We start from the raw sequence: 56,289 nt of genomic DNA, 5'->3' as shown, positions 1-56,289 counted from the left end.
GGCGAAGCCCTCGTCGACATGCTATCCAATCGCCTGGATGGCGCCGCCGACGACATCCCGGAAACCTTCACGCCCTATGCGGGCGGCGCGCCGGCCAATGTCGCCGTGGCCTGCGCGCGTCTGGGGATGTCGAGTCGTTTCCTGGGCATGCTCGGCGAGGACCGCTTCGGCGACTTCCTCGTCGAGGAACTCGCGCGTCATGGTGTGTCGGTCGAGGATATTCGCCGCACGCGCGAGGCACGTACCGCCCTGGCATTCGTCTCGCGCGATGCCCAGGGTGAACGGCGTTTCGACTTCTATCGCCCGCCCGCGGCGGATCTGCTCTACCGTCTCGCGCATTTGCCTGCGGGCATCTTCGCCGAGCCGACGATCCTTCATCTGTGCAGCAACAGCCTCACCGATGACGCAATTGCCGAGACCACGCTGAGCATCGCCGACATCGCCCGGCGCGGCGAGGCCTTGATCAGCGTCGATGCCAACCTGCGCCACAACCTTTGGCCCGATAATCGCGTCGATATCGGCCGTGTCACCGCCTTGCTCGATCACGCGCACCTGCTCAAGCTGTCCCGCGAGGAACTCGAGGCGCTACGCGGCGACCACGACGCCGATACTTGGCTGCAATGGCGTCTGGCCGCTGGCGTACGCCTGATCGTGATCACCGACGGTCCAGCCCCAGTCGTCGTGCATCGGCTTGGCAAGGTCATCCACGTCACGCCGCCCGAAGTGACGGCCGTGGACACGACCGCCGGGGGCGACGCCTTCGTAGGCGGCCTGCTGGCTCAACTGGCCGAAGCCGATGTCACCGCCGCCACGCTTGGCGACTGGTGCCAGGACGAAACCCGCTTGCGAGACGCCATCCAGCGTGCCTGTCGTTGCGGGGCTTTCGCCGTGACTCGCCCCGGCGCTTACACAGCACTGCCCACCCGCGACGACCTCGACAACATGCGATGATCCACCAAGCGCTCGGCTCGGGCGCTCACAGCAAGACGTTGAACTGCTTCAACCATTCGGGATGCGCGGGCCAGGCCGGGGCCGAGACCAACCGACCACAGGTCACCGCTTGATCCGCCGCGAGCTCGACGAATTCGCCGCCCGCCAGGCGCACCTCCGGCGCACAGGCGGGATATGCCGAGACACGCCGTCCGGCAAGCGATGCCGCAGCGGCGAGCAACTGTGCTCCGTGGCAGATCGTGGCAACGGGCTTGTCCGCCTCCAGGAAGTGACGCACGATGGAAAGCACACGTTCATCGAGGCGCAAATATTCTGGGGCGCGCCCACCCGGTATCACCAGCGCATCGTAGCTCGATGCCTCGATCTCGGCGAAGCTGGCATTCACGATGAAGTGGTGGCCGGGCTTTTCGGAATAGGTCTGATCGCCCTCGAAATCGTGAATGGCCGTCTTGACGCTATCGCCCTTTTTCTTGTCCGGGCAGACCGCATCGACGCCATGCCCCATCGCCTGCAGTGCCTGGAAGGGCACCATGATTTCATAGTCCTCGACGAAATCACCGGCAATCACGAGTATTCTGGCCATGCATCGGACTCCTGCGGGAAGGTAGGAACGGATTGGCTTTTACCCTTTCAGCGTAGTGCCTGACACGCCACACTGCACATGGAAATGGCGCCCCGCGCCGGCACCTAATGGAGGCCAAGATGCACGGATTGCACCGCTTCGCCGCCCTGGCCCTCGTCGCCTGCTGGATCAGTTTCGGCGCTATTTCCTACGCACATGCCGCACCCCAGCCCTTCACTGCGACTTACCACCTGCGCCTCGACGGTTGGCCGGATGCCGACGTCCATCATCGTATCAGCCATCTTTCGGCGAACGACTGGCAAAGCGAGATGCGCGCCAGCGTCCTCACCGCCGAGGGCTACGAGCGCGGCAAGTTCCGCCTCGACGGCGACGAGGTGCACGCCTGGCATTACGCCAGCGGCTATTCATTGTTCGGCCTCGGGGAGCGTTACCACCTATCGGCACGCGATCTCGCCGACCTGCCCGATCGCCAGAGCGCCATGTTCCAGCTATCCCGCAAGCTGGACGACGCCCCCTGTCAGGATGACGAAGCCACGCCATGCGAACTGGCGTATGCCGACCACAAGGGACGTACCGAGCATTTCGCATATCGCGTCGCGGCACCGCAAACGCTCGAGGTCCCGGCCGGCGGGTTCGACGCACGCTGGGTCGATGGGTGGAACCCGGAAAAGCCCGACCGCCGCCTGCGCCTGGCCTTTTCATCGACCACGCCCGGCTTGCTGATCAGCGTGGAATACTACCGCGATGGCGAGCTGACGAGTCGTATGGCGTTGACCGAACTGCATCGAGATGAAAAGCGCTAACTACCCATAAGCAAAAGCTTTTGCATGCTCCCCCCGGCTCACATAGAGTGGCCGCTTCCGAGATGACTTACACTACCCAGGAGCGGGCATGCTGGCCGGACTTTTGTTGATACTGCTTCCTCTGATCGTGGGCTATCTGGTGCCGGTACGTCATACCGGCATGCTTGCCACGATCGACCGTGGCGTCAATGGCTCGGTCTACGTCATCTTGTTCCTGATGGGCATCAGCCTCGCGGGGCTCGAGGACCTGCTCGACCAACTCTCGCGGATGAGCGGCCAGGCCGCCACGTTGTTCGCGATCATCACCCCGCTCAACCTGCTGGCGCTGGCCTGGCTGTCACGTCGCAGCCGCCTGCACACCGGACAATCACCCCGCCTCCCCGATGCGCCGACCAGCACCGGTGCAGCATTGATCGGCTCACTGTCGCTCGCCGGGGTAGTGATCCTGGGGACACTGTTCGGCGTGGCAGCAAGCCATTGGGGCGCCGGGGTCGTACATGCCTGGGCAGAGCCGCTCGCCGAATGGACGCTCTATCTGCTACTGGCGCTGATCGGCTGCCAATTGCGCAACTCGGGCATGCCGCTCAAGCAAATCTTGCTCAATCGCCATGGGCTGGTCATCGCGATCAGTGTGGCCCTCAGCTCTCTGCTGGGGGGCTTACTGGCCGCCCCGTTGCTCGATCTACGCTGGAACGAAGGCCTCGCCATGGCCGCCGGTTTCGGCTGGTATTCACTTTCCGGGATTCTCATCGGCGACCAGCTCGGCCCCGTGCTCGGCGGCGTGGCCTTCTTCAACGATCTCGCGCGGGAACTCTTCGCCTTCCTGCTCATCCCCCTGGTCATCCATCGCGCCACGCCGTTGGCCATCGGCTATGGCGGCGCGACATCAATGGACTTCACCCTGCCCGTCATCCAGCAACACGGCGGCGTAGCCTGCGTACCCATCGCCATCGTCAACGGATTCTTGCTGTCGCTACTCTCACCACCGCTGATCCTGCTCTTGCTATCCTTCTGACACCACTTGCGACCATGGCCCAACAGTCATGTCCAGACGAGGGTGCTAATCTCCGAGAACGTTACCGCTAACATTGCGGCATAACATAACAAGGAGATGGGGACACACATGCCGCGTCGTTCAACGGGTCGCGTCACGCTTCAGGATATTGCCGAACGTGTCGGCGTCAGCAAAGTTACGGTCTCGCGTTGCCTGCGCGAGCCGCAGCGCGTCTCCGAAACGGTCAGACTGCGCATCGAAGAAGCCATCGAGGTGCTGGATTACATTCCCAATCGCCAAGCCGGGGCGCTCTCCAGCGGACGCAGCCTGAGCGTAGCATTGCTGGTACCGTCGATTTCCAACTCGGTGTTCTCCGAGGTCCAGCGTGGCGTCGATGAAGGGCTACGCGAGGCAGGCTATCAGGTGCTCATGGGCCACACCGGGTACTCGATCCTCGAAGAAGAGCGTCTCATCGATACGTTCCTCGCCTACGGTGTCGATGGCTTCGTGCTCTCCAGCACCCGGCATACCGATCATGCCCAGCGTTTGCTGACACGTGCTCGGCTACCGGTGGTCGAAACCATGGAGCTCACCGAGACACCGCTGGACGTCAACGTGGGACTCGATCAACGCGCAGCCGGACGCGCCATCGGCGAGGCTCTAATCGCCGCCGGTTATCGACGCATCGGTTTTTGCGGCGCCCGCCTCGACTACCGTGTACAACTGCGCCTGGCCGGCTGGGAAGATGCCTTGAAGGCCGCCGGCCTCTCGACGCAACGCTGCCAGACGACCCCGCGCCCTTCTTCGTACCGCCTGGGGGGAGAGCTGCTCTCGGCGATGCTCGAGCGCTGGCCAGACATGGATGCCGTATTTTGCTGTAACGACGACCTGGCGGCGGGGGCCTTGTTCGAATGCCAGCGGCGGCGCCTCGAGGTGCCCGGGCAGTTGGCCCTGGCCGGCTTCAATGGCCTCGACATCACCGATGCGACCTGGCCAACGCTCACCACCGTCATTACCCCACGTCGTGCCATTGGTGAACAGGCCGCACGTCTGATCGTCGAGCGCTTGCAGGGGGCGCCGCACGCCCCTTCTCGCCATGACATGGGCTTCGAGATCGCTCTGCGTCAAAGCACCTGACGACACGCCTCGCTCACGAGGCGTGTCGAGTGCGCTGTGATACCCCCTGCACGCTTAGAGCGACGACATCGTCCAGCGAAGCATCGATGTTCACGGTCACTGCTTCGTCTGTTCCCGGTGACTCGAGTGTGGCCAGCTGACTATCGAGCATGGCCTCCCCCTTGAAGAAGTGATCCTGACGCGCCTTCAGACGCTCCAGCAGCACCTCGCGCGTACCGGCCAGATGCACGAAGCACAGCGCATCATCGCCACCACGCAACAAGTCGCGATACTCACGCTTGAGTGCCGAGCAGCCGATCACCACGGTTTCCCGGTTGTCGCGCCCTTCCCGCACCAACTCGGACAAACGCGTCAGCCAGCCGGCACGATCATCGTCGTTGAGGGGTTCCCCGCGCGACATCTTGGCGACGCTGGTCGCCGAATGATAAGTGTCACCGTCGATGAAACGCCCTTCAAGCGCCTCGGCCAGGCGTTCACCGACCGACGTCTTACCGCAGCCCGACACACCCATGACGATGACCCGCTGCGGGTTGCTCGTCGACTCGTTCATATCCACGTTTCCTCGTTTCGCTATTCGCCTTTCGGAGCATTGTTGCGCACGTAATGTTACCGGTAACATTCATTTTCCTAAATCCGACGCCAAGGCACAACGCGACCATCGGCGCATCCTTCCTGTTGCCGGTCGCGCCTCCAACAGAGGTTTCGTTCACATGGATAACGCCACCACCCTGCTCCTTTCCGCGCTGGGCGGCATCATATTGCTGTTGTATCTGGTCATGCGCCTGCGCCTGCATGCCTTCGTCGCGCTATTGACCGTCAGTCTGATCGTCGGCCTCACCACGGGCATGGATCTCGATGCCATTCTTCAATCCGTACAGGAGGGTATGGGTGGCACACTCGGCTTCGTCGCGACTGTTGTCGGTCTTGGCGCGATGTTCGGCAAGATGCTGGAAGTCTCCGGCGGGGTCGATCGCCTGGCCAGCACGTTACTCAATCGTTTCGGGGAAGACCGCTCGCAATGGGCCATGGGTGTCACCGGTTTTCTGGTGGCGATTCCGGTGTTCCTGGATGTCGCCTTCATCATTCTAGTGCCACTGGTCTATGCCCTGACCCGTCGCACCGGACGCTCCCTGCTCTACTATGGTATCCCGCTCCTTGCCGGGCTTGCAGTTACCCATTCGTTCATTCCCCCGACGCCGGGACCGATTGCCGTGGCAGAACTGATCGGCGCCGATCTAGGCTATGTCATCCTGTTCGGGGCCATGGCGGGTCTGCCGGCCATGGTCATCGCGGGGCCGATCTTCGGGCGCTATATCGCCAAGCATATCGACGTAGGCATTCCGGACTACATGGAGCTGCCAAAGGACGAGATTGACAGCACCGGCCTGCCGAGCTTCAAGCTGATCCTCGCCATCATTCTGCTGCCGCTGGTTCTGATCGTGCTCAACACCGTCTCCGGCGCGGTGCTGGCCGACGATAACCCGGTCGTTACCACCTTGGCCTTCGTGGGTCACCCCTTCGTGGCGCTGACCCTGGCGACACTGCTGTCGTTCGTGTTCCTGGGTACGCGCCGTGGCATGAGCCGCGAGAATGTCATGGAAGTCGCCACCAAGGCGCTCGAACCGGCCGGCATCATCATCCTCGTCACCGGTGCCGGTGGCGTCTTCAAACAGATGCTGATCGATTCCGGCGTCGGCGATGTGATGGGGCAGTTGATGGCTGACAGCTCCCTGCCGCCGATTCTGCTCGCCTTCTTGATTTCCACCGCCGTGCGTGTGGTGCAAGGCTCCGCCACAGTAGCGATGATTACGGCCGCCGGGCTGATGGCACCGTTGATCTCCACGCTGGGGCTGGAAGGCCCGGTACTCGGCCTGATCGTGATCGCCATCGCTTCTGGCGCCACGGTACTCAGTCACGTCAACGACTCCGGGTTCTGGCTGGTCAACCGTTACTTTGGCCTGACCGAGGCACAGACCCTGAAGAGCTGGACAGTGATGGAAACCCTGATCGGGCTGGTGGGTCTGGTGGTCGCGCTGATCATCGGGCTGTTCGTGTAACGTCGCGCCACGCATCGCATAAAAACGCAGAAGGGGCCTTGATGGCCCCTTCTGCGTTTGCATATCGCGGTTTCTATCTTCCCGTTGCGCTCATCGCGATCACGCCAAGGCTTACAGCTTATACAGCCTGACCACGTCCTCGATACTGGCCAAGCGCCGCTGCGCCAGCGCTTCGCCCAACGCCTTGCCACGATAGCCTTCCTCAAGCAACGCGCGCGGTTCGACCTCGATCGCTGCCTGCCAGGCTTTGGAGATGCACTCGGCCAGCGCTGGCGCTTCCAGCGCTAGATAACGCTGAAGCGGCTCGACGCGCTCGGACCGCCGCCAGGCGTCGATGGCGTCGAACCAGGCCAGCACATCGGCACCCTCCAGCCCGGCATCGTCGTGCTTCTGCCGAAACGCCCGGGTACGCGCCACCTGGCGGGCAAGATCACGCCACGCATTGGGCACGCGCAGGCGTTCGCACAAGGCGTCACGCGCCTCATCCTCCAACGCTTCGAGCAAGCGCGCCCAGCGCCACTGTGCCGGTTCGCCGCCGGCGGGGAGTCTCGCCATGGCTTTTTCGCCAAGATCGAGAGCGGCGTCGGCATTCAGTTCCGGCATCCACACGGCCAGGGCCCCGCACTCTTGCAGCGCCCGGAAGTAGGCAATGGGACGAGGCTCAGCCAGCGCCTTGACGGTCTCCTGCCAGACACGCTCGGCGACGAGGTGACCGATTTCGCCGCTGTCGCATAGTCGACGCATCAAGCGCTTCGTATCGTCGGCGATAACGAAGCCCAGATCCCGGTAGCGCGCCCAAAAGCGTGCCGTGCGCAGCACACGCAAGGGGTCTTCGACGAACGCCTCGGAGACATGACGCAGCACGCGCGCGTCGAGATCCTGCGCGCCCTGGAAAGGATCGACCAGTCGGCCATCGCGATCCTCGGCCATCGCGTTGATGGTCAGATCGCGGCGCGCCAAGTCTTCTTCAAGGGTTACCTCGGGGCTGGCGTGAACCACGAATCCGGTATAACCGTGGCCCTGTTTGCGCTCGGTACGCGCCAGGGCATACTCCTCGTGGGTCACCGGGTGCAGAAAGACCGGAAAGTCGCGCCCCACCGGCATGAAGCCCCGCTCAGTGAGTTCTTCCGGCGTGGCACCGACCACCACCCAGTCCTCATCGGTGACGGGCCAACCAAGACGCGCATCGCGCACCGCCCCGCCGACCCGGTAGACGGCGAAACTCTCGAGCACATCGCGAGGCTCGTTCATGGGCTCAGTTCTCGACCCGCTCGGGATGACGCGCGGCCCAGTCGGTGAAGCCGCCGTCCAGGCTATAGACATCGCTAAAGCCCTGAGCCGCCAGCCAAGTAGCCGCCTGCTGACTGGAATGGCCGTGATAGCAGACAACCACCATGGGGCGTTCACGCGGCGCTTGCTCGAACAATTCCGCCACGCTGGCGTTATCGAGGTGATGGCTACCGGGAATATGCCCCTGTGAATAACTCAAAGGATCGCGGATATCGACCAGCGTCAGCTCACGGGCGCTCTCGAGCCATTGGGCCAACGTGGTCGGGGCAAGATGGGTGAAGCTTTTCTCGTCGGACATGGGAATGCTCCTTGGCAGTGTCGGAATCAACGCCGCGGATGGGCCGGCTCGACGTAGCGTTCGCCGCTTTCCAGATCGACCGCGGTCAGCTCACTGCCCCACACGCAGCCGGTATCCAGCGCCAGGGCACGCACACGGGCGTCGGGGGTCTTGCCCTGAAGCGCCGCCCAGTGACCGAAGACGATACGCGGATCGTCCTTGCGCGGGTAGGTAAACCAGGGTGCGAAGTGGGCGGGCGCGCTGTCCAACCCTTCCTTGGCATCGAAGTCGAGTGTCCCATCGGCGGCGATGAAACGCATGCGTGTGAAGGTATTGACGATGACACGCAGACGCTCGATACCGCGCAGATCTTCCGACCAGCGCGCCGGCAAATTGCCGTACATCACAGCCAGGAAATCGCTCACCGAATCGCCACGCAGCACCGTCTCGACCTCGGCGGCGTAGTCGCTCGCCTGCTTCAGCGACCATTGCGGCGGCAATCCGGCATGGACCATGACGGCGTCGAGCGAGGCATCATGCACCAGCAGCGGCTGGCGACGCAGCCAGTCGAGGAGCTCGTCGCGGTCATCGGCCTCGAGAATCGGCTGCAGCGTATCGGCACGCTTGAGAGGCGCGTCGGCCCAGGCCGCCGCCAGCAAATGCAAGTCGTGATTGCCCAGCACGACCCGGACGCTGTCGCCCAGCGCCTTCACGGCGCGCAGGCAATCAAGCGACCCCGGCCCACGGTTGACCAGGTCACCCACTAGCCACAGACGATCACGCCGTGGATCGAAGGCGATCCGTTCGAGCAACGCCGCGAACTCCGCATAGCAGCCCTGCAAGTCGCCGATGGCATATGTCGACATATTCTCTCCCAACCTACTCAGTGTATCTGATTAGGCCCCGCGAGACGGAAGGCCGCGATGGGGACCTCGAAGGCGCGCTGTTCGGTAGTGTCCAGGCAGGTGTAGCTACCTTCCATGACGCCCACCGGGCCATCGAGCACCGCACGGCTGGTATAACGAAAGCGCTGACCGGGGCCGATCAATGGCTGCTGCCCGACGACCCCCTTGCCGCGCACTTCCTGCACCTTGCCGCTGCTCTGGGTGATCTGCCAATGGCGTGCCAGCAGCTGGATCGAGCGCATCGAGCGGTTGTGCACGGTAATCGTATAACTGAAGACATAACGCTGTTCGGCGGGGGCGGACTCACTTGCCTGATAGGCAGGCTCGACCTCCACCTGTACATCGGCGACCATTTCACTCATGGTGTCGCTCCCGCGACATGGTTGGCAATACGCACCAGTTCTTCGACGTTCAACGTCTGCGGGCGGCGCCCCGCATCGATCTCCAACACGTCCCAGGCCGCGTCATCGAGGCGCCCCTTGAAGTTGTTACGCAGCGTCTTGCGACGTTGGCCAAAGGCTTCGCGCACGATCTCGCCAAACAACGCTTCGTCATGCGCGACATGCGGCGGCTCGGCATGCGGCACCAAGCGCACGATCGCCGATTCGACCTTGGGGCGCGGCGTAAAGGCTTCTGGTGGCACCACGAACAAATTGTCCACCTGGCAATAATACTGCGCCATCACCGACAGGCGCCCCCATGCCGAACTGCCCGGCGTCGCCGCCAGACGCTCGACGACCTCCCTTTGCAGCATGAAATGCATGTCAGCGATAACGTCGCGCGCCGTCAACAGATGGAAGATCAGCGGTGTGGAGATGTTGTAAGGCAGGTTGCCGATGACTCGTAGCGGCTTGTCGGGCGTTTCCCCTTCCGCCGCAAGCGCAGCGAAGTCGAACTTGAGTGCATCCCCTTCGTGAATGACGAACGCCGGATAATTGAAGAACTGCACGCGCAGCCCCGGAATCAAGTCACGATCCAGCTCGATAACCTCCAGCGCGCCGGCGGCATCCAACAAGGGTTCCGTCAACGCGCCTTGCCCGGGGCCGATTTCAATCAAGCGCTGATCGGACCTCGGCGCGATGGCATGCACGATGCGCGCGATAACGCCGGGATCACGCAAGAAGTTCTGGCCGAAGCGTTTACGGGCCTGGTGGACCGGGGGGTGATTGGACATGGACGTGGCGTATTCCTTGGGGCAATCGGGCATTCATTCAGGTGCGACATGGCCGCTGCAGGCCATCCTGGCGGCGACGTCGAGCGCCACCCGCAAGCTACCGGCGTCTGCCTGGCCACTCGCGGCCAAGTCGAGCGCCGTACCGTGATCGACCGAGGTGCGAATCAATGGCAGCCCCAGCGTCACGTTGGCGGCTTCGCCGAAACCGGCATATTTCAGTACCGGCAAGCCCTGATCGTGATACATGGCGAGCACGGCATCGGCGTTTTTAAGGTGATGCGGCGTGAACAACGTGTCGGCGGGCAAGGGACCGACGAGATCCAGCCCTTCCCGGCGCAGCTCAGCCAGCGCCGGCGCGATGATATCACGCTCTTCGACGCCCAGATGCCCCTCCTCGCCGGCATGCGGATTGAGACCGCATACCAGGATGCGCGGCCGTGCGATGCCGAAGTGGCGACGTAGATCCGCGTCTAGAATCGTTGTCACGCGACGTAAACTCTCGGCATCGATGGCATCGGCCACCGCGCGTAGAGGGAGATGCGTCGTCGCCAGCGCCACGCGTAAGGGTGGCTCGGTGCGCTCGGTGGCCAGCATCATCACCACCTCTTCGACGCCACAGGCATCGCGGAGGTATTCGGTGTGGCCGGTAAAACCCGGATAGCCGCCCTCGATGATCGCACCCTTGTGCAAGGGCGCGGTGACCATGGCATCGGCATGACCATCGCGGCAGGCCGCAATAGCGACATCCAGCGTTTCGAGCACATAGGCGGCGTTGGCAGGGTCGAGCCGACCGGCCTCGCTGGGGGCTCGCAGTCGCACCGGCCACACCGGCAAGACACCGTCACGCGGCGCAGGTACCGGCGCTCCGTCGGCCAACGGGACGATGCGCACCGCCAACGCCAAGCGTGCGGCGCGCTCGGCCAACAATTCGGGATCGCCGATGGCGACGAGGCGCGTCTCGTGATCCTGCCAAGCCACCGCCAGCGCCAGCGTCAAATCCGGGCCGATCCCCGCCGGCTCGCCGGTGGTCAATGCCAGCACCGGAGAAGACGTCATCACTGCTGGCTGTCTTCCAGACGGTTATCGATATACGCGCCGGAACGGATCTCTTGCGTCCAGGCCTCGAGCTCGTCGTTCACCTTGCGCTGGAACAGGGTCTGCCGGACCTGTTCGCGCTGGGCATCACGGGTCACGTCCTGCTGGCGACGATCTTCGAGCTCGATCACATGATAACCAAAGCGCGAACGCACCGGCTGAGACAACTCGCCGACACTCATGTCATCCACGGCATCCTCGAACGCCGGCACCATCTGTCCGGGGCGCACCCAGCCCAGTTCGCCGCCATCGAGGGCGCTACCGTCGTCGTCGCTATACTGCTGCGCCAACTCAGCAAAGCTCTCGCCCCCCGCGATCCGTTGACGAATGTCCTCGGCCAGTGACTCGGCCTGTTCGTCGTTACGATTCGGGTTGGTGCCAATCAGGATATGACGCACTTGGTTCTCGGTGACCACCGTCTCCTGTTCGCCCTGGCCGCCACGCGTCTCGATGCGCTTGACCAAGTGGAAGCCACTAGGGCTGCGTACCGGCTCGCTGACCTCGCCGTCGGCGAGTTGGGGCACCACATCAGCAAAGATCGTCGGCAACTGGTCACCACGGCGCCAGCCTAGATCACCACCGGACAGCGCCTGTTCGCCATCGGAGTCGGCCGTGGCGAGTTGCTGAAAGTCGGCGCCATCCTGTAGCTGGCGATACAGATCGCGGGCCTCGGTCTGCGCCTGTTCAACCTGCTCAGGCGTGGGCGACTCGGGCAGCGAGACGAGAATGTGTGCCAGATGATAAGCCGTATCGGAGGACTCACCTTGCTGCTCAAGATAGCGATCGACCTCACGATCGGTAACGTTGACGCGGCTGGCGACCTGGCTCTGCTGTACCTGGCGCAGCAGCATTTCGCGGCGTACTTGTTCGCGTACCGCCGCCAGCGACATGCCGTCTGCCTCGAGCGAGTCAGCGAACTCATCCAGCGACATGTCATTGTTCTTGGCAATATCGCGCACGGCGGCATTGAGCTGCGTATCGTCGATGCTCACATTGGCGCGCTCAGCCATCTGCAGCTGGATCTGCTCGACGATCATGCGATCAAGTACCTGGCGTCGCAGGTCATCTTCGTCCGGCACGGGCACATTGCGGCTGGCCATCTGCTGACTTACCTGGGTAACGCGATCTTCGAGCTGGCTCTGCATGATCGCATCCTTGTTGACGACTGCCACGATGCGGTCCAGCGGCTGGGGCTGTGCCAAGGCCACCAGTGGCGTCAACGCCATCAGTAGCATGAAGCCCAGGGAGGCGAACGATCTCAAGCGCATGAAGTCCTCTCTACGTTACTGTCTTGTCGCCGGCGCATGCCTGAACCGGCGGTGAATAGATGCCAGTGTGACTTAGAAGCTAGTCGCCCGATAACCGGGGATGGCTTCCTCGAAGTAACTATCGGCTTCCTGGCCAACGCCACCCAAGCCCTTGAACACGAAGCGCAGGAACAGTCCGCGATCCGTGTAGTCGTCATCGATGCGATTGGCAGTGTCATTGTCTTCGACCCACTCACGCCAGACGAGTTGTACCGCAGAGCAACAGTCGTTGAACTGGACACCCGCCAATTGTTCCAGGGCGCGGTCGTTGGTGTTGTCGTACAAGAAACGACCGATCAAATCCAGACTCGGTGTCGCCTGATACGCGAAGGACACGTCGTAATCCTCGCGATTGTAGCCCAGACGATCCTCTTCATCGTCCTGCGGCTGGAACCCTTCGAGTTGCCAATTATAGCCAAGGTTCAATACGTGACCGGCGGGATCCTGATACTGCAGATACGCCGAAGCTTTCTCGGTCATGCTCCGATCGGGATCGTAGTACCAGGAATAGCGGCTACGCCAGCGCTCGGTCATCTGCCACTCCAGCTCAGTGATCACCGGCGAGCGGTCCCGCGTGGCGTTGTACCAGTCCTGATAGTTGTCCTCGCGGTTCGGCAAGGTGTCGGGGGCGCCTCTCATGTCGATGTTGCGATCGGAGAAGTAGCTGCTCTGCCCCACCGATAGCGACAGGCGCTCGCGCCCGGTGTCGTCTTCCAAAAAGCGGGTGGACGCGCCATAGGACAGCTTGTTGACATCACCCAGGCGGTCGGCGCCGGAGAAACGGTAAGGTGACCACAGTTGCCCCCAGGACACGGCACGTTCACTGGTATCGAAGTCGGGGAAGTCGCTCTGGTCACGCTCCGGCACGTAGGCGTAATAGAGCCGTGGCTCCAGGGTCTGGCGCCAATCGGTGCCGAATAGCGTGGTGTCACGCTCGAAGATCAGCCCTGAATCCATCGATAGCACCGGCGCCACCAGGGAAGGATCCTCGTCGCGGTCGGTTTGCCGATTGCCGTAATCGAGTTGATAGCTCGACTGCCAGAGCTGCGCACGCGGCTCGAAAAAGCCCCAACTGGGATCGGCACGCCACCCCAGCGCCGGCGTCAAATGCACGCGCGAGCCATTGGCGGCCTCGCGCAGCGGAATTCTGCGCCGATTGCCGGTTTCCTCGTCCGTCCAGAACCCTTGGCTGTCGACACCGTCGAGATTGCGCCAGAAGTAGGTCGCGTTGGAATTCCACTCCTGATAGAAGCCGTTGTCCTGGCTCCAGCGGGCATCCGCGCTCAGGCTGGGCAGCCGATAGAACGGCTTGTCATCCTCATCGAGCGGATAGTCGAGCTTTTGATAACCTTGGGCACGCGCATCGAGGCGCCAGGTATCGCCGCGATAAGTCATGCGCGCCAAACGCGCCAGGTGGTCGGTATCCTGCTCGGCGAAATTGCGGCCGAAATCATCGAAGTAGCGCCCGTCGCTTGCCGCACCATAGGCCAGTTGATAATCCAACTGCGACGAGAAGCGCCCCGCATGCTGATAATCGATGTACCAGCGCGCTTCGTCTTCGAAGGCGTCATCGGGATCATTGGGATTATCGCTGGCGCCGCCCCGGTCGCTGGCCAAGTAGGCGCCTTCGACCGTCCCTTGATCGCTACCGAACAAGTAACGAAACTCACCGCCCAGCATGGCACCATGCTCGCTCATCCAGCGCGGAGACAGGGTGGCATCGTAATTGGGCGCCAAGTTGAGATAGTAGGGCTGAGTATAGTCGAGTCCATCGCTCGACAAGCCCAGCGACGGCCATAGAAAGCCGCTCTGCCGGCGGTCATCGATGGGGAAGCGCACCCATGGCCAGTAGAAGACCGGCACGTCACCCATCTCCAGGCGTGCATTGGTCGCGGTACCGAAGCCCTCGGTGCGATCCAGAGTCACGTCGCTGCCCACCATGCGCCACAGGCGATTACCCGGTTCGCAGGTGGTGAAGCTGGCATCGTCGAGGCGATAGCGGCCGTCGGCCAGGCGTTGAAGTTCGATGGCGTCGCCACGCAAGCGCTGATCGTGGATGACATAATGTGCATTGTCGATCTGGGCGGCGTCGCTATCCAGCGCCATGCTGGCATCGTCGCCGCGCACCAGCAGCCCAGGATTGCGAACCGCCGTTGGGCCCTCGGCGAAGGCGCGATCACGCGCGGCGTTGACACGCACGCGCGGCGATTCGAGTTGCGTCTCGCCACGCCGCAGCGCCACCTCGCCAGACAGCATGGTGCCGCCATCGTCGCCATAGGCCGCTTCAGCCGAATCGGTACGGATCTGCTGAGGCGTCTCGCCGGCGGGCAACTGATAGCCCGGCTCGACGTAGCGTCCGCTACACAATGCGCCTTGCGGCGCGCTATCGCCCCAAGGCTGCCAGTCCAACTGCTGCGCGGGCAGGGGAGCGGGAGGCGCCGCGTGGGCAGCGGCGGTCATCAAGCCTGAGAGGGCAGTCCAGAAGAGTCGCTTGCCCATGGTCCTCTGTGTCCTTGCCGAGTGGAATCGGTATTATACAGCCCCTGTCGCGTGCGTCTGCCTCGCGAAGACACACAAGCGCGGCACGCAGACGTATCACGCGGCGCCATGAGCGTCGGCGATGCGCGACGAGTGAAGGACGCGCCAGGGAATCGACGCCCAGCATGCGGCGGCGAACCAGGCCCGTCAACACGCAACCCACGAGGAGCCTGCATGAACGAGCGCTCGGAAACCCTGCAACGCTGGGTCGCCCAGCAACACACCCTGCCCGTCGACGCCTGCCCGCTGGAAGACGTCGCCGGCGATGCCAGTTTCCGCCATTACTACCGTTTCCGTCTGCCCGACGGGACCGAGCGTGTGCTGATGGATGCCCCACCCGAGCACGAGAACAGCCAAGCGTTCGTGGACATCGCCCGCGCCTGGCGTGCGGCCCGGCTACCAGTTCCTGCCCTGTATGCCATCGATCTCGAGGCCGGCTTCGTCGAGCTCGAAGACCTGGGCGACGACGTCATGCATCATCACTTGGGGAACGCTACCGATGCCCACACCTGGTTCGAACGTGCCTTGCATCTGCTGGAATGCCTGCAGCGCCAAGCGCCCTACGACGACCTGCCCGAGTATGACCGTGCCCTGCTAGCGCGTGAACTGGACCTGTTCCCCGAGTGGTGTCTCACGAAGCTTCTCGATCTTCCCGCACCGCTCAGTTGGCCCGCTCTGCGCGAGTCACTCATCGACAGCGCCCTCGTGCAGCCCCGGGTCGCCGTCCATCGCGACTTCGATGCCATGAACCTGATGCTGCACGAGGACGCACTGTGGCTCATCGACTTCCAGGATGCCGTCAAAGGACCGATCAGCTACGACCTGGTATCGCTGCTACGCGGACGCTATCGCCTGTGGTCACAGGCGCACATGGCCGACTTCATCGAAAATTTCCGCCAACGCGCGCAGGAGGATGGTCGACTGCCGCCCATCGACGCCAACACCTTTCATCGCCAGGTCGAGGCCATGGGCGTGCAGCGCTCGCTCAAGGTGCTGGGGATTTTCTGTCGCCTGACACTGCGCGATGCCAAGCCACGCTACCTGGAGCGTCTGCCGCACTTCCTGGAGCATCTGCGGCAAGGGCTCGCGGCAGTGCCCGAGTACGGTGAATTTCTCACCTGGATAGGCACTACCTTCACCCCCGCGCTGTGCCGCGAACTCGACCGCCGGGGCATCGACCATTCCCTGGAGGAGCGCATTTCATGAAGGCCATGATCCTCGCCGCTGGCCTGGGGTCGCGGATGCGCCCCCTTACTGATCATTGTCCCAAGCCGCTGCTGACGGTCGCCGACAAGCCATTGATCGTGCACCATCTTGAGCGGCTGGCGGCAGCGGGCATCACCGACGTCGTGATCAACGTCAGCTACCGCGCCGAGCAGATCGTCGAGGCGCTCGGCGACGGCCAACGCTTCGGTGTATCGCTCGCCTTCAGCCACGAGAGGACGCCCCTCGAGACGGCAGGCGGCATTCGCCACGCACTGCCCTTGCTGGGAGACGCACCCTTTCTCCTCATCAACGGCGACGTCTGGTGCGATGTCGCTCTCGAAACGCTTCCCGAGTTGAGGAACGACCTCGCCCATCTGATACTGGTCGACAATCCCGACCATCACGCCGAGGGCGACTTTGCCCTCGACGATGCGGGGCGCGTGCGGCTCGAAAGCACACCCCGACTGACCTACGCGGGGCTGGCGATACTCGACCCCGCCCTCGTCGCCTCACTGCCTGACGACTCGCCCGCCAAGCTGGCGCCCCTGCTCCGTGAGGCGATCATGGCGGGACGTACCGGCGGCACTCATCATCGCGGTGACTGGGTGGATGTTGGCACTCCCGAGCGCCTCGAGGCGCTGGACGCCCATCTGCGCGGCATTTGAGATCGGCCGCAGGCATCCCCACATTGAGTAAATGACCATCGCGGCGCTCGCAGCGAGAGGCGACACAGACACATCAATCCCGTTACCATGCAACGTTTTCAGGCCACGCTCCAGACGCGTGGCAGACGCAGACAGATGAGGAATTCCAGCCCATGAAAGCCAGCATCAAGTGGACCGATGGCCGTCAGTTCATCGCCGAGGCCGGCAGTGGCCATAGCGTGGTTCTCGATGGCAACCCCGAGCACGGCGGTCGCAATACCGGTGCACGCCCCATGGAAATGATGCTCATGGGCCTGGGCGGCTGCACCTCGTTCGACGTCATGCAGATTCTCGAAAAGGCGCGTGCCTCCGTGACCGACTGCGTGGCGAGCGTCGAGGCCGAACGTGCCGAGGGCACGCCCTCTGTGTTCACCAAGATCCATGTGCATTTCAAGGTGACGGGGCACGGCCTCAAGGAAGCCCAGGTCAAGCGCGCGGTGGAACTCTCCGCCGACAAGTATTGCAGCGCGTCCATCATGCTCGCGCGCGGTGGCGTCGAGATGACGCATTCCTACGAGATCGCCGACGTCGAGGCATGAAGTACCCGGTGCAGCTCGTGCATGGCGAAATGGTGAGCATGGCGGCGTGGAAGATTTTGCAATCGACAGATGCGCCGGTCACGGTGGATGTGCATAATACGCGCCTTCCTGTATACGCATCTGCTCGGGTTCCGGCGCCTGTTCGTCGGGTTCAGTACCAACCTGCCAATTGGGAGGCTCGGACGTGACCGATAATCTCCGACTCCACGGGTTCAACAACCTGACCAGCTCGCTGAGCTTCAATATCTATGATATCTGCTATGCCAAGACGGAAGAGCAGCGCAAAGCTTACATCGATTACATCGACGAGCTTTACAACGCCGAACGCCTGACACAGATACTCAAGGACGTCACCAATATCATCGGTGCGCATGTGCTCAACATCTCGCGCCAGGATTACGAGCCACACGGTGCCAGCGTGACCATCCTCATCGCCGAGCACGAACTCGATGAGCACGATCCCGAGCATATCGAGCCGGGCCCGGGGCCGTTACCCGAAACCGTACTCGGACATCTCGACAAGAGCCACGTCACGGTGCATACCTATCCGGAATCGCATCCGGACAACGGCATCAGCACCTTCCGCCTGGACATCGACGTGTCCACCTGCGGCATGATCAGCCCGCTCAAGGCGCTGAACTATCTCATCCACAGTTTCGATTCCGACATCGTGACCACGGACTATCGCGTGCGCGGCTTCACGCGCGACGTCGACGGCCGCAAGCTGTTCATCGATCATGACATCACCTCCATCCAGGACTACCTGGCGGAAGACACCAAGCGCGCTTATCAGATGGTCGACGTCAACGTCTATCAGGAAAACATGTTCCACACCAAGATGTTGCTGAAAGACTTCGAACTCGACAACTACCTGTTCGGCAGCACGCGCCGCGATCTCACCTTCGAGGAAGCCCGCAATATCGAGGATCGGCTGCGCAAGGAAATGCTGGAAATCTTCTATTCCCGCAACCTCGACTGACCTACCGTTTCGCGGCTCAGCCCTGAGCCGTCAGTATGAAGCTGTAAGAAAAAGCGCCCCCACCTCGGTCTGACCAAGGTGGGGGCGCTTTTTGGGAATGCTTCTAGCGTCCGGCTTCGAACTTATAGCTTATAAACCGATCGGGTCATCACCTGCGACATCATCCGCATGCCGAACTTGAGAGGCGCAGGAAAGCGCGAGCCACCCGCCTCCAGCGCCCAGCGTTCATGATGCGCCTCATCGGTGCGCACCTGCTCGAGTATCGCGCGCGAGCGGCGATCGCCCACCGGCAGCTTGTGCATGTGATCATCGAGATGGCGACCGACTTGTTCTTCGGTGGCAGCGACGAATCCCAGGCTGATGTTGTCACCCAGCTTGCCGGCCAACGCGCCCATGCCGAAAGACGCCGCGTAGAACGCCGGATTGAGGTAGCTGGTCCGGTCGTTGAGCTCGCAAAGGCGTTCATCGCACCAGGCAAGATGGTCGATTTCCTCAGCCGCCGCCTGCTCCATTTGATCGCGCGTCTCGTGCAGTTTGGCGGTTGCTCCCTGGCCCTGATAGAGCGCCTGGGCGCACACCTCGCCGGTATGATTGATGCGCATCAACCCCGCGGCATGGCGACGCTCGGCGTCGGTCATTTCGGCATCCTGCGTCCCCACAGCGGGATTGGCCCGCGAGGCGCTGGCGGCGTGCGGCACCAGCGTGCGCAGAATGGTATCGAACTGCTGGATCAGATTATCGGTGCGGGACAGCTGACGGGACATGTAGGAATCTCCATGCAACGAAGCGGAGTGTAAAGCGCGGTCATCGTGAAACCGGGCCACTCACGGAGCGAGCGGCCCGGTAGCATCGATGCGTCCATCGCTGGGAAGAAACGCGCAAGATGCTGGCGCGTTACGGTCAGCCCGCTGGCCAAGTGAAGCGACGACCGCCCATCAAATGCATATGCACATGATAGACCGACTGGCCGCCATGGTCATTGCAATTCATCACCACGCGATAACCGTCCTCGGCAAAACCGAGATCCCGCGCCACGCGTGCGGCGGTATGCTGCAGCCGCCCGACCAACGCCAGATCGCCCTCTTCGATGTCATTGAGCGTGGCAATGTGCTTCTTGGGGATGATCAGGATATGCGTGGGCGCCTGGGGATTGATGTCGTTGAACGCCAAAACATGATCGTCCTCGTAGACGATATCAGGCTCGATATCGCGGTTGACCATCTTGCAGAACAGACAATCCATGAGCCTTCCTCTTCGCGTCGATGTAGAAATAACTGGCCAGGCCTCATCTGAAAAGCTGACGAGCGATGATCAGACAAGGCAAAAATTGGCGAAAAAACGGAGTTTACACGTAGTAAATGAGTATTTTGAGCCTATTTTTAACACCGTATGATCGAGCGTAGGCGCTTTTTCAGAGAGTGCCTAGCGGAAGCGGCGCTGATCCAACAGCTGCGTCACCAGCGGCGCCAGAATCAAATCCATGGCCAGCGACATGCGTGCGCCCGGCACGACCAGGGTATGCGGGCGCGTCATGAAGGAGTCGCGAATCATGGTCAGTAGATACGGAAAATCTACCGAGTGCGGGTCGCGAAAGCGAATCACCACCATGGACTCGGCATCGGTGGGAATATCCTGCACCTCGAAAGGGTTGGACGTATCCACCGTCGGCACACGCTGAAAATTGATGTGGCTACGCGAGAACTGCGGCTGAATATAGCGCACATAATCGTGCATGCGCCCCAGGATGGTATCGATCACCGACTCCTGGGAATGGCCGCGCAGGTTGGTGTCGCGGTGAATCTTCTGGATCCACTCGAGATTCATCGTCGGGGCCACACCAACCAGTAGATCGACATGCTTGGCGATATCGTATTCATGCGTCACCAGCCCGCCATGCAGGCCTTCGTAGAATAGCAGGTCGGTACCGCCGGGCACCGGCTCCCACTCGGTGAACGTGCCAACCTGATACCCGGCCTCGATATGCTGCTTGTCCTCGGCATGAATGTAATGACGATGCATACCCATGCCCAGGTCACCGTATTCCTGAAACAGGCCCTCGAGGCGATCGAGCAGGTTGGCTTCCACCGCAAAATGCGAGAGTTCGGACTTGCGGCTAGGCTCCTCTTCGAAGATGCGTGCCAGCTCATCGCGTGTATAGCGATGAAAGGCATCGCCGTCGACAAACGCCGCATGAATGTCCTCGCGCGCGAACATCCGCTCGAATGTCCGCTTGACGGTCGTGGTACCGGCACCCGAGGAACCGGTTACCGCGATGATCGGATATTCACGCGACATGGCGCGTCTCTCCGATTCTCAACACTCGGCGCATGCTGGCCGCGCGCTCGACACTGCTCGATCGTACAGCTTCCATGTCGCGTTACCCTGCTCGTCGCTTATCATTGGTAGAGCGGCATGCCGAACGCCTCATGCGTTGGCGTCATCGCGCTCCCGGGCCACCGCGCGATGGGCGATATCTCGGCGATACAACGCCTCTTGCCAGTCGATCGCCGCCACGCCTTCGTAGGCATGCTCACGCGCCACCGTAACGCGTGCCCCCAAGGCCGTTACACATAGCACGCGGCCACCGCTGGTCACGACCCGACCATCGTCGCGCAAGGCGGTACCGGCGTGGAACACCTTGCAGCCCACGGCCTCGGCGCCATCCAGACCTTCGATGACATCGCCCTTGCGATAGGCGCCGGGATAACCGCCGGCCGCCATGACCACGCCCACCGCCGCGCGAGTATCCCAATCGCATTGCTGGGCCGCGAGCTGCCCTTGAGTCGCGGCTAGACAAAGGCCCACCAAGTCTGACTTCAAGCGCAACAGAATGGGCTGGGTTTCCGGGTCACCGAAACGGCAGTTGTACTCGATCACCTTGGGCGCGCCTTGCGGCGAGATCATCAGTCCAGCGTACAGGAAGCCGGTATAGGGCCGCCCTTCGGCCGACATGCCGCGCACGGTGGGCAGGATGACCTCATCCATGATGCGCTGCTCGACCGCCGGCGTCACCACCGGCGCCGGCGAGTAGGCACCCATGCCGCCGGTATTGGGACCAGTATCGCCATCCCCGGCACGCTTGTGGTCCTGGCTGGTGGCCATTGGCAGCACATGCTCGCCGTCCACCATGACGATGAAGCTGGCCTCCTCGCCCTCCAGGAATTCCTCGATCACCACCCGCGCGCCGGCATCGCCGAAAGCATTGCCGGCCAGGATGTCACGCACCGCCGCCTCAGCTTCCGCTTCGGTCATGGCGACGATCACGCCCTTGCCGGCGGCGAGACCATCGGCCTTGATGACGATCGGTGCGCCCTGCTCGTGCACATACGCCAGCGCCGGATCAACATCGCTGAAGGTGGCGTAATCCGCGGTGGGGATCGCATGGCGGGCGAGGAAATCCTTGGCAAAGGCCTTGGAACCTTCCAATTGGGCAGCGGCCTGGGTCGGGCCGAAGATCGCCAGCTCCGCCGCCCGGAAACGATCAACCACGCCTTCGACCAGCGGTGCCTCGGGACCGACGATGGTCAGCTCCACGCCATTGTCACGCGCGAACGCCTCCAGGCCGGCAATGTCCGTGGCGGCGACATCCACGTTGGTGAGTTTCGACTCGCGCGCCGTACCGGCGTTGCCCGGAGCCACAAAAACGGCATCGACCCTTGGGGATTGGGCCGCCTTCCAGGCGAGTGCGTGCTCGCGGCCACCGCCGCCGATGATCAAAACCTTCATCTGGATAAGACCTTATGGAGCTATGACGAAAAGATCGGACCATTATGGCAGAAAGCATGCGCCACGACAGAGCGAGGCGTCAGCGTTCCGGCGCATCATCGCCGGGCGTCTGATGCTGACGCATCATGCGCTGCCAGAAACGCAGATTCTCCTCGGCCAGCTCTTGCATGGTTTCCACCGGCGAGTGACGAATCGCCTGCTGCCACTGATCCTGCATATGGCGCTGCTGCTCAAGCATCAGTTGCGTGCCTTGTTCGAGATAACGGGCCAGCGGCAAAGACTGCCCCATGGCATAAATGCGAATCAATTGTTCGAGCAAGGCATTGGAGAAGACATCGGCATCGTTGTCGTGTCGCTGCTCCTGCTCGGTGATGATCGACAGCAGGATGGGCCGGGTCAGATCTTCACCGCTCTTGGCATCCTCTACGCGAAACGGGACTTCATCGAGCACCAGGCAACGCAAATCCTCCAGCGTCACATAATGACTCTGCTGAGTATCGTAGAGACGACGATTGGCATACTTGCGTATCACGCGCACGGCGCAGTCCTTACTGAGGCTTTCATTGCATTGTGCACCGACATTCGAGCAGCGCAAGCCACCCACGACAGCACGGAGGCATGATAGTAGACTACGCGCGCCATTCGCGGAGCTTTCATGAACCTCATACTCTTCGACGACAACGACCGCCTCGATGCCCAGCGCGTGCATCTGCGCGACCCCGTACGCCTACGTCACCTGCGCGACATACACCGCGCCGTGCCTGGCGACGAATTGAGCGTGGGGCTGGTCGGCGGCGCGCTGGGGCGCGGACGGCTGCAATCGCTGGATCACACGGGCGCCATCTTCACGGTCATCCTGGATCGCGATCCCCCCGCGCCGTTGCCGGTCCATCTACTGCTAGCGCTGCCGCGTCCGCGGATGTTGGCCCGCACGCTCGAGCACGTCACCGCATTGGGGGTGAAACAACTTACCCTGCTGCATACTCGGCGCGTCGAAAAAAGCTACTGGCAGTCGCCGGAATTGGCCCCCGAGAAGATCCGCCATCATCTCATCCTCGGGCTCGAGCAGGCACGCGACACGCATCTGCCATGCGTGACATTCGAGCCACGTTTCAAACCCTTCATCGAGGATCGCCTGCCTGCACAGCTGAGCGGGCGTCGCGCGCTGATCGCGCATCCCGGCATGGCCACGACCTGCCCGCGCGGTCTCACCGAGCCGGTCACCCTGGCGATCGGCCCCGAAGGCGGCTTCGTGCCTTACGAAGTCGAGCGCTTCGAGGCACTCGGCTTCGAAGGCGTACACCTCGGTGAGCGTATCCTGCGCGTCGAAACCGCCGTAACCGCCCTACTCGCACGACTTTTCTAAAACGTTTCCTGGCGACACGTCCGCCACGCCCTCGCGTGTCGTGGAAAAGGCCTTCTACTGACGCCCGCTGAATCGAGCTCAGCCACCTTATTTCCTCCTTCTTGCCGTCATGTAACGATGAGCAGCCATCCCGGCCTGATGATGCGTTCACGGCTTTCCTGTGTCGCGCAGCCTTTCGAGCAAGGCATGCGTAGGGAAGCCGTCCGGCGTCATGTCTTGGCTACGCTGGAATTCACGCAGACCACGCCGTGTGTTGGGGCCCACAATGCCATCAGGCGCCCCGCCGGTAGAAAAGCCCAGCGCGTTAAGCCGACGCTGCATCTCCTTGACCTGAGTGCGCGAAAGCGGCTCAAGATCACGCGGCCATTCGCCTTGGATGCTGCTTTCTCCAGCAATGCGTTCGGCCAGCATCGCGACGGCCAAGGCATAGCTGGTGGAGGCGTTATAGCGCATGATGACCCGAAAGTTAGGGCCTACCATGAAGGCAGGGCCTCGAGCGCCCGCCGGAGCAATCACCGAGGCTTCGTCGAACGACGGCCACATATCCCCGCGTGCACGCACGCCTTGCGAGTGCCATGCATCGCTGGAGCGACGCACCGAGAGCTCGCTCTGAGCGTAATCGAAATCATCGGGCAGCGTGACCTCCACTCCCCACGGCTCGCCCGCTTGCCAGCCGGCGTCTTGGAGGTAATACGCCGTCGAAGCCATGACGTCATCCACGCTACCCCAGATATCACGCCGGCCATCGCCGTCGGCGTCGACGGCATAGGAGAGGAAACTCGACGGCAAGAATTGCGTGTGTCCCATGGCGCCCGCCCACGAGCCACGCATGTGCTCGCGGTCGATGTCGCCAATTTGCAGAATCTTCAAGGCCGCGAGCAGCTCACGACGGGCGAAGTCCTGGCGTCGCCCCTCGAATCCCAGCGTGGCCAGCGCATCGATGGTCGAAAAGCTGCCGAAATGACTGCCGTAATTGCTCTCCACCCCCCAGATCGCCGTCAATATTTCCGCCGGCACCGTGTAGCGATCCTCCGCACGCATCGCGGCGTCGCGGTGGGCGTCGAGTTTTGCACGCCCCTGGCGGACGCGCTGATCGGAGACCGCCGTGTCCAGATACGCCCACACCGGCCGGGAGAATTCCGGTTGCGAGCGGTCGAGCTCAACGATGCGCGGTTGAAAGCTGACATCGTCGAAGGCCGCCGCCAGCGTCACGGCATCAATGCCTTCCGCCGCCGCATGTTCCCGGTAATCCTCCACCCAGGCGGCGAAATCCCGAGACGAAACTTGTGCATCGTCCGAGGCCTTAGCGTCGGCGCTTGGAGCCTGCGCCGGCGCGCTATCGACCTGGGTCGAGGAAGCCACGGTATCGGTGGTCGCCATGCCTTGGCATCCCGCCAGGCAAAGCCCCAATGCGAGGCTCAAAATGGGTCGTTTCATGTGTCGTTCCTTGTCAATGACGACGATGAGGGCCAAGCGCCGAGTGACGCGGGCCGAAATCAGGCCGACAGGCACAGCTGCCGGGCACGGCCATGCTACCTAGGCGACGACGACGCCACCAGAGCGAACCCGCCAAGGAAAACATCCACTACTGCATCTTTCGGCGCCCAGGCTATAGCGAGGCCGGGAAGGGACATGGTACATTCGATCAACCATCCCGTTTTGGCGCCCGACGCAACAAATCATCAATCAATACAAGCCGCTGTACGCACAGCTTCGCGCCGAAGCGTTCCGAAGGAGGAGAGACACCATGACAGGACACCCCCTGCCCGGCTACCTGCCGCTGCGCATGCCCTGCCATTACGGTGCCCATCGTCTGTCACTCATGCCAGCCGGCGATGCAACCGACCGCACCCCTGCCTGGATGCTGGCACCCCGAGGTATCCGGCGCCCTTATCTGACGGACCCTCCCGTCGTTCGCGACTGACGTTCGCGCTGCCGCCGTCCATACTCGTATCCGAACCTCCGCCCGGACGGTCGCGGATACCCTCAAACGTTAAACGACAAGAGCAAGTTGCATGTCATTGCTACTGATCGTGCTGTTGCCGCTGCTCGGCAGTCTTTTGCCATTGCTGAGTTCGAATCAGCGACGCCATCAATGTGCCCTGCTGACCGCCGCGATGCCACTCATCGCACTACTGGTCACATTACGCGAGGCGCCCGGCGTGCTCGCCGGCGAGGTTCCGCGCCTGGCCTTCTCGTGGGTGCCGGCACTAGGCCTAGACCTTGCCTTGCGCCTCGATGGTCTCTCTCTGTTGTTCGTGCTGCTGATCCTGGGGATCGGGCTGCTGATTATCCTCTATGCGCGCCACTACCTGTCCGAAGCGGACAACATGCCGCGTTTCTATACGTACTTGATGCTCTTCATGGCCTCGATGCTGGGCATCGTGATGGCCGACAACCTCATTCTGCTATGGATGTTCTGGGAACTGACCAGCCTGTCGTCGTTCTTGCTGATCGGCTTCTGGAGCCATCAATCAGCCGCTCGCAAGGGCGCTCGCATGGCGCTGGCCGTCACCGGCATGGGGGGGCTGGCACTGCTCGCTGGCTTTATTATGATCGGCCAGATCGTCGGCACCTTCGACATGCAGACGGTGCTCGACAGCCGCGATGTCATCCTTGCGGATCCGCGCTATTTGCCGGCATTGCTATTGGTTCTTCTCGGCGCGTTCACCAAGTCGGCCCAGTTTCCGTTCCAGTTCTGGCTTCCCCAGGCCATGGCGGCACCGACGCCGGTGTCGGCCTTCCTGCACTCGGCCACCATGGTCAAGGCCGGGGTCTTCCTGCTGGCCCGCCTGCACCCGGCGCTGGCCGGGTCGCAAGAGTGGCTGTACCTGGTCAGCCTGACCGGGTTGGTGACCATGCTTTTCGGCGCCTATTTCGCTCTGATCAAGCTCGACCTCAAAACGATTCTGGCATATTCGACCGTCAGTCATCTGGGGCTGATCACCATGCTGTTCGGCCTCAACAGCCAGATGGCGGTGGTCGCCGGCCTTTTCCATATTCTCAACCACGCGATCTTCAAGGCGGCGCTGTTCATGACCGCCGGTATCATCGACCACGAGTGCGGCACGCGGGATATTCGCAAGCTCAAGGGGTTATGGCGCTATATGCCGATGACTACCGCGCTGGCCACCATCACCGCGGCTTCAATGGCCGGATTTCCCTTGCTCAATGGCTTTCTCTCCAAGGAGATGATGCTCGCCGAGACGCTTGAGACGCCGCTTCTTGGCGGTCTGGCGTGGCTGATCCCCGCCCTGGCTACTATCGGGAGCATCCTGGCCGCCGCGTACTCGCTACGCTACGTGCGCAATACTTTTTTCGACGGTCAACCGCGCGAGCTGGAAAAGACCCCGCACGAAGCTCCGTTTCCATTGCGCCTGCCAGCCCTGGTGCTGGCGATCGTGTGCGTCATCGTCGGGCTTTTCCCTGCCTTCACCGCCACGGGACTATTGACGGCCGCCGCCGATGCCGCCTTGACGATGCCCGCTCCCGAGCTTCACCTCAGCATCTGGCACGGTTTCAACCTGCCCTTGCTGATGAGCGCGATCGCGCTGATCGGTGGCCTCATGGTGTACGTGCTGCGCCAGCATCTGTTCACCTTCCACCGCCAATTCCCCTCGCGCGACTCGCTGGCAATCTTCGAGGGCGCCGTTCAGCGTATGGTGCGCTTCACTCAGTGGAGCATCGATACTCTCGAAAACGGTTCGCTGCAACGCTACATGCTGTGGGTGGTCATCAGCGCCCTGGTCGTGTCTGGCATGAGCCTGATGGGAATCGAGACCTTGAAAGGCGAGTTGGCCGTTCAGAAGGCCGATCCCTTGCTCATCGTCGGTGCCGCGATCACCTGTTTCGCCGGTTTGGCGACAGCCTTCCTGCATCGCCGCCGCCTGATTTCGCTGATCATGCTCTCAGTAGTCGGCTTGATGGCGTCGCTGGCCTTCGCACGCTTCTCGGCGCCTGACCTGGCGTTGACCCAGTTGGCGGTCGAGGTGGTCACGGTGATCCTCTTGATGTTGGCACTGTTCTTCCTGCCACAGAAGACGCCCAAAGAGTCGAGTGCATCGCGCATCGTGCGCGATGTCCTGCTCGCGGCGGGCTTCGGCGGCGTGGTGGCAAGCCTCAACTATGCTCTGCTGACGCGCCCCTTGAACTCGATTTCAGACTACTTCCTCGAGCACAGTGTGTCCGGCGGCGGCGGGCATAACGTAGTCAATGTGATTCTGGTCGACTTCCGTGGCTTCGATACCCTGGGCGAGATCACGGTGCTATGCATCGCGGGGATCGGCATCTACAAGCTGCTCAATCGCTTGCGCCTGTTCATGCCCTCCAGCGACAGCGAAGGGCGGCCCTGGTCGCCAGACCGCTACCCCATGATCCTGGCCTCGGTTTCCCAATCGCTGCTGCCCATGGCTCTGCTGGTCTCGGTCTTCATCTTCCTGCGCGGCCACAACGCCCCAGGCGGCGGCTTCATCGCAGGGCTGGTGACAGCGGTGGCGCTGATTTTGATGTACATCGCTCATGGGGTCGAATGGGCCCAGCAACGCTTGTCGTTCCAGTATCAACCGATCGCCGTCGCCGGCGTCGCTATCGCCGCGCTGACCGGGGTCGGCAGTTGGGTCTTCGGGTATCCATTCTTGACCTCGGCCTTCGGCCATTTCCACATCCCGTTGATCGGTGACGTGGAGCTGGCCACGGCCATGCTGTTCGATCTCGGTGTCTACCTTACCGTGGTCGGTGCCACGCTGATGATCCTTGCCAATCTGGGCAAAGTGACCACATCGCACCGCCCCTCCAAGCAGAAGGAGAAAGCGTGATGGAAGCGCTATTCGCGACCACCACGGGGATCCTGGCCGCCAGCGGGTTATACCTGGCGCTACGCGGGCGCACCTTTCCCGTGGTCGTCGGCCTGACGTTGTTGTCCTATGCCGTCAACCTATTCCTGTTCTCAACCGGGGGACTGACCACCGACGGTGCGGCCGTGATCAGCGATAGCGCCGGTGAGTACGCCGATCCGCTACCGCAGGCATTGGTGCTTACCGCCATCGTCATCGGCTTTGCCATGACCGCCTTCTCGGTGATCCTCGCCATGCGCGTGCGCGGTGACGTGGGCAGTGACCACGTCAACGGCAACCGTATCGACGAACCGCGGGAGGACAAGTCGTGATGCAGCACTTGATCATTCTGCCGGTCCTGTTGCCGCTGCTCACTGGGGTGGCACTGCTCATTCACCGTGGCGGCGCGCTAACCTTACGCCGCACAGCCAACGTACTCTCCACGCTCGCACTGGTAGTGGTGGGGGTCTTGCTGGTCGCCGAAAGCACTGACGACACCATCCGCTATTACGCTGTGGGCGACTGGCAACCGCCATTCGGTATCATTCTAGTACTCGACCGTCTGTCCGCCCTGATGGTGATGCTCACGTCGCTACTGGCACTGGGTAGCTTGCTCTACGCCTGTGCTGGCGACGACGAGCAAGGCTCCAACTTTCACGGGTTGTTCCAGCTGCAATTGATGGGGATCAACGGCGCTTTCCTGACCGGCGATCTCTTCAACCTGTTCGTCTTCTTCGAAGTACTGCTCATCGCCTCCTATGCCCTGTTGATGCACGGCGGCGGCAAGGCACGCACGCATGCCGGCTTTCATTACGTGGCGCTCAACCTACTAGGGTCGATGTTATTTCTGATCGCGCTGGGCGTCCTCTACGGCACCATGGGTACGCTCAACATGGCCGATATGTCGGCGGTCGTGACCACGCTGGATACCGCCGATCTGGGGCTGGTCAAGGCCGGCGCCCTGTTGCTGCTGATCGTGTTCGGGCTCAAGGCAGCCATGTTGCCGCTATACTTCTGGTTGCCACGCGCCTATGCCGCCGCGCCGGCGCCGATAGCGGCCCTTTTCGCGATCATGACCAAGGTCGGGATCTACTCGATCATCCGTGTGTACACGCTGATCTTCGGCGAGCAGGCCGGTCCCCTGGCAAATCTCGCCCAGCCATGGATATGGTGGCTAGGCTTGGCCACGCTCGCGCTGGGTGCTGTCGGCGTGCTATCCGCACGCGAAATGCGCACCCAAGTGGCGTACCTGATTCTGGTCTCGGTGGGCACACTGCTGGCGGGTATCGGCATGCACAGTGAAGCCGCGCTGGGTGCACTGCTGTATTACTTGATCCACACCACCCTGGTCAGTGGCGGCCTGTTCCTGCTGGTCGATGCCATCGCACAGCAACGCGGCAAGGCCGGGGCGCGCATCGTCCAGTCTCGTACTCTGACGCAGCCCGCCACGCTGGGCCTGCTGTTCTTCGCTGGCGCAATCGCCATGGCCGGTTTACCGCCTTTGTCCGGTGCCTTCGGCAAGGCCCTTCTGCTGCAAGCCGCGACGACGGCCCAGCAGTATTGGCTGTGGCCGATTCTTCTGGGTAGCGGGCTCGCTTCCTTGATAGCGCTATCGCGCACCGGCTCGACCATCTTCTGGCGGGCCTCGGGCGAGAAAACCGGTATCACGCTTGGCAAGTTGCGCGGGGCTGGCGTGCTGATACTGATCGGCTGCGCGCCACTCATGGTGGCCTTCGCCGGTCCCATTACGGCATTTACCCAGGCAACCGCCGCCCAATTGCTCGACCGCGATGCGTATGTAGAATCCATCATCGCCCGCGGCGACACTGGAGGTGATGCATGATTCGTCCTCGCAAGTGGCTGCCGATGCCGCTGTTGTCCGTCTTGCTGCTGATCGTGTGGCTGCTGTTGATGAACGGCGTCGCCTTGGGGCACTGGCTGCTCGGCAGTTTTCTAGCCATCGTCATCCCGCTGATCACCAAGCCCTTTTGGGAGGCACAGCCCAGGATCAAGAAGCCGTGGCTAATGGTGCGCTATTTCTTCCGAGTACTGCTCGATATCGTGGTCGCCAACCTGGAGGCCTCCAAGGTCATACTCGACCCACGAGGCCGGGCACGCCCCGCTTTCATCGAGTATCCGCTCGAGCTTCAGGAGAATTTCGCAATCACCATGCTGGCCAGCACCATTACTCTGACGCCGGGAACGGTCTCGGCGCATCTGCGAATGGATGGCAAGACCCTGTTGATCCATGCCCTGGATGTGGGTGATATCGACGATATGAAGCGTCATATCCATGAGCGCTATGAGCGTACGCTCAAGGAGATCTTCGAATGCTAGATTTTGCCCTCAAAGTCAGTGTGACGCTGTTCGCAATCGCGATCGTGCTCAATTTGTACCGGGTCGCGGTCGGCCCCAGCCTGCCCGACCGGATCCTCGCGCTGGACACCATGTACGTGAACTCCATCGCCTTGATCGTGCTCTTCGGGATCTGGCTAGGACACCGCACGTATTTCGAGGCAGCGCTGCTCATCGCCATGCTCGGTTTCGTGAGCACCGTGGCGGTTTGCAAGTACTTGCTGCGCGGCGACATCATTGAATAGCGGAGGCAACCCATGATCGCTCTATACACCGTGATGGAAGGTGTCATCGCCTTTTTCTTGATCGCCGGGAGCATCTTTGCCCTGATCGGCTCGCTGGGGCTGTCACGGATGAAAGACTTCTACATGCGCCTGCACGGCCCTTCGAAGATTTCCACACTGGGTGTTGGCTGCGTACTGTTGGCGTCAATCGCGTACTTCAGCCTACTCGACGGTGGCCCGAGCCTGCAGGAACTGCTGATCACCATCTTCTTGTTCATTACTGCCCCGGTCTCGGCCCACATGCTAAGCAAGAGCGCACTACATCAAAAGCTCGCGTACGATCCCCGTACTCGTGGCGATCCCGAGGAGCTTCAGGAAGACGATGACGAACGCACCCTCGAAGAAACACCCCAAGGCAGTTCCAAACTACCCTGAGCTGCGCCTGACGCCCAACTGACGACGCCCGATGGTCTCTCGACATCGGACATCTTGCGTATCGGCATCTCGTCGAAGCGGTCAGCGGTGTTACCAGCCCTGGGTATGCTGCTCGACGAGCGAGGCCAGCAGCTCGATATGGTCCTGACGATCGTTGAGTGCGGGGATGTACTGGTAGGCACCGCCGCCCGCCTCCTCGAAATAGCCGCGATTTTCGACCTCAAGCTCTTCCAGCGTTTCCAGACAGTCGGCAGCAAAGGCGGGGCTGATCACGTTGACGCCCTCGAGCCCCTCGGCGCCCCATGCCTTCAAGGTCTCGTCGGTATACGGCTTGAGCCATTCTTCACGCCCGAAACGCGACTGGTAAGTCTGTTGCCATTCATCCGCCTCGAGCCCCAGCTCCTCGGCCACTAGACGACTGGTCTCTTCACAATGCCGTGGGTAAGGGTCGCCGGCATCGGCGTAGCGCTTGGGAATGCCGTGATAGGAAAACAGCAGTCGCGACTGCCGGCCATGCGCCGCCCAGTGCTCGCGAACGCTTTCTGCCAGCGCCCCGATATAAGCCGGATGATTATGGTAGTCACGTACGAAACGCAGCTCCGGCAAATGCGGACACGGCGCCAATGCACGTGCCAAGCGGTCGAATACTGCTCCCGTCGTCGTGGCAGAAAACTGCGGGTACAGCGGCAGCACCAGAATACGTTCTACCCCGGCATCGCGTAATGCCAGGCCGGCTTCTTCCATACTGGGCTTTCCATAGGTCATCGCCAGCTCGACGGGAATATCGGTGCCCATACGCGTCGCCAGTCGTTCCTTCAGCGCACTTTGCTGGCGGCGCCCGATGGCGAGCAGCGGCGAGCCATCCTCCCCCCACACGGCGGCATAAGATTTGGCGACACGCGGCGGCCGAATGCGCAGGATGATGCCATGCAGAATCGGCAGCCACTTGGCACGCGGCAGATCGATCACGCGCCGATCGCCGAGGAATTCCGCCAGATAGCGACGCACCGCCGACGCCGTCGGGGCCTCAGGCGTGCCAAGATTGACGAGCATGACACCGAAGGGAGCTGACCCCATTGAAACCTCTCCTGTAAAAGACCGTGGAAGATCAGTGTAACAAGCCACGGGCACGTTGAGCTTATCGCGTTATACTATGAGAACGATTTGTATAATATTTGGATAACTCATGTCCAAGACATTACGCTTGGTCCTAGGCGACCAACTCAGCCTGACGCTTCCTATTCTAGAGTCAGCACCGGAAAATGCGGTCATCGCTCTCTGCGAAGTCGATGAAGAGGGTCGCTACGTCCCCCACCACCCTCAGAAAATCGCCATGATGCTGGCCGCGATGCGACATTTCGCCACCACCCTGCGACAGCGGGGATTCCAGGTGCATTACAGCTCCCTCGACGATACCGACAATGCGCAGCAACTGATCCCCGAGGCCGAGCGAGTGGCCCAATTGCATGGGTGTGACGAGATCCAGGTGACCCTGCCCGGCGAGTGGCGCTTGGCAAAAGCCATCGAGTCACGCCGCATAAGCCGCGTTGGCCCCCGCTGGCGGGTACTCGAAGACACGCGTTTCTTTTGTTCTCGGCAACGCTTTGCCCAATGGATGGAAGGACGAAAACGGCCTCGCATGGAAGACTTCTACCGCATGATGCGACGCCATACCGGCATGCTCATGGAAGAAGACGCACCTGTCGGGGGACAATGGAACTTCGATCACGACAATCGACTTCCCATCGATGACGCACCGCCGCCACCCTCTGCGCCTCGACACCGCCAGGATGCACTGACACGCGAGGTGTTGGCGCTCGTGGCAACGCATTTCGCTGATCATTTCGGCACGCTGGCGGGCTTCAACTGGCCCGTCACACGGCGTCAGGCACTTGCCGACCTGCGGCATTTCATCACCCATGCGTTGCCTTGTTTCGGGCATTATCAGGATGCCATCAGCGATAAGTCGCCCTACCTCTTTCACTCGCGACTCTCCGCCGCGCTCAATATCGGCCTACTATTGCCCGACGAAGTCTGCAAGGCCGCCGAGGACGCTTGGCGGCGTGGCGCGGCGCCCCTCAACGCGGTCGAGGGATTCATCCGACAAATCCTGGGCTGGCGAGAATACGTGCGCGGCATTTACTGGCATCACATGCCCGACTACAAGCGTGACAACCGCCTCGCTGCCGAACGAGGGCTTCCCGCATGCTACTGGAATGGCGACACCGATTTGCGCTGCCTCAAACGCGCCATCGAAATGACGCATGACAATGCCTATGCGCATCACATCCAGCGCCTGATGGTCACTGGCAACTTCGCCCTGCTTTGCGACGTGCGTCCCGCCGCTTTGTGCGACTGGTATCTTGCCGTCTACGCCGATGCCTGCGAATGGGTCGAACTGCCCAACACACTGGGCATGGTCCTGCATGCCGACGGCGGTTACTTGGGCTCCAAGCCCTATTGCGCCTCGGGCAAGTACATCGATCGCATGTCGGACCACTGCACTCAGTGTCGCTATGATCCACGCCAAAGCGTGGGCGACGATGCATGTCCGTTCAACGCCTTGTACTGGCGCTTCCTGGAACGCCATGCCGACCCGCTTGCCGATAATCCGCGCATGCGCGTCATCTACGGCACACTCAACAAGATGTCGACTGAGAAGCGTCGGGCATTGCGCGAACAGGCGGAGACTTTTCTCGATACGCTGACGTGGACGCTCCCTTATGGACAAGGGCAGCATGCAACAGATTATGGAGAGTAATGCTTGTTATGGAGAGTAACGCTTGGCGGGTAGAAATGCCCGGTGCCTTCGCACCCAGGCCCCGGCGGCTCGCCGGGCTATAAATGTAACACTACAGTTGGTGAATGGAGCGCCGAACGCGCGTCGGATGGGTCATGCATGGGACGTCAAAATACCAACGGCATGCGTGACGTCAGCGGGGATTGATAATGCGTGTCACGACCGATCATCTCATCATGGGCAACCCACTGTACGAGATAAGCACGATGGATCCCTGCCTGCTTGAGCTCGGCATAGACATCGTCCAGGGCACGAAACAGCATCGGTTTGCCACGCCGCATCAGAGGATAGTGCTGGCCTTCGATGTCCTCCATCTCGACGCGGTATAGACGACTGCCCGCGTGGCTAATGACGCGAATCTCGAAGTTATGCTCCGCGTCCACGAATTCTTTGAGTTCTTTGACTTCCATAAGTTTCTCCTTGATAAATTAAAATTCGACAAGACATACGCTATCTACCACAGCGCACGTCCAGCTTGACCTGTTCAGATGACAGGCATGTTGCAATAAGTATGGAAGGGGCAAGGGGTGAATGTCGCGTTGCACGCCGCATTAATGACTCCAACATTGATATCAGTGCGCAACTAAAGAAGTTAGACCGCGTTTCGACGCTAACGTTTCTTCCTTGAACCTTACGACAAGCCGCCCATTGACAGCACGTTTGGCGCTTTGCTTGAGAGAGCTCCAATAATCGCCAAAGCTATGCGGAGCCTGACCGGCGGGCACACACAATGCCGCCACCGAAAGGCGTGGCAACGCAAAAAAACGCTCCTGCCCAAACCGATCTTGCGCCATAAAGCCGTTGTCCCGGACCACCTCGGCAGGCAGACGGGGCGTGAAACGCGCTACGAACGCTTGCTGCAAGGCCGCGAGGAAGCCATGCAAGTCTTCTCGAGACTCCAGCAGCAATACGAAGTCGTCCCCTCCCAGATGCCCCAAAAAATCGCGCTGACCTTTCATGGTATCCAGCGTGACGGCAACATCCAGCAGCACCTGGTCGCCCATGACATAACCGAAACGATCATTGAATGGCTTGAAGTAATCGAGGTCCAAATAACAGGCGACAAATGGCTCACGCTCGCCGACGAAGTCATCGAGCGCTGCCCGGATTGGCGCATTACCTGGCAGTTGGGTCAGCGGATTGGCCTGGCGTGCGACCGCCACCCTCTGCTCAGTGATTTGCTGCAGCAACGCTACTAACTGCCCCATGCCCACATAGCGCCCCTGCTGGGTAACCACGAATGGCTCGTCGCGTTGGTCGATTCCTCGTCCCGTCACCTTACGCGATACTTGATCGAGCGGCTCCGTGACTTCGACACACAACGGCGCTACATGCATCGCCTTGGTCACTGGTTCTCGGCCATGCAAATCGAAGCCGAAGCGTTTCCCCACCAGCGCCATCACTGCCTCACGCGTGAGCACACCAATGGGAATACCCTGATCATCGACCACGGCCATCGCCCCTACATCCGGCATGGAGCTGAAGCGCTCACTCGCCTCGGCCACCGTTACCGTTATGGCAAGCGAGGGAAGCACCTTGCAAATATGCCGCCCCATGCAGGTATGCGAGGGGCTTTTCTGGCGCGCGACCAAGTGTGCAAGATGCTCGTTCAGCGCGGCACGCTCGGCTTTCGGCGTCGGTGATGGCCGCGCGAACAGCCAGCCTTGGTAGTAGTCCACACCCAGCTCGTGCAAGCAATCGAGCTCTTCTTCACGTTCGACGCCCTCCGCGATCACGCGTGACCCCATCCCATGAGCAACGTCCAGAAATGCCCGTACGAACCGACGCTTGACATAGTCACGATCCAGCTCACTCACGAAATGCCGATCAAGCTTGACGAAGTCGGGGCGAATTTGTGACCAGAGCCGCAAGCTTGCATAACCCTCGCCCAGATCATCCAGCGCAATCGTGAATCCCATCGATTGATAGTGACGCACGGCTTCCGCCATGAGATCGGGGTCGATGCCCGGCGACTGTTCGGTAAGCTCTATGACTAGGCGGTGCGTCGGTATACCCAGCCGTGTGAGCAAACGCAGGGTTTCACCATTGCGATGCTGAGGATCGAGCAGTACCTCGGGAGAGACATTGATGAACAACAGCTCGTCGAGCCTTTCCGCCGCCCAAGCGGTAATGGCACGCTGTCGGCAGACGGCTTCCAGCGGCGCTAGCAGTGATTGCTTTCTGGCCGCTTCGAACATCGTCAGAGGATGGGCATAAATACTTTCGCTGGGACCACGCGACAGCGCTTCATAAGCGAATACGCCCCCAGAGCGGATAGCCACGATAGGCTGGAAATGAACGTCAATACGTTCTTCACGCACAATGTCGGGTAGCGTCGGTGCAGACGACTGATCACTGGAAGCGGGAGCAAGAGTATCGGTCATGGGTCTCATTAGGCCAACGCCACATGACGTTCATGTGACATTGGCCCACCGAGACTAACGCATCAAGAATCTCGCTGGTACGTGGAGGGATCGATCGCCACCCCGAGCGAATTTCGATCGACCCAGTTTCCCGCACGGGTTTCCTTGTAACGAAACACCACACGGTCACCGACCGAGACGGGAAGTTCGGCGTCTTCGGTCTGATAGCTGTAGGTTTCACCATCGACGACCAGGGAATAACGATAGAGATCGGGCATCCCCAACCATTCCTTGAACGGCCCTTCACGCTCGACGCTTTCCAGTTGGCCGCGCCCCTCGAGTTTCGGGGTACGTTTCTTGCCACGTTGAAATCCGCTCGCCATCTCCCCTCCTGTTCACTTGCGAGCCGGCATTATAAGGCAACACCGGCCTGTTTGCCTTGCCATCATCACTCGCCCATATGCTGACCGTAGCTATCGGGGGCGAGATCCTCAAAGCGTGTATACTTGCCGATGAAAGCCATGTGAACGGTCCCGATTGGACCGTTACGCTGCTTGCCGATAATCAGTTCAGCTAGGCCATGATTGTCGGGATTGTCCGGATTATAGACTTCATCGCGATAGACGAAAGCGATAACGTCAGCATCCTGCTCGATAGCCCCCGACTCGCGAAGATCCGACATCACCGGGCGCTTGTTGGGCCGCTGCTCGAGCGAGCGGTTGAGCTGCGACAACGCGACTACCGGGCAGTTGAACTCCTTGGCCAATGCCTTGAGCGAGCGCGAGATTTCGGAAATCTCGCCGGTACGGTTCTCGGAAAAACCGGGGATCTGCATGAGCTGCAGATAGTCGATCATGATCAATCCGAGATTGCCATGCTCACGCGCCAAGCGCCGCGCCCGCGCGCGCATCTCGTTAGGCGATAACCCGGCCGTGTCATCAATGAAGAGCTGCTTGTCCTTGAGCAAATTGACCGCCGAGGTCAGACGCGGCCAGTCTTCGTCTTCCAACTGCCCGGTCCGCACCCGCGTCTGATCGATACGCCCCAATGAAGACAGCATACGCAGCATCAAGGCATCGGCGGGCATCTCCATGGAAAACACCATGACCGGCTTGTCACTGGAGATGACCGCATGCTCGACCACGTTCATGGCGAATGTCGTCTTACCCATCGATGGGCGTCCCGCAATGATCACCATGTCCGAGGGCTGCAGCCCCGAGGTCATTTCATCCAGATCGCGAAACCCGGTGGAAAGCCCCGTCATCTCGCCCTGCATGTTGAACAGCTCGTCGATGCGGTCAACCGCCTTGCTGAGCAGATCGCTCATGCCAATCGCCCCGCCGCTCTTGGGACGATCCTCACTGATCTGAAACACCAGACGCTCGGCCTCGTTGACGAGCTCGTCGGCGGGCCGCCCCTGCGGGGCGAACGCCCCATCGGCGATTTGGTGCGCCGCCTGAATCAGCTTACGCAGAGTGGCTCGCTCACGCACGATATCGGTATACGCACGAATGTTACCCGCCGATGGCGTGTTGCGCGCCAGCTCGGCCAAGTAAGCCAGTCCACCCACGCTTTCCAACTGATCGCGGTTTTCCAGCGCCTCCGAGAGCGTGACCACATCGAGCGGATGCCCTGCTTCAGCGAGCTGCGCCATCGCATTGAAGATCAGGCGATGTTCGTAGCGATAGAAATCGTCGGCGGTCAAACGCTCGGAGACCGTATCCCAGGCGCTGTTGTCCAGCATCAGCCCGCCGAGCACCGATTGCTCAGCTTCCAGCGAGTGCGGCGGCACCTTGAGAGCCGCGGTTTCCTGGTCGTGCTCGACGTATTCGCTCATGCTCGTTTCCTGACCGGTCGATATCGAAGGTCGGCGTAGTGCACACGTTCAACGTGTCGGCCATCCCCTATAATGCCGTGATGGCCATACCGTTGCATCTCATGGACCGTGCCTCACGTACCTAAAGACTTAGGCTCATGGCACAAAAAGGGCGCGAAGGTTACCCCTCGCGCCCTATGCCGGCATGTCGCCTGGCGGTGTCGCTTACTCGGCCACGATCACGATGCGAACGCTGGTAGCGACTTCCGCGTGCAGCTGCAGCGTAATGTCATACTCACCGGTCCGACGAATCGGACCTTCCGGCATGCGCACTTCGCTCTTGACCACATCAAGCCCCGCCTGCGTCAGTGCGTCGGCCAGATCGCGCGGGCCGATGGAACCGAACAGCTTGCCTTCATCACCGGCCTTGGCGACCAACGACAACTCGATTTCAGCCAGCTGTTCAGCGCGCGCTTCGGCTTCGGACTTACGCTCTGCGGCTTGCGCTTCGAGCTCGGCACGTTGCGCTTCAAAAGCGGCAACGTTTTCCTTGGTGGCCGGCACGGCCAAACCGTAAGGCACCAAGTAGTTGCGACCGTAACCGGCCTTGACAGCGACTTGGTCACCCAAGTTACCCAGCTTGCCAATCTTATCGAGCAGAATGACGTCCATCTCGTTAACCTCTCATCAGTGGTTGCCGGCCAAGCGTGCGCGGAAATCCGCGAAAGTATCGACAACGGCCAGCAACAGCACAACCAGAATCGTGGGCCAGGTCGTCAGCAGCAATGCGTAAAAGCCGACCAACCAGAACCCGCTCATCCCCTTCAATCCAATCCAACCATGCACCAGCGCAATGCCCGCTACGAGCAAGGGTATCCACGCCAACATCGTTGCCATCGGCATGGATACCAGCACGCCCAATACGCCAACGCCCACCAGCAACAAAAGCTCTTTGGTGTTCAAGCGCAGCGCATGGAACTCGTCGCGAAAGCCACCGGGGTTATACAACCCGGCTTGCCAGCTACGCGCTAGTGCCAAACAAGCGACTGCCGCAAGCAGTACCACTAGCCCTGTAACGCCGCCAATCAACATGCCTGCCAGCTGTTCGCTGGAGACACCCTGGGCACTCAACTCGGTGAGCATGGCATCGACGTCCGCCGAATTCTGGCGTACCTGTTCGAGCAGCGGCCCCGCCCCACCCGGAGGCAGGAAGATGCCGGACTGCACCAGCACCACACAGACCAGCATGCCGGCAATCAGGGTCTCCCCCCAACGCATCCGGGCGCGCAGTATGGTCGCCATCAGCGTTACCAACAAAACACTGGCAAGCGGAACGGCATCGCCTTGGACCCACCACCAGCCAGCTGGCAGCGCAGCGGCAATCACAACAGGCAGACCAGGGCCCAAGCCGCGACGTAACGTTACCAAGGCAGCGACGGCGGCACTCAGCCAGAACAACCAGGGAATCAACGCCGCAATCAAAGCGACCGTCGCCGCCTGCGGCGTACCGCGCATCACCCAACGGGCCAGTGCCTGCATCGCGCCAGTCGCCTTGTTTTACTGGTGGCTATCGGTATAGGGCAGCAGCGCCAGATAACGAGCGCGCTTGATGGCCGTGGACAGCTGACGCTGATAACGAGCCTTGGTGCCGGTAATGCGGCTGGGTACGATCTTACCGGTTTCGGTGATATAGGACTTGAGGGTATCAAGATCCTTGTAATCGATGTACTTCACGCCTTCGGCGGTGAAGCGGCAAAACTTACGGCGACGGAAAAAGCGTGCCATGGTTTATCCTCCAGAGGTACGAATCAGTTGGCTTCAGCTTCAGCATCAGCGTCGGCATCAGCGTTCGTTTCGGAACGCTCAGCGTTCGGACGCTCGCTTTTCTCTTCACGACGACGCGGCTTCTCTTCGGCCGGCTTCATCATCGGAGACGCTTCGGTGACCGCCTCTTTACAACGCACCACCAAGCTACGGATGATGGCATCGTTGAAGCGGAAGATATTCTCGATTTCGTCGAGAGTTTCACCGCTGCACTCGATGTTCATCAGTACATAGTGGGCCTTGTGGATCTTGTTGATCGGGTAGGCCAGATGACGACGCCCCCAATCTTCCAGACGATGCACAGTGCCGCCGTTTTCGGTAACGAGCCCAGTATAGCGCTCGACCATGGCCGGCACCTGCTCGCTCTGATCCGGGTGGACCATGAACACGATTTCGTAATGACGCATGATAGCTCCTTACGGTTTGACAGCTTCCACGAGGCCTGTCATTCAAAGTACCAAGTACAAGGGCTACAGGGCCGCGAGAAGCAAGGAGAGAAAGTCTCAATGTTTCCGGACATGCGAAACGATGCCCGGAAAGCCGACCAATTGTAGTGATCACCCCGCGTGCTTGCAACTTGTCTCGCCCGACCGGGCATCAAGAGACATGGCGTTGACGCACAGCTTCGAACAGACACACGCCCGTGGCAACCGACACATTGAGGCTCGACACACTGCCGGCCATAGGCAGTTTGGCGAGTAGATCGCAGCCCTCGCGCGTCAACCGGCGCATGCCTTTGCCTTCGGCACCCATGACGATGGCCACGGGCTCCATCAAGTCGACCTCGTAAAGGCTCTGGGCCGACTCACCCGCCGTTCCGACGATCCATACTCCATGCGTCTTGAGGCGCGCCATCGCCCGTGACAAGTTGGTGACCTGATAGACGGGCATGGCATCGGCAGCACCGCAAGCAACCTTGCGCACCGTGGCGTTGAGGGGCGCGGCCTTATCCTTGGGCACGATGACACCGTGCGCACCTGCCGCGTCGGCGCTGCGCAGGCAGGCACCGAAGTTATGCGGATCGGTCACCCCATCGAGAATCAACAGCAACGGGGGAGACGGCTGCTGCCAAGCGCCGAGACGAAACCAAAGCGCTTCCTCGCTCTCGGCCTGCAGCGGTGGCGCAAAGGCAATCACGCCTTGGTGCACGGCGCCTTTTGCCACGCCATCCAGCGTTTCGCGGGCGACGCCGACGCACTTGATGCCAGCCTGACGTGCGCGCTCCTGTAGAGTATCCAGGCGTGCCTCGGCACGCCCTTCCTGTAACCAGAGCTCGCGTGGCGGCTGTCCCCGCTCGAACAATGCACGCACGGCGTGCACGCCATACACGGCGTCCAAGCCTTCGGGCGTCGCGATACGCGCCCGGGAAGGTTTAGCTTTCATGATGCTCCACTGCCCGTTGCATGGCGCCTACTCAACGCTTGTCACCCTTACCGCCGCCTTTACCGCCTCGCGAACGCCGACGCGGCTTACCGTCCTGCTCCTTCTTCGTCGCGTTGCCGGCTTGCCCTGCGCCCTGCTTACCGCGTGCCGATGCGCCACCGGTAGCGGATTTCTTGCGCCGGGCCGGGTTCTGCGGACGCGGTTTCTCGTCGGCCAGCTCAAAGTCGATCTTGCGATCATCCAGGTCGACACGTGCCACCTGCACGGTGACGCCATCGCCCAGCCGATAGGACATGCCGCTACGCTCACCCTTGAGACGGTGCTTCTCGGCCTCGTAGTGGTAATAATCGGAAGGCAACGAGGTCACGTGGACCAGACCCTCGACATAGACATCATCAAGGCGCACGAAAATGCCAAACTGCGTCACCGAGGCGATGGTGCCCTCGAAGATCTCACCGAGCTTGTCCGACATGAACTCACACTTCAGCCAGTCCTCCACATCACGCGTGGCATCGTCGGCACGACGCTCGGTCATCGAACAATGCTCACCGAGCTCGAGCATTTGCTCGAAGCTATACGGTGCCCATTTGCTGGGCGGCTCTACCGGCGCGCCTTCGGCACGCAGCACCGTATTGGTCTGCCGCGGCCCGCGAATCACCGAGCGAATGGCGCGATGCACGAGTAGGTCCGGATAGCGCCGAATCGGCGAAGTGAAATGCGCATAGGCAGGATACGCCAGACCGAAGTGGCCATCGTTCTGCGGCGAATAGACCGCGCGACTCATCGAACGCAGCATCACCGTCTGGATGACGTCGGCGTCGGGGCGACCCTTGATCGTCTCGGCGAGGTCACGATAATCCTGCGGCGTGGGATCGTCGCCCCCGCCCAGGGACAGCCCCAGCTCGTTGAGGAACAGACGCAACTTGTCCAGGCGTTCCGGCGAGGGCTTCTCGTGAATGCGATACAGCGCCGGCAGGTCATGCTTGTCGAGAAAGCGCGCCGTCGCCACGTTGGCGGCCAGCATGCACTCTTCGATGATCTTGTGTGCATCGTTGCGCGAGCGCGGCACGATCTTCTCGATCTTGCGTTCGTCATTGAAGACGATAGCCGTCTCGGTAGTCTCGAAATCGATGGCGCCGCGTGCCTCGCGGGCTTCCCTCAAGATGGTGTAGAGGCTCTTGAGGTTCTTGAGCGACGGCACGAGGTCGCGATACTGCTCGCGCAGTGCATCGCCTTCGGGGCCTTCGTCATCGAGGATTCCGGCGACCTTGTTGTAGGTCAGGCGCGCATGGGACTGAAAGACCGCTTCGTAGAAACGATAGCGGCTGATCGCCCCGTTCGGCGAGATGTTCATCTCGCAGACAAGCGCCAGACGGTCGACCTCGGGATTGAGCGAGCACAGCCCGTTCGAAAGCAACTCCGGCAGCATCGGCACGACCTGACCGGGGAAGTAAACCGAGGTGCCACGTGTGATCGCTTCCTGGTCCAGCGCACTGCCCGGGCGGACATAGTGCGACACGTCGGCAATCGCCACCAGCAGCTTCCAGCTCCCGGACTTGGTCTTCCAGGCACAGACGGCATCGTCGAAGTCCTTGGCGGACTCATCGTCGATGGTCACCAACGGTACATCACGCAAGTCGATACGATTCTGCTTGTCGGCCTCGTCCACGGACGCGGACATGTCCGCGATCTGTGCATGCACTTCGGGCGGAAACTCGGCGGGAATCTCGTAACTACGGATGGCAATGTCGATTTCCATCCCGGGGTCCATTCGTTCGCCGAGTACTTCCGTGACCTCGCCCACCGGCTGTACGCGCGTCGCCGGCTGCTGGGTGATATGCGCCAAGACGATCTGTCCATCACGCGCGCCACCGCTGGCGCTATGCGGGATGATGACTTCCTGGGCGATGCGCGATTTCTCGGGAATCAGCACGCCGAATTCGGCGGTATTCTGGCGGTAGATACCCACCAGTGACTGAGTATTGCGGGCGATGACCTCGACGATGGTCGCTTCATCACGCCCGCGCCGGTCACGGCCGCTGACACGCACCAGCACCTGGTCGCCGTCGAAGACACGTCGCATTTGGCGTGGCGGCATCACCAAGTCGGGCTTCTTGCCATCTTCTCGGATCAAGAAGCCCATGCCGTCACGGTGGCCCTGTACCCGCCCCTTGATGAGGTCGAGCTTATCGATCAGAGCGAAGGCACCGCGCCGATTGCGTAGTATCTGACCTTCACGCTCCATTGCGGCAAGCCGCCGACGCACGCCTTCCAGGCGCTCTTCGTCGTCCACCGCCAGCATGCGACTGAGGTCTTCGGGGGTGATGGGTTTACCGTATTCTTCCAGACGAGCGAACAAGTATTCGCGGCTCGGGACCGGATTATCGTATTTACTCGCTTCACGTTCCGCATGCGGATCGTCACTGAGCTTCCAATGATTCATGGTAATGACTTCCTTACAGGCGAGGTGGCAAGTATACGTCCGCCGATGGCGTTGTTATGAAATTCAATCATGCCGCCAGTATAGCGGGCACAGCCAGTCGACCCAACCATGGCGACTACCTGCCTGTCACGAAACGAGGCATGAAGCATGGTGGGGTGGCTTGCATTCAAGCTCAAAATGGGTATTATACATCGCGCCTTGCCCAGGTGGCGGAATTGGTAGACGCGCTAGCTTCAGGTGCTAGTGTCCGTATGGACGTGGAGGTTCAAGTCCTCTCCTGGGCACCATCGATCTCCCGCCAGATCGATGCGAGGCAACGCCCGGATGGCGGAATTGGTAGACGCGCTAGCTTCAGGTGCTAGTGTCCGTATGGACGTGGAGGTTCAAGTCCTCTTCCGGGCACCATCAAAAAACATCGGTAAAGTGCATGACACGCCCAGGTGGCGGAATTGGTAGACGCGCTAGCTTCAGGTGCTAGTGTCCGTATGGACGTGGAGGTTCAAGTCCTCTCCTGGGCACCACCGTGCATGCTGCTTTCCGAAGTTTCGTACTCCCCTTTCTGTGAACATCCCTCTCTGTAATACCTCTATTATCTATTGATAACGACCGCTATTGGTAACGCCCGGGCTTTCGTGCGACACGTTGCAATGCCCATCCCTTTGTCTCGATATTCGCTTCCAAGGGCGTTTCGACGTCTTCCGGCAGACGCGGGAAGAAATCGAGCCTCGTTCTCGCTTCGAGCTCGTCGATACTGACCAGAAAACGGTCGAGCGGTTCATCGCCACTCACTGTCTGCGGAATCAAAAACGCCAGCGCACGCGGGTGCTCGCCAGGTACCACGATGATCTTGTAAAACGCCGACGGCACCTGGGTGAAGCCCACCCGATGCATGAAGCGTTCATCGAAAACCGGACCGGTGACCACTCGAAGTTGCTCGAAGCGCGGCAGGAAATCGTCCATCACGACCTCTTCGAGACGTTGCCACACGCGCCGGTTCAAGTCGGGGCGTTGCGGCGTAATATTAGTCATCTGGAAGGTATCAAGCTGCGCCGCACGACCATGTACGCGTGCAATGGCATAGTTGGGGGCCAGATGGCCGCGGTCGTAGCCGCTGTGCGTGTACTGATCCGAGATGACCGGCCACAATGAGCGCCAGTCCCGCGCAAAGCCGTGCGGGCGATCACCGATCGGCGCATCAGGCGTTTCATGAAGCGAATAACTTACCCATAAGGGGCTGACTCGGATATCCGACCACCCCACCAGAAAGCCGTCACTGCGCAGTACCCGATTGAACCCCTGCCAACTGGTGGTCTGCCACTCAGGCACGCCCATCCAGCTAAGCCGGTCGCGAACCTCGCGCTCCTGCCAATACCATAGGCCGGACCCTACCACGGCGAAAATCAGGGAAATGCCCGCGCCACGCACTAAGCGCCGACACTGGTAAGAAATAACGGCGATCATGCCGGCGACGTGTCCTTGTCCTGCGAAAACGAAACGTGAAGTGGGCGATCACACCCTGGACGATACGGAACCGCTACCAACCCAACGAGAACATGGTCTCGAGATCGTGACGCGAATGCACCTGCATGGCGTTGAGAGTCTCGGTGTCGTGAATGCCCTCGACCTGCATCAGACGCTCGGTCACCAGTTGCGCCAATGACTCGAAATCACGCGTGCGCGCAATCGCGACCAAGTCATAGCGACCACAGGTGGAAAATACCTCACTGATTCCCTCCAGCTCGGCCAACCGTTGGGCGACTGCATTGATCTGGCCCTTTTCCACGTCGATCAGAATCACCGCGCTTTGCATGACACTCTCCTACACTGCCTACTGCACTCGGGGCGTCGCGCCGGCCTACGCTCGGCACGCTCAAGACGCACCGGCACGACACTTCGCCGACGGCGCGCGAGCCAGTATATCAGCCCTGTGCGTCGCGGCTAGCGATGCATTTCAGCCACTATCTCACGCGTCACCGGGGAGCGGCCACTGATAGCGGCGCACGACCTCGTCATCCTCCACCGACTCCAGCTTGACCGCAAACCCCCACAGCTGATGCAGGTGGCGCAATACCGGATACAAGGTCTTGCCCAATGGCCGGCGCTCATCCTGGACGTGACGCAAGGTCAGCGAGCGATCGCCACGAATATCGGCCTCCCATACCTGAATATTGGGCTCGCGTAGCGATAACGCATATTGCGCGGAAAGTGCCTCGCGTACGCGCCGATACCCGCGCTCATCGTGAATGGCGCTGATGGTGAGCATCTCATCGCGGTCGTCATCGACGAGACTGAACAGCTTGAGATCACGAATCACCCTAGGCGACAGGAACTGTTGAATGAACGACTCGTCCTTGAAGTTGCGCATCGCGAAATGCACCGTCTCCAGCCAGTCACTGCCGGCGGTCTCCGGGAACCACTCGCGGTCTTCCTCGTCGGGTGTCTCGCAGATCCGACGGATGTCCGAAAACATCGCAAACCCCAGAGCATAGGGGTTGATGCCATTGAAATGCGGACTATCGAATCCTGGCTGCTGCACGACGGCGGTATGCGAATGCAGGAACTCGAGAATCGTGCCTTCGTCGATCAACCCCTCGTCGTAGAGCCGGTTCATCAACGTATAGTGCCAAAATGTCGCCCATCCCTCGTTCATCACCTGAGTCTGGCGCTGGGGATAAAAATACTGTGCCAGCTTACGCACAATGCGTACGATTTCCCGCTGCCACGACTCGAGAAGCGGCGCGTTTTTCTCCAGAAAATACAACAGATTTTCCTGCGGCTCAGGGGGATAACGCCCGTACTGATGGAGCCCCAACGGATCGTCACCATTCTCCGCGAACGCCTCCGATGCGTCGCGTGGCGATTCCTCCGGAATCGTCCGCCACAGGGCGTTCACCTGCGCCTGGAGATAGGCTTCACGTTCCTGCTGGCGGCGCGCCTCTTCCTCCGAGGAGATCGGCGAGGGGCGCTTGTAGCGATCAACCCCGTAGTTCTGGAGCGCATGGCAAGCATCCAGGAGCTGCTCCACCGCCGAGACACCGTGGCGCTGTTCGCATTCGGCGATGTACTTGCGTGCGAACACCAGGTAATCGACGATCGCCGAGGCATCGGTCCAGGTGCGAAACAGGTAATTACCCTTGAAGAACGAGTTGTGGCCATAGCACGCATGCGCCATGACCAGGATTTGCATCATCAGGGTGTTCTCTTCCATGAGATAGGCGATGCAAGGATCGGAGTTGATAACCAGCTCGTAGGCCAACCCCATCTGACCGCGCCGATAAGCCTGCTCGACGGATAGGAACTGCTTGCCGAAGGACCAGTGATGATAGCCCACCGGCATACCCACGCTGGCGTAGGCATCCATCATCTGCTCGGAGGTAATGATCTCGATCTGATTGGGGTAAATATCCAGGCGGTATTCCTTGGCGAACCGAGCGATCTCGCGTTCATAGGCCGTCAGAATCTCGAAATTCCAATCCGAACCGGTGGCGATGGGGGTCGATACGGTACTCATGTCACCTCCTCGGCGCGGCGCCTCATTGCGCTATACGCTTACGGAACAGCTTGCGGAAGACCGGGTAGATGTCGCCCGGCTCGACGATCTGCTGCATCGCGAAGCGCTCAGGGTGGCGCACCTGCACGCGCTCGTATTCCTCCCACAGCGCCTGATGCGAATGCGGCGTAATTTCCACATAGGTGTAGTACTGCAACTTGGCCATCAACGACGACAGGAGCAGGTCACGGCAGGTCGTCGAGTCATCGTCCCAATTGTCGCCGTCGGAGGCCTGGGCAACGTAAAGATTCCACTGCGCAGGCGAATAACGCTGGGTGATGATCTCGTCGACGAGGGTCAACGCGCTGGAGACGATGGTTCCCCCGGTTTCCCGGGAGTAGAAGAACTCTTCCTCATCGACTTCCTTGGCCGCGGTGTGATGACGAATGAACACCAACTCGACCTTCTCGTAGTTGCGCTCCAGAAAGAGATACAGCAGCAGGAAGAAACGCTTGGCGATGTCCTTGTGGCCCTGGGTCATGGAGCCGGAGACATCCATGACGCAAAACATCACCGCCTTGTTGGAGGGCTGCGGCTGGTCGACGAGGTTGTTGTAACGCAGGTCGTAGGTATCGATGAACGGTACCGCGTCCAGGCGCTTTTCAAGACGCTCGATCTCGGCCTTGAGCTCGTGAATGCGCGTCGGATTGCGTAGCACCGGGTCCTTGCGCTCCTCCTCTTGAAGCGCTTCCTCAGCTTCACGCAGGGCGCGCTTGATGGGCGCCCGCATACCGATACGCCGTGCCTGCGCCTCGCGCATCGAACGCACGATGTTGATCCGCGACGGCACGCCATCGCGGGTGACCCCGGCACGCACAGGTCGCACCTCGTCGAGATCCCGCAGTTGTTTGCGCTCCAGATGCGGCAACGCCAGACCATCAAAGACGAAATCAAGGAATTCCTCTCGACTCAAGGAAAACGCGAACTCGTCCATGCCCTCGCCCTGATTGGAAGCGCTGCCTTCCCCTGCACCACCCTCGCCGTCGCCGCCCGGACGCCGCAGCCGATCCCCCTCGACAAACTCCTTGTTGCCAGGGCTGACAATCGTGCGTGAGCCACCGGGGCCATGCTGAAACACCGGCTCGGAAATGTCCTTGGCAGGGATCGAAACCTTCTCGCCACGCTCCATGTCGGTGATCGAACGCCGATTGACCGCTTCCTCCACCGAGCGCTTGATATGACTGCGGTAGCGCTGCAGGAAACGCTGCCGATTCACGGCACTCTTGTGCTTGGCATTGGCGCGTCGATCAATGAAGTAGGTCATGGCGACCTCCTCTTGTCCAATCGCCGGCGATGGCAAGACCGAGCCGACGCCAGTGAATGCCCGGCACATCCGGGCGATTAATGCGACTTACGAACCCGCAAATACCACTCCGACAGCAAGCGTACCTGCTTCTCGGTATATCCCCTATCGACCATGCGCGCCACGAAGTCCTCGTGTTTCTTCTGATCCGAGGTCGAGGCCTTGGCGTTGAAGGAGATGACCGGCAGCAACTCCTCGGTATTGGCGAACATCTTCTTCTCGATCACGCCCTTGAGCTTCTCGTAGGACTGCCAGCTGGGATTCATACCGTTGTTCTGGGCACGTGCGCGCAATACGAAGTTGACCACTTCGTGGCGAAAATCCTTGGGGTTGGAGATACCGGCCGGCTTCTCGATCTTCTCCAGGTCTTCGTTGAGCGCTTGACGATCGAACAGTTCGCCGGTCTCGGGATCGCGATATTCCTGCTCCTGAATCCAGAAGTCGGCGTAGGTCACGTAACGGTCGAAGATGTTCTGCCCATACTCGCTGTACGACTCGAGATAGGCGGTCTGAATTTCTTTGCCGATAAAGTCGACGTAACGCGGCGCCAGGTACTCCTTGATGAAACGCAGATAGCGTTCGAAGGTTTCCTTGGGCAGTTGCTCTTGTTCGAGGCGCTGCTCCAGCACATACAACAAATGCACCGGATTGGCAGCGACTTCATGGGTATCGAAATTGAAGACCTTGGAGAGAATCTTGAAGGCGAAACGCGTCGAGAGGCCTTCCATACCCTCGTCGACGCCGGCCGCGTCACGGTACTCCTGTAGCGACTTGGCCTTGGGGTCGGTGTCTTTCAAATTCGCGCCGTCATAGACCCGCATCTTGGAATAGATGCTCGAATTTTCAGGCTCCTTGAGACGCGAAAGAACCGAGAACTGCGCCAGCATGCGTAGCGTGTCCGGCGCACAGGGCGCGGCATTCAGCGACGAATGCTCGAGCAGCTTCTTGTAAATGTGGATTTCCTCGGAGACGCGCAGGCAATACGGCACCTTGACGATGTAGACGCGATCCAGGAAGGCCTCGTTGTTGCGGTTGTTGCGGAACGTCTGCCACTCGCTCTCGTTGGAATGCGCCAAGACGATGCCATCGAAGGGAATCGCGCCCATGCCCTCGGTGGGGTTGTAGTTACCCTCCTGCGTCGCCGTCAGCAACGGATGCAGGACCTTGATGGGCGCCTTGAACATTTCGACGAACTCCATCAGCCCCTGGTTGGCCTTGCACAAGCCACCGGAGAAGCTATAGGCATCCGGATCGTCTTGGGAATAGAGCTCGAGCTGGCGAATGTCGACCTTGCCCACCAGCGAGGAAATGTCTTGGTTATTCTCGTCGCCGGGCTCGGTCTTGGACACCGCGATCTGGTTGAGACGCGATGGATAGAGCCGCACGACGCGAAACTGCGAGATATCACCGCCGTATTCCTGCAAGCGCTTGGCGGCCCATGGCGACATCACCGCCCGCAAGTGGCGCTGTGCGATGCCATATTCCTTCTCCAGCAATTCGCCGTCCTCCTCCGGTGAGAACAGCCCCAGCGGCGACTCGAAGACCGGCGAGCCTTTGATGGCGTAGAACGGCACATGCTCCATCAAAAGCTTGAGCCGTTCGGCCAGCGAGGATTTGCCGCCGCCCACCGGCCCCAGCAGATACAGAATCTGTTTCTTCTCTTCCAGCCCCTGCGCGGCATGTCGGAAATAAGCCACGATCTGCTCGATGGCCTCTTCCATGCCGTAAAATTCGGAAAACGCCGGATAACGACGGATGACCTTGTTGCTGAAGATACGTGACAGCCGCGAATCCTTGGCGGTGTCGATGACCTCTGGCTCGCCGATCGCCTCGAGCATGCGCTCCGGCGCGCTCGCATAGACACTGGGCTCCCGGCGGCAGAGTTCCAGATACTCCTGAAGACTCATCTCCTCTTGCTGAACGCGCTCGTAACGGTTCTGAACATGATCGAAGATACTCATTAAACGCCTCCTTTCACGACTTGGGGTCGCTCATCGGATTCTGGGCTGTCTATGTATCAGCGTAGACGGATGGAGAAGAAAGGGGGCGATGCGAAACGTATTTCCTTTCAACGCAGCGGCACGGCCCTGGACATGAGAGCCCACAAACGGCCATTGGTTCGTTGAAATCCGAAAACGGCGGGCAAGGCGAGAGCACCCCGGTGCCCTCGCCCTGGTATCTCTATCAGGCGATCGACAATGCGTCGCGCGCATCGTCGAGCAGCCGATCGAGTAGTGCTTGGGTGGTATTCCAGGCGCAGACGAAACGCGCGCCGCCCGCGCCGATAAAGGTGTAAAACGTCCAGCCGCGCTGGCGCAATTCCTCGAGGACCGCGACGGGCAACGTCACGAAGACGCTGTTGGCCTCGGCGGGAAACATCAACTCGGCCCCCGGCAAGGCGGCAAAGCCCTCCGCGAGATAACGCGCCATGCCATTGGCATGCTCAGCATTGCGTAACCAGGCACCGCTTTCCAGCAGCCCCAGCCAGGGCGCGGCGATGAAACGCATCTTGGAGGCCAACTGCCCTGCCTGCTTGCAGCGATAGTCGAAGTCTTCCGCCAAAGCGTGGTTGAAAAAGACCACCGCCTCGCCCATCGGCAAGCCGTTCTTGGTTCCCGAAAAGCACAACGCATCGACGCCGACCTGCCAGGTGAGTTCCGCCGGCGTGGCCTCGAGCGACGCACAGGCATTGGCAAAGCGCGCCCCATCCATGTGCACGTGCAGACCATGCTTATCCGCCATGGCACGAATCGCCATCAGCTCATCGCGGGTATACACGGTGCCCACCTCGGTGGCCTGAGTCAGCGAGACCGTGCGCGGCTTGGGGTAGTGAATGTCCCTGCGACGCGTCACCAGCGACTCGATACCCTCGGGCGTCAGCTTGCCATCCGCGCCGGAGCACGTCAGCAGCTTGGCGCCGTTGGAGAAGAACTCCGGCCCGCCGCACTCGTCGGTTTCGATATGCGCCAGTTCATGGCAAATGACACTGTGATAACTCTGCCCCATCGAGGCGAGCGTCAGCGAGTTGGCGGCGGTGCCGTTGAAGACGAAAAACACGTCGCAGTCATAATCGAAGAAACGACGAAAGCGGTCGGCGGCTTTCTGGGTCCAGGCATCGTTGCCATAGGCGAGATCATCGCTGGCGTTGGCGCGCAACAGGTAGTCGAGCGCCTCGGGGCAGATACCGGAGGTATTGTCGCTGGCCAGAAAACGCGGCGTACAGTCGGATTCCATGCCTTGTTGTCCTCATATGTGGCGAGAAGGAGAGACGCTTGAAACGCAACGCCAGGCGCCGGGTGCCAACGCCTGCCGTTATCCTGCAAAAAATTGCGTCCCGATCCAGTCTACTCATCGCCGCCTCTCACCGGAAGCCTGCCAGCACGCGCCTTCTTATACACGCACTTTTCTTAGAGGGGGAGTGACAAAACGGGCGAGCGCAGTCCTTTTGTAAACACCCTCTTATAGGCGTGCCGCCAGGCGAGTTCCCTGATCGATGGCCCGCTTGGCATCGAGCTCCGCCGCCTCCTGCGCCCCGCCGATGACATGCACTTCGCGCCCAGCCGCCGACAGCGGCGCCTCGAGATCCGTCACTGATACCTGGCCGGCACACACCACGACTGTCTCCACATCGAGGCATTCCCGGTGACCATCTCGCACGATATGCAGTCCTGCATCGTCGATGCCGAGATACTCGCATCCGCTCAGCATGCGCACCCCACGCTGGCGCAACGCCGCACGATGCACCCAGCCGGTGGTCGTACCCAGCCCCTTGCCGGGCTTGCTGGTCTTGCGCTGGAGCAGCGTTACCTCGCGGGGCACACTCGGCGCTTGCGGTGTAACGAGACCGCCCCGCGCTGCCAACGACAAGTCGACGCCCCACTCGGCACACCACGTCTCGCGGTCCAACGCGGGATGCTCGGCATGGGTCAAGAGCTCCGCGACATCGAAGCCGATGCCACCGGCGCCGATGATCGCCACACGCGCCCCGACACGCTCGGGATGCAGGATTGCTGTGGGGTAGTCCACCACACGCGGATCGTCGCTACCGGGCAGCGACAACGCTCGGGGCGCAACCCCCGATGCCAGCACCACGACATCGAAGGCCCGCAAGCGTTGCACCTCGGCCGATGTTTTCAGGCATACCGTCACATCCAGCGACGCGAGCATGCTGCGGTAATAGCGCAGCGTCTCGCTGAATTCTTCCTTGCCGGGGATACGCTGCGCATAACGGAATTGACCGCCGATTTCGGCCTCACGCTCGAACAGCGTGACGCGATGACCGCGCTGCGCCGCCGACACGGCGGTCGCCAGCCCCGCCGGCCCGGCGCCGACCACCGCGATGTCACGTGGCGTCGCCACGGACGCGAGCGTCAATTCGGTCTCGTGACAGGCGCGTGGATTGACCAAGCACGACGTCAGCTTGCCCTGGAAAGTGTGGTCCAGGCAGGCCTGGTTGCAGGCAATACAGGTATTGATGAACGCCTCGCGCCCCTCGCGCGCCTTGATCACCCATTCGGAATCGGCGAGAAAGGGGCGAGCCATCGAGACCATATCGGCGTGGCCCTCGGCCAGCACGCGCTCGGCCACTTCGGGCATGTTGATGCGATTGGTGGCGATCAACGGCACCGTGAGAACCTCGCGCAGCCGTCGCGTGACCTCCGTGAACGCTGCCCGCGGCACGCTAGTGACGATGGTCGGCACCCGCGCCTCGTGCCAGCCGATCCCGGTATTGATCAGGTTGGCGCCCGCCGTCTCGATCGCGCGCCCCAAGGCCACGACCTCATCATGACTGCTACCGTCTTCTACCAGGTCGATCATCGATAGGCGAAAGATGATCAAAAAGTCATCGCCCAGCGTCCGGCGAATGCGCTGCACGATCTCCACCGCAAAGCGCATGCGGTTCTCGAATGCCCCGCCCCACTCGTCGTCGCGGTGATTGGTGCGCTGACACAGAAACTGATTGATCAGATAACCTTCCGATCCCATGACTTCGACGCCGTCGTATCCCGCTTCGCGAGCCAGTTTGGCGCAATTGACGTAGGCCTCGACCTGCTCTGCCACCTCGTCGCCGCTCAACGCACGCGGCGTGAACGGGTTGATCGGTGCCTTGAGCGCCGAGGGCGCCACCAGCGCAGGCGAATAAGCATAACGTCCGGCGTGCAGGATCTGCAGGCAGATATGGCCGCCCTCGGCGTGCACCGCCTGGGTCACCTGCCGGTGCGCCTCGACTTCTTCTGGCTCGCTCAATTTAGCAGCGCCTTCGAACACCGCACCCTCGGGAGTCGGTGCGATACCGCCAGTGACGATCAACGAAACGCCCGCTCGTGCCCGCTCGGCATAGAACGCCGCCAGGCGCGCGAAGCCATCCGGAGCTTCCTCCAGATTGGTATGCATCGAGCCCATCAGGATACGGTTATCGAGCGTCACGGGCCCTACGGTCAATGGGCGGAAGAGATGCGGATACTGAGTCACGGCGCGTCCTCGCTTGCACTCGGTTTTAAACCACCATACATTTTCAAACAACTGTATGAACAGTGTAGCGAAGGCGCCACGGGAGACAATCCCGACCAAGGGCGCAGGCATTACTGCCTTCTCACGCGAGACAAGCGAGCCCCGAATGGACTATCAAAGCTCTCAACACCGCATTCCCATCGCCACTGGCGGTGAGCTGAATCTCATCCGCTTTCAGCCAGAGCGCATACACGGCCTGCCCATCCTGTGCTGGCATGGCGCCATCGAGTCGGGGCGTATCTTCCACAGCCGTAGCGGCAAGGGAATGGCACCCTGGCTCGCCCGGCAGGGACACGAGGTCATGGTGATCGATCAACGCGGTCGCGGTAGCGCCTCGCCGCGTCCGGCACGCGGCGTATCGTTCTCGCAACGCGAGGTCGTCATCGACGAAGTTGCCGCCGCACTGGCCGCCTGTCTGAACCTGAGCGGGCAATCGCGCTGCCATGTCATGGCGCATTCTTGGGGCGGTGTCTTGATCGCCGCGCACCTGGCGCGCGTCCCCGGCAGTCGCGAGTGTATCGCCAGCCAGGTTTATTTCGGCACCAAGCGTCGGGTGCGGGTCCAGAATCCCAGCAAATGGCTCTATATCGACCTGATCTGGAAAGGGCTCGCGCCGCTGGCACGCCATCTGTGCGGTTATCTACCGGCACGCTCGCTACGCTGGGGCAGTGACGACGAATACGCCGCCAGCCACGCGGAAAGCGTCGCCTGGGTGCGCGAGACAGCGTGGCGGGACCCCGAGGATGACTTCGATTACGTCGCCGTCCTGGCCCAGGGAGGATTGCCACCCACGCTGCATCTAGCCGGCCATCGCGACCGGGCACTGGGGCACCCCCGAGATGTCGCACGCTTCGTCGAAGACTGCGGCCCGCATCGGCATGCATTACGCGTACTGGGACGCGAGAACGGTCAGAGGCGAGATTACGGTCATCTGGACATGCTGACGCATCCCGACGCCGTGGAAGACGTCTACCCGCAGGCACTCGCCTGGTGTCAGGCGCATCAGGACGACGCGTTCTCGGTCGAGGAAGACACTTAGGAAGCAGCGCGACAGGGGCGTCCACGCATAAAAAGGGAAGGCCCAAACGACAAAACCCCAAGTCAATGACTCAGGGTTGGCCGATGGCGATCGTGGCGGACCGGACGGGACTCGAACCCGCGACCTCCGGCGTGACAGGCCGGCATTCTAACCAGCTGAACTACCGGTCCGCATTGTTCCGAGGTAACTCGGATTGGTGGGTGGTACAGGACTCGAACCTGTGACCCCCAGCATGTGAGGCTGGTGCTCTAACCAGCTGAGCTAACCACCCGGATCGCATACTACTTGGTACTGCATGTTGCTGTTACATGCCTCGTCGTCAATGACGCTTCGGCGAGGAAATCGTGGCGGACCGGACGGGACTCGAACCCGCGACCTCCGGCGTGACAGGCCGGCATTCTAACCAACTGAACTACCGGTCCGCTGAATACAACGCTAACCACACATTGTCGGATTTCCGATGAAGAACTGGCGGACCGGACGGGACTCGAACCCGCGACCTCCGGCGTGACAGGCCGGCATTCTAACCAACTGAACTACCGGTCCGCTACATTCTTCTTCACGTATCCCCATCACTAGAAACGCATTTCGCGTAATGGTGGGTGGTACTGGGCTCGAACCAGTGACCCCCAGCTTGTAAGGCTGGTGCTCTTCCAACTGAGCTAACCACCCGTGGTCACGTGGCGCTGAATTCTACAGACAGACCGTGGAAAGTCAACCGATTATATTCATCGGATTCATTCACTTGCCTGCATAGCAACGCCCACAATGCGCGTTGCC

At 61.1% G+C, this 56,289-nt stretch carries 54 protein-coding genes and 8 tRNA genes (2 of these 62 running past the window's edge); 22 read left to right on the top strand and 40 right to left on the bottom strand.

Annotation, left to right across the window (positions count from 1 at the left end; genetic code table 11):
• A protein-coding gene (locus SR908_RS12150; protein WP_246921580.1) for a carbohydrate kinase family protein crosses the window boundary here: on the top strand, positions 1-951 show its 3' portion. 21 nt of this gene lie to the left of the window's left edge; the window shows 951 of its 972 coding nt (coding positions 22-972); its start codon lies off the left edge, out of view; its stop codon occupies positions 949-951.
• A 25-nt stretch (positions 952-976) separates the two neighbouring features.
• On the opposite strand, the gene SR908_RS12145 is transcribed toward SR908_RS12150, so the two are convergent.
• Positions 977-1,534: a DJ-1/PfpI family protein gene (locus SR908_RS12145; protein WP_246921578.1), complete on the bottom strand. Its 558-nt coding sequence runs from the start codon at positions 1,532-1,534 to the stop codon at positions 977-979.
• A 119-nt stretch (positions 1,535-1,653) separates the two neighbouring features.
• Between SR908_RS12145 and SR908_RS12140 the strand changes: the two genes are divergently transcribed.
• The 3 genes from SR908_RS12140 (at position 1,654) to SR908_RS12130 (ending at position 4,468) form a co-directional block, all read left to right on the top strand.
• Positions 1,654-2,337: a hypothetical protein gene (locus SR908_RS12140; RefSeq protein WP_246921576.1), complete on the top strand. Its 684-nt coding sequence runs from the start codon at positions 1,654-1,656 to the stop codon at positions 2,335-2,337.
• 88 nt (positions 2,338-2,425) lie between these two features.
• Complete coding sequence (locus SR908_RS12135; protein WP_246921574.1) at positions 2,426-3,352, top strand: lysine exporter LysO family protein; 927 nt, start codon at positions 2,426-2,428, stop codon at positions 3,350-3,352.
• 108 nt (positions 3,353-3,460) lie between these two features.
• Entirely contained in the window at positions 3,461-4,468 is a 1,008-nt protein-coding gene (locus tag SR908_RS12130) for a LacI family DNA-binding transcriptional regulator (protein ID WP_097022729.1), read from the top strand.
• A 13-nt stretch (positions 4,469-4,481) separates the two neighbouring features.
• On the opposite strand, the gene SR908_RS12125 is transcribed toward SR908_RS12130, so the two are convergent.
• Positions 4,482-5,018, bottom strand: coding sequence for a gluconokinase (locus SR908_RS12125; protein ID WP_246921572.1), 537 nt, complete (start codon positions 5,016-5,018; stop codon positions 4,482-4,484).
• A 160-nt stretch (positions 5,019-5,178) separates the two neighbouring features.
• Here SR908_RS12125 and SR908_RS12120 point away from each other — a divergent pair, with 160 nt between their 5' ends.
• A complete protein-coding gene (locus SR908_RS12120) occupies positions 5,179-6,525 on the top strand; it encodes a GntT/GntP/DsdX family permease (RefSeq protein WP_246921570.1) in 1,347 nt (448 codons plus the stop codon).
• 111 nt (positions 6,526-6,636) lie between these two features.
• Here the strand turns inward: SR908_RS12120 and SR908_RS12115 are convergent, their stop codons facing one another.
• The 8 genes from SR908_RS12115 to SR908_RS12080 all read right to left on the bottom strand — a co-directional run bounded on the left by SR908_RS12115 (position 6,637) and on the right by SR908_RS12080 (position 15,072).
• Entirely contained in the window at positions 6,637-7,776 is a 1,140-nt protein-coding gene (locus tag SR908_RS12115; protein ID WP_246921568.1) for a polynucleotide adenylyltransferase, read from the bottom strand.
• Between the two features lie 4 nt (positions 7,777-7,780).
• Positions 7,781-8,113, bottom strand: coding sequence for a thiosulfate sulfurtransferase GlpE (gene glpE, locus SR908_RS12110; RefSeq protein WP_246921567.1), 333 nt, complete (start codon positions 8,111-8,113; stop codon positions 7,781-7,783).
• Positions 8,114-8,139: 26 nt separating this feature from the next.
• The gene (locus tag SR908_RS12105; RefSeq protein WP_246921564.1) at positions 8,140-8,958 is read right to left on the bottom strand and encodes a symmetrical bis(5'-nucleosyl)-tetraphosphatase; all 819 of its coding nucleotides are present in this window, start codon (positions 8,956-8,958) and stop codon (positions 8,140-8,142) included.
• A gap of 17 nt (positions 8,959-8,975) precedes the next feature.
• Positions 8,976-9,359: a Co2+/Mg2+ efflux protein ApaG gene (gene apaG / locus SR908_RS12100; RefSeq protein ID WP_097022735.1), complete on the bottom strand. Its 384-nt coding sequence runs from the start codon at positions 9,357-9,359 to the stop codon at positions 8,976-8,978.
• Positions 9,356-10,171 carry a 16S rRNA (adenine(1518)-N(6)/adenine(1519)-N(6))-dimethyltransferase RsmA gene (gene rsmA, locus SR908_RS12095; RefSeq protein ID WP_246921560.1) on the bottom strand — a complete coding sequence of 272 codons (816 nt, stop codon included), beginning with the start codon at positions 10,169-10,171 and terminating at the stop codon, positions 9,356-9,358. The genes apaG and rsmA overlap by 4 nt, the downstream gene beginning before the upstream one ends.
• 33 nt (positions 10,172-10,204) lie before the next feature.
• Positions 10,205-11,227: a 4-hydroxythreonine-4-phosphate dehydrogenase PdxA gene (gene pdxA, locus SR908_RS12090; protein WP_246921557.1), complete on the bottom strand. Its 1,023-nt coding sequence runs from the start codon at positions 11,225-11,227 to the stop codon at positions 10,205-10,207.
• Complete coding sequence (locus SR908_RS12085; protein WP_246921554.1) at positions 11,227-12,534, bottom strand: peptidylprolyl isomerase; 1,308 nt, start codon at positions 12,532-12,534, stop codon at positions 11,227-11,229. The genes pdxA and SR908_RS12085 overlap by 1 nt, the downstream gene beginning before the upstream one ends.
• Positions 12,535-12,606: 72 nt before the next feature.
• Positions 12,607-15,072 (bottom strand): LPS-assembly protein LptD, encoded by a 2,466-nt coding sequence (locus SR908_RS12080; protein ID WP_246921552.1) that lies wholly within the window; start codon positions 15,070-15,072, stop codon positions 12,607-12,609.
• 213 nt (positions 15,073-15,285) lie between these two features.
• Between SR908_RS12080 and SR908_RS12075 the strand changes: the two genes are divergently transcribed.
• From SR908_RS12075 to speD, 4 genes are all read left to right on the top strand, one after another.
• Positions 15,286-16,317, top strand: a complete 1,032-nt coding sequence (locus SR908_RS12075) for an aminoglycoside phosphotransferase family protein (protein WP_246921549.1) — start codon at positions 15,286-15,288, stop codon at positions 16,315-16,317.
• Positions 16,314-16,982 carry an N-acetylmuramate alpha-1-phosphate uridylyltransferase MurU gene (gene murU, locus SR908_RS12070; RefSeq protein WP_246921547.1) on the top strand — a complete coding sequence of 223 codons (669 nt, stop codon included), beginning with the start codon at positions 16,314-16,316 and terminating at the stop codon, positions 16,980-16,982. The genes SR908_RS12075 and murU overlap by 4 nt, the downstream gene beginning before the upstream one ends.
• A 152-nt stretch (positions 16,983-17,134) precedes the next feature.
• Positions 17,135-17,560 carry an OsmC family protein gene (locus tag SR908_RS12065; RefSeq protein ID WP_246921544.1) on the top strand — a complete coding sequence of 142 codons (426 nt, stop codon included), beginning with the start codon at positions 17,135-17,137 and terminating at the stop codon, positions 17,558-17,560.
• A gap of 184 nt (positions 17,561-17,744) precedes the next feature.
• Positions 17,745-18,539, top strand: a complete 795-nt coding sequence (speD, locus tag SR908_RS12060) for an adenosylmethionine decarboxylase (protein ID WP_040244482.1) — start codon at positions 17,745-17,747, stop codon at positions 18,537-18,539.
• Between the two features lie 122 nt (positions 18,540-18,661).
• Here speD and coq7 read toward each other — a convergent pair whose 3' ends face one another.
• From coq7 to phaR, 5 genes are all read right to left on the bottom strand, one after another.
• The gene (coq7, locus tag SR908_RS12055) at positions 18,662-19,303 is read right to left on the bottom strand and encodes a 2-polyprenyl-3-methyl-6-methoxy-1,4-benzoquinone monooxygenase (RefSeq protein ID WP_097022743.1); all 642 of its coding nucleotides are present in this window, start codon (positions 19,301-19,303) and stop codon (positions 18,662-18,664) included.
• Between the two features lie 136 nt (positions 19,304-19,439).
• On the bottom strand, positions 19,440-19,781 hold the full coding sequence (locus SR908_RS12050) for a histidine triad nucleotide-binding protein (RefSeq protein WP_246921541.1): 342 nt from the start codon (positions 19,779-19,781) through the stop codon (positions 19,440-19,442).
• Between the two features lie 180 nt (positions 19,782-19,961).
• On the bottom strand, positions 19,962-20,834 hold the full coding sequence (locus tag SR908_RS12045) for a phosphoribulokinase (protein ID WP_075370205.1): 873 nt from the start codon (positions 20,832-20,834) through the stop codon (positions 19,962-19,964).
• A gap of 129 nt (positions 20,835-20,963) precedes the next feature.
• Complete coding sequence (gene purD, locus SR908_RS12040) at positions 20,964-22,265, bottom strand: phosphoribosylamine--glycine ligase (protein WP_246921538.1); 1,302 nt, start codon at positions 22,263-22,265, stop codon at positions 20,964-20,966.
• Positions 22,266-22,344: 79 nt separating this feature from the next.
• The gene (gene phaR, locus SR908_RS12035) at positions 22,345-22,803 is read right to left on the bottom strand and encodes a polyhydroxyalkanoate synthesis repressor PhaR (protein WP_246921535.1); all 459 of its coding nucleotides are present in this window, start codon (positions 22,801-22,803) and stop codon (positions 22,345-22,347) included.
• A gap of 117 nt (positions 22,804-22,920) precedes the next feature.
• Here phaR and SR908_RS12030 point away from each other — a divergent pair, with 117 nt between their 5' ends.
• Entirely contained in the window at positions 22,921-23,631 is a 711-nt protein-coding gene (locus SR908_RS12030) for a 16S rRNA (uracil(1498)-N(3))-methyltransferase (RefSeq protein WP_246921533.1), read from the top strand.
• 147 nt (positions 23,632-23,778) lie between these two features.
• Here SR908_RS12030 and SR908_RS12025 read toward each other — a convergent pair whose 3' ends face one another.
• A complete protein-coding gene (locus tag SR908_RS12025) occupies positions 23,779-25,068 on the bottom strand; it encodes a lytic murein transglycosylase (protein WP_246921530.1) in 1,290 nt (429 codons plus the stop codon).
• Between the two features lie 310 nt (positions 25,069-25,378).
• Here SR908_RS12025 and SR908_RS12020 point away from each other — a divergent pair, with 310 nt between their 5' ends.
• The 7 genes from SR908_RS12020 (at position 25,379) to SR908_RS11990 (ending at position 31,477) form a co-directional block, all read left to right on the top strand.
• Positions 25,379-25,555 (top strand): hypothetical protein, encoded by a 177-nt coding sequence (locus SR908_RS12020; protein ID WP_179703040.1) that lies wholly within the window; start codon positions 25,379-25,381, stop codon positions 25,553-25,555.
• A 91-nt stretch (positions 25,556-25,646) separates the two neighbouring features.
• Positions 25,647-28,445 carry a monovalent cation/H+ antiporter subunit A gene (locus SR908_RS12015; protein WP_246921528.1) on the top strand — a complete coding sequence of 933 codons (2,799 nt, stop codon included), beginning with the start codon at positions 25,647-25,649 and terminating at the stop codon, positions 28,443-28,445.
• Positions 28,445-28,795, top strand: a complete 351-nt coding sequence (locus tag SR908_RS12010) for a Na+/H+ antiporter subunit C (protein WP_097022750.1) — start codon at positions 28,445-28,447, stop codon at positions 28,793-28,795. Before SR908_RS12015 ends, SR908_RS12010 begins: the two co-directional genes overlap by 1 nt.
• Positions 28,792-30,306, top strand: coding sequence for a monovalent cation/H+ antiporter subunit D (locus tag SR908_RS12005; RefSeq protein WP_246921526.1), 1,515 nt, complete (start codon positions 28,792-28,794; stop codon positions 30,304-30,306). Before SR908_RS12010 ends, SR908_RS12005 begins: the two co-directional genes overlap by 4 nt.
• The gene (locus SR908_RS12000) at positions 30,303-30,800 is read left to right on the top strand and encodes a Na+/H+ antiporter subunit E (protein ID WP_097022752.1); all 498 of its coding nucleotides are present in this window, start codon (positions 30,303-30,305) and stop codon (positions 30,798-30,800) included. The genes SR908_RS12005 and SR908_RS12000 overlap by 4 nt, the downstream gene beginning before the upstream one ends.
• Positions 30,794-31,063, top strand: coding sequence for a K+/H+ antiporter subunit F (locus SR908_RS11995; protein ID WP_097022753.1), 270 nt, complete (start codon positions 30,794-30,796; stop codon positions 31,061-31,063). The genes SR908_RS12000 and SR908_RS11995 overlap by 7 nt, the downstream gene beginning before the upstream one ends.
• A gap of 12 nt (positions 31,064-31,075) precedes the next feature.
• Entirely contained in the window at positions 31,076-31,477 is a 402-nt protein-coding gene (locus SR908_RS11990) for a Na+/H+ antiporter subunit G (RefSeq protein WP_097022754.1), read from the top strand.
• 90 nt (positions 31,478-31,567) lie between these two features.
• Here SR908_RS11990 and hemH read toward each other — a convergent pair whose 3' ends face one another.
• On the bottom strand, positions 31,568-32,554 hold the full coding sequence (gene hemH, locus SR908_RS11985; protein WP_246921524.1) for a ferrochelatase: 987 nt from the start codon (positions 32,552-32,554) through the stop codon (positions 31,568-31,570).
• 109 nt (positions 32,555-32,663) lie between these two features.
• Here hemH and SR908_RS11980 point away from each other — a divergent pair, with 109 nt between their 5' ends.
• The gene (locus SR908_RS11980) at positions 32,664-34,238 is read left to right on the top strand and encodes a cryptochrome/photolyase family protein (RefSeq protein WP_097022756.1); all 1,575 of its coding nucleotides are present in this window, start codon (positions 32,664-32,666) and stop codon (positions 34,236-34,238) included.
• A 146-nt stretch (positions 34,239-34,384) separates the two neighbouring features.
• Here SR908_RS11980 and SR908_RS11975 read toward each other — a convergent pair whose 3' ends face one another.
• From SR908_RS11975 to rnr, 10 genes are all read right to left on the bottom strand, one after another.
• Complete coding sequence (locus SR908_RS11975) at positions 34,385-34,687, bottom strand: DUF6482 family protein (protein ID WP_097022757.1); 303 nt, start codon at positions 34,685-34,687, stop codon at positions 34,385-34,387.
• Positions 34,688-34,849: 162 nt separating this feature from the next.
• Positions 34,850-36,661 carry a bifunctional diguanylate cyclase/phosphodiesterase gene (locus tag SR908_RS11970; protein WP_246921522.1) on the bottom strand — a complete coding sequence of 604 codons (1,812 nt, stop codon included), beginning with the start codon at positions 36,659-36,661 and terminating at the stop codon, positions 34,850-34,852.
• Between the two features lie 62 nt (positions 36,662-36,723).
• Positions 36,724-37,023 (bottom strand): hypothetical protein, encoded by a 300-nt coding sequence (locus tag SR908_RS11965; protein ID WP_040244516.1) that lies wholly within the window; start codon positions 37,021-37,023, stop codon positions 36,724-36,726.
• A gap of 65 nt (positions 37,024-37,088) precedes the next feature.
• Positions 37,089-38,477 carry a replicative DNA helicase gene (gene dnaB / locus SR908_RS11960; RefSeq protein ID WP_097022759.1) on the bottom strand — a complete coding sequence of 463 codons (1,389 nt, stop codon included), beginning with the start codon at positions 38,475-38,477 and terminating at the stop codon, positions 37,089-37,091.
• Between the two features lie 204 nt (positions 38,478-38,681).
• A complete protein-coding gene (gene rplI, locus SR908_RS11955; RefSeq protein WP_040244521.1) occupies positions 38,682-39,128 on the bottom strand; it encodes a 50S ribosomal protein L9 in 447 nt (148 codons plus the stop codon).
• A 15-nt stretch (positions 39,129-39,143) separates the two neighbouring features.
• On the bottom strand, positions 39,144-39,995 hold the full coding sequence (locus SR908_RS11950) for a hypothetical protein (protein WP_097022760.1): 852 nt from the start codon (positions 39,993-39,995) through the stop codon (positions 39,144-39,146).
• A gap of 18 nt (positions 39,996-40,013) precedes the next feature.
• Positions 40,014-40,241 carry a 30S ribosomal protein S18 gene (gene rpsR, locus SR908_RS11945; RefSeq protein ID WP_040244525.1) on the bottom strand — a complete coding sequence of 76 codons (228 nt, stop codon included), beginning with the start codon at positions 40,239-40,241 and terminating at the stop codon, positions 40,014-40,016.
• Positions 40,242-40,264: 23 nt separating this feature from the next.
• Positions 40,265-40,687, bottom strand: coding sequence for a 30S ribosomal protein S6 (gene rpsF, locus SR908_RS11940; RefSeq protein ID WP_097022761.1), 423 nt, complete (start codon positions 40,685-40,687; stop codon positions 40,265-40,267).
• A gap of 190 nt (positions 40,688-40,877) precedes the next feature.
• A complete protein-coding gene (rlmB, locus tag SR908_RS11935) occupies positions 40,878-41,663 on the bottom strand; it encodes a 23S rRNA (guanosine(2251)-2'-O)-methyltransferase RlmB (protein WP_246921520.1) in 786 nt (261 codons plus the stop codon).
• Between the two features lie 31 nt (positions 41,664-41,694).
• Positions 41,695-44,106, bottom strand: a complete 2,412-nt coding sequence (gene rnr, locus SR908_RS11930) for a ribonuclease R (RefSeq protein WP_246921518.1) — start codon at positions 44,104-44,106, stop codon at positions 41,695-41,697.
• A gap of 200 nt (positions 44,107-44,306) precedes the next feature.
• Here rnr and SR908_RS11925 point away from each other — a divergent pair.
• The 3 genes from SR908_RS11925 to SR908_RS11915 all read left to right on the top strand — a co-directional run bounded on the left by SR908_RS11925 (position 44,307) and on the right by SR908_RS11915 (position 44,627).
• Positions 44,307-44,393: transfer RNA gene (locus SR908_RS11925), tRNA-Leu, on the top strand.
• Positions 44,394-44,424: 31 nt separating this feature from the next.
• Positions 44,425-44,511 (top strand) — tRNA-Leu (locus SR908_RS11920).
• 29 nt (positions 44,512-44,540) lie between these two features.
• A tRNA-Leu gene (locus tag SR908_RS11915) sits at positions 44,541-44,627 on the top strand.
• 88 nt (positions 44,628-44,715) lie between these two features.
• On the opposite strand, the gene SR908_RS11910 is transcribed toward SR908_RS11915, so the two are convergent.
• The 7 genes from SR908_RS11910 to SR908_RS11880 form a co-directional block, all read right to left on the bottom strand.
• Positions 44,716-45,567 (bottom strand): DNA/RNA non-specific endonuclease, encoded by an 852-nt coding sequence (locus SR908_RS11910; protein WP_246921515.1) that lies wholly within the window; start codon positions 45,565-45,567, stop codon positions 44,716-44,718.
• Positions 45,568-45,640: 73 nt separating this feature from the next.
• The gene (locus tag SR908_RS11905; RefSeq protein WP_011506187.1) at positions 45,641-45,916 is read right to left on the bottom strand and encodes an Lrp/AsnC family transcriptional regulator; all 276 of its coding nucleotides are present in this window, start codon (positions 45,914-45,916) and stop codon (positions 45,641-45,643) included.
• A gap of 153 nt (positions 45,917-46,069) precedes the next feature.
• Positions 46,070-47,617 carry a SpoVR family protein gene (locus SR908_RS11900; protein WP_246921512.1) on the bottom strand — a complete coding sequence of 516 codons (1,548 nt, stop codon included), beginning with the start codon at positions 47,615-47,617 and terminating at the stop codon, positions 46,070-46,072.
• 22 nt (positions 47,618-47,639) lie between these two features.
• Positions 47,640-48,920: a YeaH/YhbH family protein gene (locus SR908_RS11895; RefSeq protein ID WP_246921509.1), complete on the bottom strand. Its 1,281-nt coding sequence runs from the start codon at positions 48,918-48,920 to the stop codon at positions 47,640-47,642.
• A gap of 77 nt (positions 48,921-48,997) precedes the next feature.
• Entirely contained in the window at positions 48,998-50,920 is a 1,923-nt protein-coding gene (locus SR908_RS11890; RefSeq protein WP_246921505.1) for a PrkA family serine protein kinase, read from the bottom strand.
• Positions 50,921-51,143: 223 nt separating this feature from the next.
• On the bottom strand, positions 51,144-52,193 hold the full coding sequence (locus SR908_RS11885) for a threonine aldolase family protein (protein ID WP_246921501.1): 1,050 nt from the start codon (positions 52,191-52,193) through the stop codon (positions 51,144-51,146).
• A gap of 225 nt (positions 52,194-52,418) precedes the next feature.
• On the bottom strand, positions 52,419-54,431 hold the full coding sequence (locus tag SR908_RS11880) for an FAD-dependent oxidoreductase (RefSeq protein ID WP_246921498.1): 2,013 nt from the start codon (positions 54,429-54,431) through the stop codon (positions 52,419-52,421).
• 145 nt (positions 54,432-54,576) lie between these two features.
• On the opposite strand from SR908_RS11880, the gene SR908_RS11875 reads away from it, so the two are divergent.
• The gene (locus SR908_RS11875) at positions 54,577-55,509 is read left to right on the top strand and encodes an alpha/beta fold hydrolase (RefSeq protein WP_246921495.1); all 933 of its coding nucleotides are present in this window, start codon (positions 54,577-54,579) and stop codon (positions 55,507-55,509) included.
• 93 nt (positions 55,510-55,602) lie between these two features.
• Here the strand turns inward: SR908_RS11875 and SR908_RS11870 are convergent.
• The 6 genes from SR908_RS11870 to SR908_RS11845 all read right to left on the bottom strand — a co-directional run.
• Positions 55,603-55,679, bottom strand: a tRNA-Asp gene (locus SR908_RS11870).
• Positions 55,680-55,703: 24 nt separating this feature from the next.
• A tRNA-Val gene (locus SR908_RS11865) sits at positions 55,704-55,780 on the bottom strand.
• Between the two features lie 74 nt (positions 55,781-55,854).
• Positions 55,855-55,931 (bottom strand) — tRNA-Asp (locus SR908_RS11860).
• A 47-nt stretch (positions 55,932-55,978) separates the two neighbouring features.
• A tRNA-Asp gene (locus tag SR908_RS11855) sits at positions 55,979-56,055 on the bottom strand.
• 50 nt (positions 56,056-56,105) lie between these two features.
• A tRNA-Val gene (locus SR908_RS11850) sits at positions 56,106-56,181 on the bottom strand.
• A 65-nt stretch (positions 56,182-56,246) separates the two neighbouring features.
• Positions 56,247-56,289: the final stretch of an alpha/beta fold hydrolase gene (locus SR908_RS11845; protein ID WP_246921492.1), read on the bottom strand. The gene runs 695 nt beyond the window's last position; only the last 43 of its 738 coding nucleotides appear in the window; its start codon lies beyond the right edge, outside the window; it ends in the stop codon at positions 56,247-56,249.

It is taken from the genome of Chromohalobacter canadensis (genome assembly GCF_034479555.1).
GTDB lineage: Bacteria > Pseudomonadota > Gammaproteobacteria > Pseudomonadales > Halomonadaceae > Chromohalobacter > Chromohalobacter canadensis.
This window is presented reverse-complemented; position numbering and strand designations above follow the sequence as displayed.

Bases quoted from the DNA above. Each gene is read 5' to 3' on its own strand.
- rpsR (WP_040244525.1), bottom strand. From the start codon at position 40,241: ATGGCACGCTTTTTCCGTCGCCGTAAGTTTTGCCGCTTCACCGCCGAA.
- apaG (WP_097022735.1), bottom strand. From the start codon at position 9,359: ATGAGTGAAATGGTCGCCGATGTACAGGTGGAGGTCGAGCCTGCCTAT.
- SR908_RS12050 (WP_246921541.1), bottom strand. From the start codon at position 19,781: ATGGATTGTCTGTTCTGCAAGATGGTCAACCGCGATATCGAGCCTGAT.
- SR908_RS11950 (WP_097022760.1), bottom strand. From the start codon at position 39,995: ATGCAGGCACTGGCCCGTTGGGTGATGCGCGGTACGCCGCAGGCGGCG.
- SR908_RS12020 (WP_179703040.1), top strand. From the start codon at position 25,379: ATGACAGGACACCCCCTGCCCGGCTACCTGCCGCTGCGCATGCCCTGC.
- SR908_RS11905 (WP_011506187.1), bottom strand. From the start codon at position 45,916: ATGCAAAGCGCGGTGATTCTGATCGACGTGGAAAAGGGCCAGATCAAT.
- SR908_RS11970 (WP_246921522.1), bottom strand. From the start codon at position 36,661: ATGACCGATACTCTTGCTCCCGCTTCCAGTGATCAGTCGTCTGCACCG.
- coq7 (WP_097022743.1), bottom strand. From the start codon at position 19,303: ATGTCCCGTCAGCTGTCCCGCACCGATAATCTGATCCAGCAGTTCGAT.
- SR908_RS12145 (WP_246921578.1), bottom strand. From the start codon at position 1,534: ATGGCCAGAATACTCGTGATTGCCGGTGATTTCGTCGAGGACTATGAA.
- SR908_RS12105 (WP_246921564.1), bottom strand. From the start codon at position 8,958: ATGTCGACATATGCCATCGGCGACTTGCAGGGCTGCTATGCGGAGTTC.
- SR908_RS11875 (WP_246921495.1), top strand. From the start codon at position 54,577: ATGGACTATCAAAGCTCTCAACACCGCATTCCCATCGCCACTGGCGGT.
- SR908_RS12045 (WP_075370205.1), bottom strand. From the start codon at position 20,834: ATGTCGCGTGAATATCCGATCATCGCGGTAACCGGTTCCTCGGGTGCC.
- SR908_RS12140 (WP_246921576.1), top strand. From the start codon at position 1,654: ATGCACGGATTGCACCGCTTCGCCGCCCTGGCCCTCGTCGCCTGCTGG.
- rnr (WP_246921518.1), bottom strand. From the start codon at position 44,106: ATGAATCATTGGAAGCTCAGTGACGATCCGCATGCGGAACGTGAAGCG.
- SR908_RS12030 (WP_246921533.1), top strand. From the start codon at position 22,921: ATGAACCTCATACTCTTCGACGACAACGACCGCCTCGATGCCCAGCGC.
- SR908_RS12010 (WP_097022750.1), top strand. From the start codon at position 28,445: ATGGAAGCGCTATTCGCGACCACCACGGGGATCCTGGCCGCCAGCGGG.
- purD (WP_246921538.1), bottom strand. From the start codon at position 22,265: ATGAAGGTTTTGATCATCGGCGGCGGTGGCCGCGAGCACGCACTCGCC.
- SR908_RS12025 (WP_246921530.1), bottom strand. From the start codon at position 25,068: ATGAAACGACCCATTTTGAGCCTCGCATTGGGGCTTTGCCTGGCGGGA.
- rsmA (WP_246921560.1), bottom strand. From the start codon at position 10,171: ATGTCCAATCACCCCCCGGTCCACCAGGCCCGTAAACGCTTCGGCCAG.
- dnaB (WP_097022759.1), bottom strand. From the start codon at position 38,477: ATGAGCGAATACGTCGAGCACGACCAGGAAACCGCGGCTCTCAAGGTG.
- SR908_RS12015 (WP_246921528.1), top strand. From the start codon at position 25,647: ATGTCATTGCTACTGATCGTGCTGTTGCCGCTGCTCGGCAGTCTTTTG.
- SR908_RS12075 (WP_246921549.1), top strand. From the start codon at position 15,286: ATGAACGAGCGCTCGGAAACCCTGCAACGCTGGGTCGCCCAGCAACAC.
- rlmB (WP_246921520.1), bottom strand. From the start codon at position 41,663: ATGAAAGCTAAACCTTCCCGGGCGCGTATCGCGACGCCCGAAGGCTTG.
- SR908_RS12130 (WP_097022729.1), top strand. From the start codon at position 3,461: ATGCCGCGTCGTTCAACGGGTCGCGTCACGCTTCAGGATATTGCCGAA.
- SR908_RS11895 (WP_246921509.1), bottom strand. From the start codon at position 48,920: ATGACCTACTTCATTGATCGACGCGCCAATGCCAAGCACAAGAGTGCC.
- glpE (WP_246921567.1), bottom strand. From the start codon at position 8,113: ATGTCCGACGAGAAAAGCTTCACCCATCTTGCCCCGACCACGTTGGCC.
- rplI (WP_040244521.1), bottom strand. From the start codon at position 39,128: ATGGACGTCATTCTGCTCGATAAGATTGGCAAGCTGGGTAACTTGGGT.
- SR908_RS12135 (WP_246921574.1), top strand. From the start codon at position 2,426: ATGCTGGCCGGACTTTTGTTGATACTGCTTCCTCTGATCGTGGGCTAT.
- SR908_RS11995 (WP_097022753.1), top strand. From the start codon at position 30,794: ATGCTAGATTTTGCCCTCAAAGTCAGTGTGACGCTGTTCGCAATCGCG.
- SR908_RS11965 (WP_040244516.1), bottom strand. From the start codon at position 37,023: ATGGCGAGCGGATTTCAACGTGGCAAGAAACGTACCCCGAAACTCGAG.
- pdxA (WP_246921557.1), bottom strand. From the start codon at position 11,227: ATGACGTCTTCTCCGGTGCTGGCATTGACCACCGGCGAGCCGGCGGGG.
- hemH (WP_246921524.1), bottom strand. From the start codon at position 32,554: ATGGGGTCAGCTCCCTTCGGTGTCATGCTCGTCAATCTTGGCACGCCT.
- rpsF (WP_097022761.1), bottom strand. From the start codon at position 40,687: ATGCGTCATTACGAAATCGTGTTCATGGTCCACCCGGATCAGAGCGAG.
- SR908_RS11975 (WP_097022757.1), bottom strand. From the start codon at position 34,687: ATGGAAGTCAAAGAACTCAAAGAATTCGTGGACGCGGAGCATAACTTC.
- SR908_RS12065 (WP_246921544.1), top strand. From the start codon at position 17,135: ATGAAAGCCAGCATCAAGTGGACCGATGGCCGTCAGTTCATCGCCGAG.
- SR908_RS12125 (WP_246921572.1), bottom strand. From the start codon at position 5,018: ATGAACGAGTCGACGAGCAACCCGCAGCGGGTCATCGTCATGGGTGTG.
- SR908_RS12115 (WP_246921568.1), bottom strand. From the start codon at position 7,776: ATGAACGAGCCTCGCGATGTGCTCGAGAGTTTCGCCGTCTACCGGGTC.
- SR908_RS12000 (WP_097022752.1), top strand. From the start codon at position 30,303: ATGATTCGTCCTCGCAAGTGGCTGCCGATGCCGCTGTTGTCCGTCTTG.
- SR908_RS12080 (WP_246921552.1), bottom strand. From the start codon at position 15,072: ATGGGCAAGCGACTCTTCTGGACTGCCCTCTCAGGCTTGATGACCGCC.
- SR908_RS12085 (WP_246921554.1), bottom strand. From the start codon at position 12,534: ATGCGCTTGAGATCGTTCGCCTCCCTGGGCTTCATGCTACTGATGGCG.
- SR908_RS11990 (WP_097022754.1), top strand. From the start codon at position 31,076: ATGATCGCTCTATACACCGTGATGGAAGGTGTCATCGCCTTTTTCTTG.
- SR908_RS11980 (WP_097022756.1), top strand. From the start codon at position 32,664: ATGTCCAAGACATTACGCTTGGTCCTAGGCGACCAACTCAGCCTGACG.
- SR908_RS11900 (WP_246921512.1), bottom strand. From the start codon at position 47,617: ATGAGTACCGTATCGACCCCCATCGCCACCGGTTCGGATTGGAATTTC.
- SR908_RS11910 (WP_246921515.1), bottom strand. From the start codon at position 45,567: ATGATCGCCGTTATTTCTTACCAGTGTCGGCGCTTAGTGCGTGGCGCG.
- murU (WP_246921547.1), top strand. From the start codon at position 16,314: ATGAAGGCCATGATCCTCGCCGCTGGCCTGGGGTCGCGGATGCGCCCC.
- SR908_RS11885 (WP_246921501.1), bottom strand. From the start codon at position 52,193: ATGGAATCCGACTGTACGCCGCGTTTTCTGGCCAGCGACAATACCTCC.
- SR908_RS11890 (WP_246921505.1), bottom strand. From the start codon at position 50,920: ATGAGTATCTTCGATCATGTTCAGAACCGTTACGAGCGCGTTCAGCAA.
- SR908_RS12120 (WP_246921570.1), top strand. From the start codon at position 5,179: ATGGATAACGCCACCACCCTGCTCCTTTCCGCGCTGGGCGGCATCATA.